Consider the following 41541-nt stretch of genomic DNA (forward strand, 5'->3'; position numbering starts at 1 on the left):
TAAGTAATTGGTTGTTACTAAAGAGATTATACCGGCTTCGCCGTTCTGTTTGGTGCAATATCCGGGCTAGCTGGGTAGAACCCGTTAGACACTTTTGACGACGGTTCTTAGGTGCTGCTGAAAAACCCGTGCAATCTGCGGGATACCGGCATTCTTAGTCGAAGCTTAGTGGAGCGTGTCTGATGCGGAGTCCGGACGTATGACGTCACATACCGGGTGGCTCGGTATTGCGCCTGGACATTGAGGGGCAGCCGGCGACGTAAGAACGATGATGAAGAGCCACCGACGGACCGCCCGACTTCAAGGGCGAAGCGCGGCGCACGGACACCCACGAATGCAGGACCGACCCCGATGCCCGGCTGTATAAGAAAGCCAAGGGCCAACCCAGCCGGCTGGGTTATATCGGCCACGTGTTGACCGACAATCGACATGCCCTGGTCGTCGACGCCGAGACCACGCATGCGAGTGACACCGCCGAGGTCGATACCGCCCTCAGGATGCTGGATCGCCGATCTGGTAAACGTCGACTGACCATCGGTGCCGGCAAGCACTACGACGAGCATCGCTTCATTGACGGCGCTCGCAAGGCGTGCCTCACACCTCACGTTACTTAGAACAGCCAAGGTCGGTGATCGGCTATCAACGCCTACACCACACGCCACGTCGGCTACACCAAGTCGATCAACGCCCGGCACCGAGTCGAGACGCCATTCGGCTGGAGCAAGTACGCCCGGCCACTCCGCCAGACCATGCTATGAACCGCCCCGAGAACACTGGAGGCCCCAGCTCTTGAGAGAATGGAGCCATGAAACAAAGCAAACGATATTCACCGGAAGTGCGTCAACGTGCGGTTCGGATGGTGTTCGACCATCAGGGCGAGTATGCCTCGCAGTGGGCGGCTATGGGATCGATCGCGGGCAAGATCGGTTGCACGCCTGAGACATTGCGTAGCTGGGTTCGCCAGGCCGAGCGTGATCACGGACTGCGCGACGGCCAAACCACCGACGAGCGCGAGCGCGTCAAGGCGCTTGAGCGCGAGAATCGCGAGTTGAAGCGCGCCAATGAGATTCTGCGCAAGGCCTCCGCGTATTTTGCTCAGGCGGAGCTCGACCGCCGACGCTAACCATGGTGGCTTTTATCGACGATTATCGCGACGTCTACGGCGTCGAGCCGATCTGCCGTGTTGTGCCGATCGCACCGTCGACGTATCGCGCGATCAAGGCCCAACAAACCGATCCGAGCCGCCAATCAGCCCGGGCGCGGCGTGACGCCGAACTGCGCGACGCCATGACCCGAATCTGGGATGACAACTTTCAGGTCTATGGCATGCGCAAGGTCTGGCGTGTCTTGCAGCGCGAAGGCTGGGCCGTGGCTCGCTGCACGGTCGAACGCCTGATGCAACAGATGGGCCTACAAGGCGCTGTGCGCGGCCGCACGCCGAAGACGACTGTTTCTGATGCCGATCAGCCCAGCCCGGCTGATTGGGTCAAACGTGCGTTTACAGCGTCTCAATCCAATCGATTGTGGATCTCGGATTTCACTTATGTGGCGACCCAGAGTGGCTTTGTCTATGTCGCCTTCGTGATCGACGTGTTCGCACGGCGCATTGTCGGCTGGAAAGCCAGCAGCACGCCGAATACCGTGCTCGTGCTCGACGCACTGGAGCAGGCCATCTGTGATCGTATGCCGGGGCGCGAGGCGGCACTGATTCACCACAGCGATCGAGGCGTGCAATATTTATCGTTTCGGTATGCCAAGCGTCTGAGCGATGCCGAGATCACGCCCTCGGTCGGGCGCGTCGGCAACGCCTACGACAACGCCATGGCCGAGACCGTAATCGGCCTGTTTAAAACGGAAGTCATCCGCCAACGCGGACCATGGCGCGGCGTCGCGGACGTCGAATTCGCCACGCTCGAATGGGTCGATTGGTTCAACCATCGGCGCTTACTCGAGCCGATTGGCTATAGGCCACCGGCTGAAGCGGAGCGCATGTATTATCAGCAAAACACCGAGTCAGCCATCGCGGCATGACTCAAACCCACGAGCCTCCGAAAAACTCGGGGCGGTTCACTACGCGGCCTGGACAAGGCAAGCTGGTGTTTACCATTTATAACCTGATACAGACGGCCGCATTGGAGGTACATGAACACGAGCCATAGCGGACGGTGCCTGAAAACCGGGATTTGCCGCCTGTGAGCCCGCGGATCGATCAGAAAATGACCGGAAGCCGAGTCGGAAAGTTCGACAGATAAAACTTGCGCAACAATTCGGGCGCTATTTCAGCAAGACCCTTAGACCTCTTACTTATCGCGTGCAATTCCGGACTTTATGACAAAACGCAAGACCGTCGGGCAAAGCCATACGCTCTGCTGATCGGCACATTGTTTGAACGCCAAGTCGGAGCGAACTTGGCTTCAACGCCGGACTGAATAAACCATCCGGCCCACAAAAAAAATGGGGCGAGCTCCGCCACTGTGCGAGGCCGAGGAGAACGATCCGATGAGCAAAAAACAGACAACATTCAGGCAGAAGTACCGTGATGCAACGCCGTTCTGGTACCGCGGTGAAGCCCATCTGGCGTTCACACTGATCTTCACGGTCGGCGTGATCATCTACTGTGCTTTTCAGATTGAAAATGCCACGTTCTGGCAATGGGCCGTGGTCGTGCCGATCTTCTTGTTCGGGAACTACGTCGAATGGGCCGCGCACCGCTACATCCTGCATCAGCCGATTAAGGGCTTGCGCATGATCTATAAGCGCCATGTCCAGACCCATCATCGCTTCTTTACGCATGACGATTTGTCATTTGAAGACCAGAAGGACTGGCGGGCACTGCTCTTTCCGCCTTTTGCTCCGGTGATGTTCGTATTGAGCGCGGTGCCAATTGCGCTGCTGATTAGCTGGATTTGGACCGCCAATACAGGCTATATCACCGTAATCACCATGGCTGGTTACTTTCTGATGTACGAAGGCTTGCATACGCTTTCGCACATTGAGGATAGTCCATTCTTAGACAAGTTGCCGCTGGTTAACACGGTGCGTCGTATGCATGTCACCCATCATCACCCGGCGCTCATGCAGCAGCGCAACTTCAATCTGACGTTTCCCATATGTGACGCGCTATTCGGCACCAGTGATCTCAAGCGCGGCCTATGGGGCACGTTATTTAACGGTAATAATGAAGCGTATATGGACCCACAAGATCGCCGTCGCTTCGACGAATATAAAGGGGGGAAGGACGAGACATGGCCGCCTGAAGAAGCGGTAAACGACGAGAGTAAGTAAGGCTGCGTCGCAGTTTGAGGAACTGTTAATGAAATTCAAAAAAAGTATTATCGAAGTACTGTTGGTCTCTTTCGTACTGGCTTTTAGTGCGTCGGCCGCCGCCAAAGATCTGCGCCTCGGTCTTATCGTGCCGAACTCGCATGCGTGGACCGCCGCAGCCCGGTCCATGGCCAAGGACTTGAAGGAGCAATCCGACGGCAAATACACCGTCAGCATTTATCCGTCAGGCCAGCTGGGTAGCGAGGCGCGCATGCTGCAGCAGCTGCAGACCGGCGCCTTGGATATGGCCTTTTTGACGCTGGCCGAAATCACGAATCGTGCACCCGAATTCGGCGCATTCTACGAGCCTTACTTGGTCGAGAATGTCGAACAAGCCGGGGAACTCCTCAACGGCCCGACGGCGACGAAGATGCTCGATAACTTGCCATCCGAAGCGGGCGTTGTCGGGGTCGGCTACGGCATTGCCTCGATGCGCGTCATGTTGACGAACTTCCGGGCTACGAGCGCAGAGGATCTGAGCGGACGCAAGATACGAATCACACCTTTTCCTCCGGTTCGGGATTTTTACAATCTGCTGGGTGCCGCGTTCACACCCATGCCGCTACCCGACGTGTACGACGCGTTGGCTAATGGCCAGGTCGACGGCGTCGATGCTGACATGGAGCTGGTCTGGAAATTGAAGCTCTACCAGCGCGCCCAGACAGTGTTGAACTCGAATCACATGATGTTTCCCGTCATCGGGCTCGTGTCCGGTCGCCTCTGGGCGCAGCTTAGTGAATCGGATCGAAAACTGATTTCTGGCGTGGCCAAGAAGCATCTCAACGCGCTGTTTCCGAAATACACGAAAATACAGGCCGAGATGACCCGCAACGTCAAGAATGCCGGTGTCGACGTGGTGGATGTCGGTCCGGATTTCTTTGGCGACGTCACGGACGAATGGGACGTGCAGTGGACCCGCAAAGCGCCCGTGTTGAAAGACTTGAAGGCCGAAGCGGCGGCGATAAAACGCGAGGACGCGCCGCAATAGCGCAACGAAAGAGCGTGCGCGCCATCGACGTGTGTCATGTCGGCAGCCAGCGAAGACGATAAATGATAATCCGCTCAATCCATGCGCTCAGTGATTTGATCGCGCGCTGCGAAGGCTTGGTGCTCCGGGCCTTGGTCTTGGTGCTACCGGTGATGGTGCTGATAAATGTCACGGGCCGAGCGTTTCGGTCACCGGTTTACTGGATGGACGAACTTGCCGTGCTCAGCATGTGCTGGCTGGCAATCATCGGGATGTCGCTCACGCTTAAAACGCGAGATGCGGTCGCCGTGACCATGGTGCAGGATGCATTGCCGCCGCGGCTGACCAAACTGCTTCGTGTGCTATCGGACGCGATCGTATTGGGATTTGCGATCGCACTCGTGGTGTTTTGCTATCTCTGGTTCGATCCACTACTGCTCGTAAAGGTCGATTTCGATCTCAAGGCATTCGCCGCGCAATCGTTCAACTACGTCTATGACGAGCCTACTTCCACGCTCGGCGTACCGATGTTCTGGTTCTGGCTGATCGTGCCGGTCGCTGCTTGTACTTGTGCGGTGCATGCGTTGTCCAATTTGCTGCGCACCCTCTTGCAGCAACCGGCCGCCCCCGCATCCGACTCTCCGATTGCCTCGAGCGGAGCGGATACGTGATACCTGCCGTATTTGTCGCATTGTTGCTTATCGGGCTGCCGATCGCTCTGGTACTGGCAGTGACCGCGATGGTCTATATCTATACCAGCGGCAATTCCGTGTTGTTCCTATCGTTTCCGCAGCAATTCTTTGGCGGTTTGAAGAACTACGGGTTGTTGGCCATTCCGCTGTTCATGATGGTCGGCGAGTTGATGAACGAGGGCGGCATTACGCGTCGACTCGTCGCTTTTGCATCGGTGTTCGTCGGCGCGGTTCGGGGTGGGCTCGCATATATCAACATCATCGCCAACATGGTGTTGGCGTCCATCGTCGGCTCGGCCAACGCGCAAGTCGCGGTGATGGCGCAGGTCATGGTCCCCGAGATGGAGAAAAAAGGCTACGACCGTGGTTTCGCGACTGCGACCACCGCTGCCGGCGCGTTGCTCGCTCCGGTCATTCCGCCTTCGATGTTGTTCGTTATTTTCGGTGTGTTGGCGCAGTTGTCGATCGGCGACTTGTTCATTGCCGGAATCATTCCCGGCCTGATGATGGCCGTAGGCTTCATCGTCGTCATCGCCTTGTTGGGGCTGCGCTACAACTATCCTGCGAGCGAGCGTCTGAGTCGTTCCGAGAAGATCGCCAACGTCATGGCGAGTATTCCGTCGCTGGTGGTCCCGACGGTGATGATCGGCGGAATTCTCCTCGGCTTGACCACGCCCACGGAAGCGGCTGCGGTTGGCGCAGCAATGGCCGCTCTGGTAGGCCGGTTCATCCACGGGGAGATGAAATTAGACCGCTTGGGTGACATGTTGCTGCGTGCTGCGCTCAACAGCAGCGTCGTGCTGGTCCTGGTTGCAGCGGCTGCCGTGTTCGGTTGGGTGATCGTCTACGAAAACGTACCTCAGCAGCTTGCGGACTTGATGCAGAACCTCACCTCGGATCCCTTTATTTTCATGATGCTGGTCATGGGATTGCTGTTGTTGGTGGGGATGGTGCTTGATGGCATCGCCGCACTCATTCTACTGGTGCCGATCCTGTTGCCGGTGGCGACGAACGTCTACGACATCAACCCTTATCACCTCGGTGTCGTGATGTGCATCAACTTGACGCTGGGGCTGCTGACCCCGCCGGTGGGCGCGGCGCTTTACGTGGCAGCGCGTGTGACCGGCTGCAAGCCGGGCGACATCGTTCGGCCGCTGTTGCCATTTCTGCTGGTGACGATGCTGATTCTAGTGATTATCTGCTGGCAGCCGGCGCTTGTGACCGGGTTCGTGAATTACTGACCGAACGGTTTGGGCGTAATAACTACGGGCAATTCAAAGGAGCGCTTTGTATGAATCGATTGGAGGGAAACGTAGCCATCGTCACCGGTGGCGCGCAGGGGATCGGGGCGGCCTATGCCCATGCGTTGGCCGCAGAGGGTGCACGGATCGTGATCGCCGACGTGTTGGACGGCACCGCTGTCGCCCAAGCGATCGAAGCCGAGGGCGGACAGGCAATATCGGTTTGGACCGACGTGTCGGACGAAGCGTCGACGCAGGCGATGGTCGATGCCGCAGTCGAACGGTTTGGGCGGGTCGACATACTTGTGAATAACGCGGCTATCTACGCCTCTCTGTCCCTTAAATCGTTCGAGAAGATCGATATCGCCGAATGGGACAAGGTCATGGCGGTCAACGTGCGGGGCCCGTTCATCTGTGCCCGGGCGGTCGTTCCGGTCATGCGGGAGAACGGCTATGGCCGCATCGTGAATATTTCATCCGGAACCCCGTTCAAGGGTACGCCCAATCTCATGCACTACGTCACATCCAAGGGGGCGATTCTGGCTCTGACGCGCGCTCTCGCCCGCGAAGTTGGTGGCGACGGCATATGTGTCAACACGCTGGCACCGGGCCTGGTACTCAGCGAAGGCGTGATCGAGAACGCCGATATGCGTGATGCGTTGACCGCGCCGGTTCTCGCCAGTCGTGCGATCAAGCGCGACCAGATGCCGGAAGATTTGATCGCACCGCTGATTTTTCTCTCCTCCACCGACTGTGCATTCATGACGGGCGAGACGGTGGTCGTCGACGGCGGGTCGGTCATGCACTGACCTGAATGTCGGGCTAGTGAATGAGCCGTGCGGCAGAGGTTTCAGCGCAGCGTACAGGAGTCGAACATGAGCGATATGACGACACTGCATTACATCAATGCAAAGGCAGTTTCATCGGAGAACAATGCAATTGCCGAAAGTTTCAATCCCAATAATGGTGAGCTGGTCGGCACGTTCGCCGACGGCGGCCGTCGGGAAGCAGAGGCCGCGGCGGAGTCGGCTCGACACGCATTTTTCGCCTCCGACTGGGCTCAACAGCCACGCCAGCGTGCAGCGGTCCTTCTCGCATTCGCCGAAGGCGTGGAAAAGCGACAGCGCGAGCTGGCGACTCTGATGGCCCAGGAAACCGGAAAGCTTTTCAAGGCCGCCTGGGCTGAATTGTCGGGCACCGTGTCGGAGCTGCGTTTCTACGCCGGCCTGGCGCGAACGATCTTCGGTCGAACCACGGAAGTCGAGCCGGGCTCGTTATCGTTGCTCATGCGAGAACCCGCCGGCGTTGCGGGAATCATAGTGCCGTGGAATGCGCCTGCGATTCTGCTGGTTCGTTCGTTGGCGCCCGCCATGGCGGCGGGCTGCACCAGCGTCGTCAAGCTCTCGCCGCAATCGGCGCTGTTCCAGAGCGCGTTGCTGCAGTGTCTTGCAGAAATCGACAGTCTGCCCGCGGGCGTCGTCAACTGGTTTGCCGAAACAGGCAGACAAGGCGGCGAAGCGTTGGTCGATTCGCCGCACGTGGATGTCATCAGCTTTACCGGCAGTTCGCCGGTGGGTCAGGCGATCATGGCGTCCGCGGCCCCGACGCTGAAACGTTTGAATCTTGAACTCGGCGGCAAGGCACCGTGCGTGGTGTGTGCCGATGCCGACCCACAGGCAATCGCCCCGCGTTTGGCGGCCGCTGCAACGATCGCCTCGGGGCAGCAGTGCACCGCTGCCGATCGTGTGCTGGTGCACGAGAGTCTGCTCGATCCGATGCGCGATGCGCTGGTTTCGGCATTACGAGCCATACGGGTTGGCTCGGCCATGGCAGAGGACAGCCAGATGGGGCCGCTGATCGATTGTGAGAGTCGCGACCGCATTCGACAACGGGTCGATCAATCACGCGCTGACGGAGAAGTGATTCTGGAAGGGGATATTCCCGCGCATACACCCGAAGGCGGCGCATTTCTTTCACCCAGTCTGGTTGAAGTCGAAGACGTCAATTCACCCTGCATCCAGGAAGAGTTCTTCGGGCCCATCTTGAATCTGGAAAGTTTCGATACGGATGAAGAAGCCGTGTCGCGGGCAAACGTAAGCCGGTTCGGACTGGCAGCGAGTGTTTGGACTCACGACGGCGCTCGCGCGATGCGAATTTCGCGTGCTCTGCGTAGCGGCACCGTGTGGATCAACGATCACAACAAACTTTTTCCGGAAGCCGAGACTGGCGGGTTCGGAGCGAGCGGCTTCGGGCGCCTGCACGGGGCTGAAGCCATGATGGAGTTTCTGGAAACCAAACATGTGTATCAAGACGTCGGGCGTATCAAGGGCGCCGATTTCGATTAGAGCGCAATGTCACTTATGACCTATATCGCAACATTTTTGGATCAGACGATGATTGAATTTTTGTTACGCATCGGCGGCACGAGGTCGTGTCGAGGAGTTCACGAATGAGTGCCGGTACACAAGCGGTGACGTCGCTGCGCGCCTGGTTGGAGCGCATGGCCCATACAGACCGTCTCGCCGTTACGAAATCCGGCGTTGCGCTGCGTTATGAGGTTGCCGCGATCGCCAAGCGCCTGGATGGCCACCAAGCGGTCGTGTTTCCAGAGCCAGACGGCCACGCTATTCCCGTGGTATCGGGGCTTGTGGCGCGCCGGGCGTGGATTGCCGAGGCGATGGGCGTGAGTGAGTCGGCCATGTTGTCGCACTTCCAGCACGCGGCCAGGAATCCATTGCCGTGGCGCGAAATCGCGGATGCGCCGGTACAGGCTGAAGTGCATCACAGCGTCGACCTGAAGCGCATGCTGCCCGCGCCGACTCACAACGAGCACGATAGCGGGCCGTATATCACCGCGGGTCTTTTGATCGCGCGTAATCCGCGCACCGGGGCGCAGAACGTATCGATCAACCGCTGTCAGATCAGCAGCGAAAACCGTATGGGCGTGCTGATTCTGCCGCGCCATGCGCACGCGTTCTACGAGTCCGCCGAAGCGGCAGGCGACGCGCTGGAAGTGGCAGTGGTGATCGGCGTCGACCCGATGACTCTGCTCGCGTCCCAGGCCATCGTGCCGATCGACCACGATGAGTTGGAGATATCGGGCGCATTGCGGGGCGCGCCGCTTGATGTGGTCAAGTGCGTGTCCAACAACGTTCGCGTGCCGTCCGAAGCCGAAATCGTGCTCGAAGGCCGCATGTTGCCGACCGTGCGCGAGCCGGAAGGCCCGTTCGGTGAATTTCCGCAGTATTACGGCCCCCGTGCCGATCGCCACGTAATGGAAGTCGACGTGATCACGCACCGCGAGCGGCCCTTGTTCCACACTATCGTCGGCGGCGGTCTCGAGCACCTGTGGCTGGGTGGCATTCCTCGCGAGGCGACGCTGCTCGATCACTTGCAGCGCAGCTTTCCGAGCGTCGTCGATGTGCACCTGCCGGTGGGCGGCGTTTGCCGTTACCAGCTGATCGTGCAGATCGAGCAGCGCCAGGAAGGCGAGGCCAAGAACGTGATCATGGGCGCATTTGCCGGTCATTACGACATCAAGCAGGTGATCGTCGTGGACCGCGACGTGAACATGCACGACCCCAACGAAGTGCAGTGGGCGATTGCGACGCGTTTCCAAGCGGACCGTGATCTGATGATGATTTCGAATGCTCAGGGGTCGAAGCTTGATCCGTCGGCACGCGACGGCGTCAGCGCCAAGCTGGGGCTGGACGCGACTGTGCCGATGAGCGCTGAGCCGTTCGATTTCACGCGTATCCGCGTGCCGGGAGAAGACACCGTGGGTCTGGGCGAATGGCTGGCCGAGGATCCCTTGGCTCGGCTCGAATCGGTGCTGGGGTCATGACGCCGAGCGCGACTCCGAAAGCGCGCATGGTCGTCGGTATCACCGGCGCGTCGGGAATCGTGCTCGCGATCCGCTTGCTGGAAACGTTGCGGCGGTTGGATATCGAGTCACACCTGGTCATGAGCCGGGCCGCGAAGATGACGCTGCGCTACGAGACCGACCGCAAGGCAGCCGATATTCATGCGCTCGCGGATGTCGTGCACGCCATCCGCGATATCGGTGCGCCCATTTCGAGCGGCTCGTTTCGCACCCTCGGGATGATCGTCGTGCCTTGTTCGATGAAGACACTCGCCGAGGTCGCAACGGGGGTGACCGGCACGCTGCTTTCGCGTGCGGCCGACGTAACGCTCAAGGAACGCCGTAGGTTGGTACTGATTCCCCGCGAGACCCCGCTCCACGCCATGCACCTGCGCAACATGCTCACCGTGACCGAGATGGGCGGCGTGATCGCGCCGCCGGTGCCGGCTTTCTATAACCGGCCGGAGAGTCTCGACGACGTCGTCGATCACTTGGTCGCGCGCGCACTGGATCTGTTCGGCCTCGATGCCCAACTGATGCAGCGCTGGGGTGAAGACGAATAAGAAACGAGCGATCGGAGGAGATGGAACATGAATATTAAACGTCTTATACAGGCCGTGATAATCGGTTCGAGTGTGGCGGTGACCGCGGTATCCAGCGCGCAGGCACAGGCCGACGAGCCGGTGAATTTGCGGGTGACATCATTCCGCCAGGGCTCGAGTTGGTACGTATATGGCGTGACGCTGGGCGAACTGCTGCGTCGTCACCTGCCCAAGGGCTCGACCATCGATACACCGCCGCTGGGCGGTGGCACAGCGAATCCGCTGCTGATCGAGCGTGGCCGCGCAGATATAGGCCTGAGCTTTTCGGTCGTGAACCGCTGGGCGCGCGAAGGCACGGAGCTGTTCGACGCACCGCAGGACAAGCTGCGTGCCCTGATCGGCGGGCTGGATCAGTATTATCTGGGCATTGTCGCGAACAAGTCAAACGCCGGCCCGACACTCGACAGTTATGTGAACGACACGGTTTCGGAGCCTCGCGTGATGTTATTGCGCAAGGGCAGTTTCGGCTCCTTTGCCGGTGAACAGATACTTGGCGAGATCGGCGCCGATGAAAACGCCGTGGAAGATCGCGGCGGCCGCTATACGTTCACCGATTTCTCGACGGTGAAGTCGGCGTTTCCGGCCGGCCGTACCGACCTGTTCATCCAGGTTATAACCCGCGGCCATCCAGCGATCACCGAGATCGCAGAAACGAGCGACGTGTCGTTCCTCGAACCCAAGGCGTCCACGCTCGACGCCATGAAGAGCAAGCACGGCTGGGAACAAGCCACGCTCGATGCCGGCGCGTTTCGGGGTCAGGACAAGCCGCTGACGCTGCCTGGCACGACGAGCACGATCATCGTGTCCGCGGATATGTCGGATGAGCTGGCGTATCAGATCGTCAAGACGGTTTGTGAAAATCAGGATGCGTTCCGCGCCGGGCACAAGGCGCTACAGAACTTCGACTGCGCGACCAAGGCCTGGAAGTCCGAGAATCTCGGGCTGCCGCTGCACGAGGGCGCCAAGCGCTACTACCGTGAACAGGGCTGGTTGAAATGAACCTCGCGCGAGCGCTCGACCGGACATGAGTGAATCGTCAGATACCTCTGCGAATACCGATAGCGAGCAGAAACCGGCGGATGCGCTGGCCCTGGGCGGCTGGCGTGATCTGTGTCGTCCGGCGCCGCTGGTCGCGCTCGCTTGGGCGTTGCTTCAGCTGCTCATCTTCGTTTGGCCGGACATGGACATCATGGTGCGGCGTGCCGGCCACGTCGCATTCGCCACGGCCCTGACATGCCTGTTGATGGGCAAGGTGACCGGTTTTATGGCGGGGCGGTGGTTCTACCGCGCGCTCGCCTGTATCGCGCTGTTGCCGCCGATCTATATTTTCATCGAGCTGGATCGGATCTACGATCGGATTGTGCAGCTCGATCCGGTGCTGATCGGCGACTATGTGTTTGCCTGTGCCATGCTGGTGTTGCTGCTCGTGGCGGCGCTGCGTCGTGCCGGCTTGGGTATGTTCGTGCTGGCCGTTGTGTTCATTGCCTATCAGCTTTTCGGCGGCGACATGCCGGGCGTGCTCGGGCACAACATGTCCGGTTTTTCGACGTTCATCGAGGTTCTGTTTCTGACTGAGCGGGGGATATTCGGTATCCCCACTGCGGTCTCGGCTGAAATCGTATTCTATTTCATATTATTTGCCGGCATCTTCGATGCCTATGGCGGCGGCCAGCTGATTGTGGATCTGGCCATGCGTTTGACCGGTCGGCAGGTGGGTGGCCCGGCGAAGGCGTCGGTGATCGCATCGGGACTTACGGGCAGCGTGTCCGGCAGCGCCGTCGCCAACGTCATGAGCACGGGCATCTTCACCATTCCGTTGATGCGCCGGGTGGGCTACAACTCCACCTTTGCGGCGGCCACGGAGTCCGTGGCGTCCACTGGTGGTCAGATCCTGCCGCCGGTGATGGGAGCGGGTGCGTTCATCATGGCCAATTTCCTGCAGATTCCTTATCAAGAGGTGGTTCTGGCTGCCTTGGTGCCGGCCCTGCTGTATTTCGCGAGCCTGCTGTTCGTGGTGCATTACCGCGCACGGCGTGATGAGATCAGCATGCTCGGCGCGGATGAGGTGGGCGACTGGCGCGTTGCCCTCAAGGCGCGCTGGCATCTGCTGGTGCCGTTGATTTGGCTGGTGGTGGTCATCGTCTCCGGGTTGGCCGTCGCCGAAGCCGCCGTTCAGGCGAGCATCTTGACCGTCGTCATTGGCACGCTGCGGCGTGGAACACGCCAACGGCCGCTTGAAATCATCCAGGCTTTGGTACGAACCAGCGAGCGGGCTCTGTCCGTGGCGCTGCCCTGTGCGGTGGCAAGCGTGATCGTTGCGGTGATCGCGTTCACCGGTTTGGGTACGAAGTTCACGTCGCTGATTGTGGCCATGTCGTCAGGGAGCCTGGCCCTTGCGCTGATTCTGTCCGCGCTTGGCAGTTTAGTGCTGGGCGCAGGCATGCCGACCACATCGGCTTATATTATGGCAGCGGTGCTTATAGCTCCCGCGCTAGTCAACTTCGGTCTCGACCCGACCGTTGCGCACCTATTCGTGTTCTATATTTCGATCATGTCGATGGTCACACCGCCCGTGGCTCTGGCCGCCTATGCAGCGTCCACGATTTCAGGTAGCCGTCCAGGGCCGACCGGCTGGTGGGCGTTCTATCTCGCAACGCCGGCGTTGGCTATTCCGTTCGCCTTCACCTTGCACCCCGAACTGGTTACCTGGTCTTCCGCGAGTGGTTTGGCATGGGCCCTGTTGCAAGTGGTCACTGCGTGCTGGGCGCTGGCTGTTGCCGTCCCGGGCTGGCTTGGGCGGTCATTGCACTGGGCCGAGCGCGGCATGTTCGCGGGCGCGGGCATCGCCTGCTTCCTGCCGTTGATGTGGCTCTCGATCGCCGGGTTTTTCGTGCTCGCTGCGTTGGTTGGCGTGATACGCCTTGGCGCCTCCTCATCCGGTGCCGCCGCCGGGGGCGCATCCAACGAGCGGCAACGACGGGGCCAGTCGAGGTAAAGGTCGTCGGCGACTAGTCGGTGCGATTACTCATCGATCCGGGCGGCGGGGGGACATCGTCGGGCACGAAGAAGTCGGGCCAGAGGTCCTGGCTGGCATCCACGGCGTACTGATCGAAATCGGTGACGCCGTGCTCGTGGAGCAGTACGTCGTCGATGCAGAATCGTCCGGTGAACGTGCGGCTGTCGCGCGTTAGCACGAGATGCGCGGCGTCGGCCACGATCTCGGGCTTGCGACAGTGCGCCATCATTTCCTCGCCGCCGATCAGATTGATCGCCGCCGTGGCGATGCCGGTCCGCGGCCAGAGCGCGTTGAAGGCGATGCCGTCATCGGCGAATTCCTCGGCCATGCCGAGCACGCACAGGCTCATGCCATATTTCGCGATCGAGTAGGCCACATGCGGGGCGAACCATTTCGGCTTCATGTCCAGCGGCGGCGAGAGCATGAGCACGTGCGGATTCGCGGCTTTCTTCAGGTAGGGGATGCATTTCTGGCTGACCAGGTACGTGCCGCGCGTGTTGATCTGGTTCATCAGATCGTAGCGCTTCATCGGCGTTTCTTCGGTGCCGGTCAGCGAGATGGCGCTGGCGTTGTTCACGCAGATATCGATGCCGCCGAAATGTTCGGCAGTGTGGCGTACCGCGGCTTCGACCTCGTCCTCCTCGCGGATGTCGCAGACGATCGGCAAGGCCCGGCCGCCCGCGGCCTCGATCTGCTCGGCGGCGGTATGGATCGTGCCGGGCAGCTTCGGGTGCGGTGTATCGGTCTTGGCCGCGATCGCCACGTTGGCGCCGTCGGCCGCGGCGCGCAGGGCGATGGCCAGGCCGATGCCGCGCGAAGCGCCGGAAATGAACAGGGTCTTGTCGCTCAGTCCGTTCATGGCTATGCCTCGGTCGGAGGTGGGTACGGGTTCAGCCGCGATCGCCGCGGGAGGGCAACGCGAAACGCATCACGCGATCGATCAGCCACGGCGACAGGCCGCCGGGGGCCAGCCGACTGGCGCGCATGAGCATCCGGTACGATAGCCCCGGCACCACCTGCGACTTGCGGCCCAGGCCCTTGAGGCCGGCTGCGACGACGTCCTCGGCGTTCATGATCGAGGCCCGCAGGGGCGACGGCCAGCGGCTGGGGTCGACGTCCGCGTGTTCGAGAAACTCGCTTTCCGTCAGCCCCGGGCACAACGAAACCACGTCCACGCCGTCGCGGGCGAGCTCCTCGTGCAGGCCTTCGCCGAGGTAGCGGTTCCAGGCCTTGGTCGCACTGTAATGCGAGAACTGCGGCGTGGGCACGATGCCGGCGATGGAGGCCAGCATGATGATGCCGCCGCGGCGATCGTCGCGCATGCGCGAGCCGAAATGATGCGCCAGAATCAGCGGGGCCCGGCAGTTGAGGGCGAGCATCCGGAGTTCGTCGTCCAGATCATGGTCGAGGAAGTCGCCGGTGACACCCGCGCCGGCGTTGTTGACCAGAAGCCCGATGTGGCGCGTGCCGAGCGCCTCGGTCAGCGGGGTCAGGAAATCCGGGTCGGTGAGGTCGGCCGCGATCGTGAGCGTGCGCACGCCGTGCCGGGCCTCGATCTCCTTGCCGAGGGCCGCCAGTCGGTCGCGCCGACGGGCCACGAGGGCGACATTGAGCCCGCGGGCCGCGATCTGGCGCGCGAACTCGGCGCCGATGCCGGCGGAGGCGCCGGTGACGAGAGCCCAGGGGCCGTATTGTTCCGCGAACGCCATGCGTCGAGTCCTCCGTTGCCGGTCAGGCGCCGCTCCAGTTCAGCCAGAGCAGGCCCGCGTTGAGATAGACGGCGTAACTCACCCAGGCCAGATAGGGCGCGAGCAGCACGCCGGCGAGTCGGTCCGCGCGCCAGAACGCGGCCAGAGTGGCCGCCAGCGCGATCCAGAGCGCGACAATGACCAGCAGCGCCCAGCCCAGCGCCTGGGCGCCGAAGGCGATCGGCATCCACAGGGCGTTGAGTGCCAGCTGGAGTGCGAACAGGCCGAGCGCGGCCCCCACGCCGGCCGTGCGCCAGACCCGCCAGGCCGCGACGGCCATGGCGATGTAGAGCAGCGTCCAGGCGATCGGAAACGCCACGTCCGGCGGCGTGCCGGCGGGCTGGTTCAGGCTTTCATACCAGACACCGGGCGGGAAAATCGCCCCCGTCAGAGAGGTCAGCGCCACCGCGATGCCGCAGATCAGCGCGGCGCGGACACCGTGGAATCGTTCAGGCATGGAAGACACCCCGCCGGGTCGGAACCCACCATGTGAAACCGAAGATCAGTGTGGCCATGATGGTCACGCCCCAGCCGATGCGGCGTTCGCGCACGGCGATGAAGGCCAGCGGGAATTCGAGCATGTGCAGCATGATCACGATCGCCCACAGCTGCGCGACCGGATGGGCGAAACCCTGGCTTGCATAGAGATACACGCCGAAGGCATGCAGCACCAGCGTGATCAGGTTGCACGCCAGCCAGAAACGGCGATTGTCGGCGAGTGCGCCCATCCGCTCAGCTGGCCGCGGCGGTACTGTCCGCGAGCATGGTCAGCAGCAGCCGCGGGATGGCATCCGAGGTGCCCAGATACGGCGCGATCTCGATCCGGACGTCCGGATGCTCCGCCTGCTTGCCGGACACCGCGTCCGGAATGTCCTCGCTCACGTGCCGCCCGGCGGCGAGAAAATACGGCAGTACCGTCACCTGGGTGGCGCCGGCGTCGATCAGGCGCTGTATGCCGCCCGGGATGTCGGGCTCGGCGAGCTCGAGGAACGCGCAGTCGATGAGCGCGAAGCGCGCATCGTCCGCTTCGCGCACGCGGGACGTCAGATCACGGACTTCGTCGTTGGAGGCCTCACGGCGGCTGCCGTGGGCCACCAGCAGGAGAGACTTTTTCATGCTCTGGATGGTATCAGACAGCGGCGCGGGTGCTTGTTAGACTATTCGCCCTCATCGCAATGCCGGTGGTCCATCATGCAGATGCCCTCCAACGAACCCGTCACCTTCCAGCGCGACTGCGAGGCCGTGCTGATCCCGGCCGGCGACACGGTCGAGATCCCGGTGGGCACGCACGGCAACATCACCCAGGCACTGGGCGGCTCGTTCACCGTCTATATCGCCGGCAATCTGATCCGGATCGCCGGCGAGAATGCCGACGCCATCGGCCAGGAGGTGCCCGAGCCCCTGACACTGCCGGACGGCGCCGGGGACGACGACGTCGAACGGATCGTCTGGGAGCAGATGCGGACCGTGTTCGACCCGGAGATTCCGATCAATCTGGTCGATCTCGGCCTGATCTATCGCTGCGACTTCGATCACAGCGATCCGGAGGCCCGGGTGGTCCACATCGACATGACGCTGACGGCGCCGGGCTGCGGCATGGGCGACATCCTCGTCGACGACGTGCGCAGCAAGGTGCGGATGGTGCCGACGATCGGCCAGGTCAACGTCGAACTGGTCTTCGAGCCGCCGTGGACGATGGAGATGATGAGCGACGCCGCCAAACTGCAGGTCGGCATGCTCTGAAGCCGCCGTTGCCCGGGCGGGCAGCGACGATCCCGTGGGCTTGTTTGCGTGCTAGCCGCGGGCGCGGGACGCAACCGTCCTATTTCCGTTCCCGAGCGCGGCGAGGTCGCGCGCCCGGAACCGGCGACGATGAACGGTACCGGGCGGTCGCCGGCCCGGATCCGGCGACCGCCGCGCAAGGCTAGAAGCGGGACGTGAAGCCCACCACGACCGTGCGCTCGGGCCCCGGCCGGATCCCGTTCACGTAGTCGGTGATGAACTGCTTGTCGGTCAGGTTCCGGCCCTGGATCCAGACGGTGGTGTCGGCGAAGCCCGTGTCCGGCAAGTCATAGCTCGCACGCGCTGACAGCAGGGTGTGATCCGGAATCTCGCCGAGTACCGCCGGTTCGCGGATCTCCACCGAGCCGGTCGGCCGCGCCAGATTGTCCGGATCGATCGGATTGCCGTCCTCGTCGGCCACGGTCAGTGTCGGCGCGTTGCCGCTGCCCGCGAAAAAGCTGTCGAGATAGTGCAGGCTCGCGCTCACCCGCCACCCGGTCCGGTGCTCCAGGCCAAGGGTGAACGTGCCCACGTGATTGGGCACCTGGGGCACGTCGTTGCCGTCGAGATCACCGCTGGTGAATTCGGCCCTGGTGTAGTTGTAGGCCAGTTCGCCGAAGACGTTGTAGTCGGAGTCGAGGTGGAAGGCGCGGCTGTCGATGCGGGCGCTCAGATCCAGGCCGTATGAATAGGAGTCGGCCGCGTTGACCACGAGATTGTCGCCGTCGATGGTGATCGGCTCCTGCACCACCGTGTCCTGGATGCGGTTGTAGAACACCGCGCCCTCGAGGCGCGTGCCGCGGATCGCCGTGGTGCGAAAGCCGAACTGGCTGTTGACGCCGGTTTCGGGCTCGAGCGGGAAGTCCTCGGCCGTGCGTGCGAACGCCGGCGTGTAGCCCCGTCCGACGTTGGCGAACAGCTGTGTTTCCTCGAAGCCCTCGTAAAGCAGGCTGATGCTGGGCAGCACGAGGGTGTTGTCGTCCTTCTCCCGCGGTGAGCCGGGTTCGGAATCCTCGAAGATCACCTCCCGTTCCTGGGTGTAGCGTTCCACCCGCACCCCCGGCGTGAGGGTGACGTCGCCGATCCGGATCGCGTTCTGGACGAAGCCGGAGATCGCATCGGCGTCGTACTCGGTCAGCGAGCTGCCTTCGCCGGTGGTCGGCTCGAACACGCCGATGCCGGCGCGGCCGCGGTTGCTTTCGTCCAGCAGCTCGCCGGTGCCGCCCACCGGTTCGCGATCGCTGAACTCGTGCCACTCGTAGCGCACGCCCCATTGCAGCGTGTGCTCGGCGCCCAGCGCCTCGAGGTCGGTCAGCTGGAAGCGCGACTCGGCGCCGTGGGTCTTGTAGGTGCGGTCGCGGCCGATCATGACGCCGCTGGCACCGCGTTCGAAGAAGAAGGCCGGATCCTCGTAGCCGTCGCGGCTGAAATCCGGCGAGCCGTCGACCACGTCGACCTCGTCCGGCTCGACGGTGAAGCGCGGCCGCTCGAGGTCGGTGTGGAACAGTCGGGTCGAGATCGACAGCCGGTCGGTCGGCCGCCAGTCGTGGGTGAGGTCGTACTTGAAGTAGTTGACCGAGATGTTGTTGTAGCGCTGCGCGAACCGGCCGCGCTTGCTGCGCGGGCTGCGGTCGTACTCGGCGGGTAGCAGATTGCTCTCGTCGTAGTGCGAGCGTTCGCGGAAGTAGACGAAGGAAAAGCCGAGATCGTGACGATCGTTGATCGCCCAGTCGGCGCTGGCGAAGAAGTCGTCGTACTGGAAGTCCTCGACGTCGAAGCTGCCGTCGGCGTTCATGCCGGTATAGGCGAACACCGTGCCCACGGGCCCGTCCGTGCGCGTGTGCATGATGTGACGCTTGAACGTGCCCTGACCGCCGGCGCCGAGCTTGATGGTGGTCTCCGGCGTTTCGGTGGGCTGCTTGTTGCGGAAGTTGACGATGCCGTGGTTGTTGAGCGGGCCGTGCAGCACGTGCCCCGCGCCCTTGAGCACGTCCACCCGCTCGAGGCGTTCGACCGGCGGCGTGTAGTGCGCGCTCGGATCGATGTAGGTCGAGCCGTTGATCGGTACGCCGTCCTCCAGCAACAGGGTCTTGCGCGATCGCCGGGTCGGCGCACCGCGCACCGCAATGCCCGAGCGGCGCCCGAGCACGTCGTCATACACGGTGCGCACGCCGGCGGCGTAGTCGAGCCCGTCCATTAGCGTGTACGGCTGCTTTTCCTCGAGCTCGTCGTCGTAGAGCGTGGCCGCCGCCCCGGGGGTTTCGGTGATGTCGGTCGGCACCGTCTCCTCGACGTTGATCGGTGCCAGCATGCCGCGCTTGCGCTCCTCGGCGAATACCGGCACCGCTTCGAACATCAGCCCCGAGCAGGCCATGACGGAGACCGCGCCCCAATTCCTGGAGCGCACGGTTGTCGTGCGTTGCATACCCTCGTCCTTCTGTCGCTTATAGTTATCGGCCCGCCGGACGGCGGCACCGGGACGAATCTAGCGTGGCCGCGGGTGCGCCACCATGGGAAAACTTCCCGACAGAACGGCGCGGGCCGCCCGCGTGTCGGAAGGTGCGCCCGGCCGTGCCGACCGCGGCCCGGTCGGCGTCAGTACGACGGCGGCGCGGCCCCCGCGGTGGCGGCACCGAACAGACGTCGGACCAGGACGCGCTGGGCGTCCAGGGCCTCGCGGGTCGCTTCGGCCGGATCACGGGTGGCACGCAGTGCGGCGAAGCCCTCGGCCAGCAGGACATGGGTTTGGCCCATGCCGAAGCCGCGCGCCGGCGCGCGGGCGGCCTTGAAGGCCCACCAGGCGGCGCGATTGTCGGCGAAACCGGCCAAGCGCTCGATGAGCTCGCCCACCCAGGCCAGCTGGCGCTCGCGTTCGGCGGCCTCGCCGACCCGCCGGAAGGCGCGGACATAGCCGATGGGCGTGATCGTCACCGGGTATCGGCCGTCGAGCAGGGCGGCGGCCAGCGCCCGGTCCAGCCGATCGGCGCTGGCCTGCAGCCGTGCGGCCACGATCAGCGGCCGCAGATCGCTCATGATGCGGCCGACGCGGGCGACGGTCCGGTCGGGATCGTCGGTGAGCTCCGACCAGTCGGCCTCGAGATAGAAACTGCGGCTGAGGAATCGCAGCAGCGCCGCGCCGTCGTGACGCGCGGCGTGGTCGCGGTGGCGGGCCGCGACGTGGTCGGCCTGCCAGCGGCGCACCCGCTCGATCTGTTCGGCCAGGCCTGGCCGCTCGGGCGTTTCGCACTGCGCCCGTTCGGTGCGCAGCTCGGTCAGCGCCCCGCGCAGGGTGTCGGCGTCGTTCACCGGGCCGCGTCCGGTACCCGGATGCGCGCGAAGGCGGGCGCGGTGAGGCTGCCCAGATAGAGGCTGTCGCCGACGCGCTCGACGCTGGTGATGGGCGCGAAGGCGCGCTCGCCGGCGTCGCGGAGATTGGCGATCACGCGGGCATCGGTGTCCAGCCCGACCACGTGGCCGACATGGGCCGGCTGCGGCTGGAGTTCCCGCGGCAGGTCGTGGACGATCGCCCGCAGCCACGGCTTGTCGGCGGCGAAATCCAATAGTGGATCGCGCGGGGCGAACAATGCCAGCCAGAACGTGCCCTCGCCGTCGAAGGACAGCCCGTCCGGGAAGCCGGGCAAGTTGTTGATGAAGATGTCGCTCTGGCCGGCTCGGTCGCCGGTGAGCCAGTAGCGACAGATCCGGTAGCTGCCGGTCTCGACCACGAGCACATAGGCGTCGTCGGGCCCCACGGCGACCCCGTTGGCGAACTGCAGGCCGCCGAGCAGGACGGTCGTGCGGCCGGTGTCCGGATCGTATTTCAGCAGTCGGCCGTGGCCGCCGTGCTCGAGCAGATCGGTGCGGTAATCCGACTGGCCGTAGCGGCTGGAGGCGTCGGAAAAATAGATCTGGCCGTTGTCGGCGACGTCGACGTCGTTGGTGAAGGCGAACGGGGTGCCGTCGGCCCCGCTGGCCAGCACCGTGATGTCGCCCTCGGCGTCGATCGCGAGCAGGCCCTTGTCGGCATCCGCCACGATCAGGGTCTGATCGGCGCGGTCGCCGCCGTCTTCACTGTCGTCGTCGTCGCCGGACCCGGCCTCGTCGCTGCGCGGCACCGGCCCTTCGGCGAACGCCAGTCCCAGGGGGCGGCCGTTGGTCGTGGCGAAGACCTCGCTGTCGCCGCCGTCGGCGTCGAAGCGGCGGATGGTGCCGTCGGCGTAGCCGGCGTACAGCCGCCCCTGGGCGTCGCTCGCCACATCCTCCGGGCCTTCGGCCACGCCGTGTGCCATGCGGGTCTCGCCGGACAGGTCACTGCTATCGTCGAAGGCCGCCTCGGCGTCGGCCAGCGGCGGCGGGTCCCAGGCCTGCGGCTCGAACGACGACGGCCAGAACACCGCATAGGCGGCCCAGCCGGCCACCGCGAGTACGGCGAGTGTCAACAGTTTCTTCATGCGGTCCTCGATGGACGATCGTGCCGCGGCGGCGCCCCGTGATTCCGTATACTCGGCCTCAACACGAAAACCACGCATTATCCATATATGAGCGCTGAGGTCTCGTCCGAACTACACGCCAAGCGGCGCGCCGGGCTGGCCCGCATCGAGCGTCTGGCCTGGTGGCTCGACGACGCGGTGCGGGTGCCGGGCATCGACCGGCGGGTCGGTGTCGACGGCATCATCGGTCTGGTGCCCTTCGTCGGCGACCTGGTGGGCGCCGCGCTGTCCAGTCTACTCGTGATCGAGGCGGTTCGGCTCGGGGCGCCCAAGCGCGTGTGGGCGCGCATGGGGCTCAACATGGGGCTGGATTTCGTCATCGGTCTGGTACCCGTGTTCGGCGATCTGTTCGACTTCTACTGGAAATCGAACCGCCGCAACGAGCGTCTGATGCGACGCTGGCTGGAGTCTGCGACGACCACCGAGACCGAGCCCCGCTCGCGCTGGCCGGGGGCGCTCGGCCTCACCCTCGGCCTGGCCTGCGCGCTGACCGCGACCACGGTGCTCTGGCGCGCCGTGTTTGTATGAGCGGCGTCGACGTCGGTGACACGGCACCGCCGATCCGGCGCCGCGCGCACGATGGACGCGTCGTGGACACGCGGGCGGCGATCGGCGCCCATCCGGTCGTGGTGTACTTCTATCCGCGCGACGCCACGCCGGTGTGCACCCGTCAGGCCTGCGGATTCCGCGATCGCCTGGACGCCTTTGCCGCGCTGGATGCCGAAGTCATCGGTGTCAGCGCCGACGACGACGCCAGCCACCGGGCGTTCGCGGCCCGTCACGGACTCGACTTCGCGCTCGTGGCCGATACCGACGGCGCACTGTCGAGGGCCTTCGACGTCGGCCGTGCGCTGGGGGTGCTGGCCAATCGTGTGACCTTTGTCATCGATCGCGACGGCGTCGTCCGGCTGCGGTATCAGGCCCAGCTGGCGGCCGCGCGCCACGTCGACCGCGCCATGGCCACGCTGCAGTCGCTGTCCGGCCGGGCGTAGTCGGCGTTGCGGCTAGGTGCGCTGCGGCGCGCCGCTGCCGCCGCAGCATGCGCGCCGTCCCGTCGCAGCGTCGCCGGCAGGCAGCTCGAATGCCCGGGCGCTCGAGGCGGCGACGCCCCGTCCGACCGTTTCCGCCGGCGCGGATTCGTGTGGGATTCTATCGCCGGACCACGGCCAGCAGCAGTGCGATCCAGCCGCCGATCAGCAGCGCGCCGCCGATCGGCGTGATCGCCCCCAGCCAGCGCATGCCGCTCAGTGCGAGTACGTAGAGACTCCCGGAGAAGACCAGCGTGCCGAGCGTGAAGCCGCCGATCGCGGTCGTCAGCGCGGTGCCGGCCAGGCCCTGACGCGCCAGGATGCCGGCGCCGAGCAGTGCCAGCGCGTGATAGAACTGATACTGCACCGCCGTATGCCAGATCGCCTGGAGATCGGCGGGCAGCCGAGAGGCCAGGGCGTGGGCACCGAAGGCACCGAACAGTACGCCGATCAGACCATAGAGACTGCCGGCGGCGAGGGCGAACTGGCTCATGCGGGAAACCGGTCGTCGGGGATATGGATGCGGCCGTGGGCATAGCACACGGCGTGCCCGCCCAGATGCACGCGGGCGCCGGCCAGGCGACAGGCCACGGTGCCGCCGCGGCGCGAGCGCTGGCGGCCGGCCAGCGTATCGCGACCCAGCACCTGCGCCCAGTAGGGCGCGAGCATGCAGTGCGCCGAGCCGGTGACCGCGTCTTCGTCGACGCCGTGGTGCGGGGCGAAGTAGCGCGAGACGAAATCGTGATCGGCGTCGTGGGCGGGCGCGGTCACGATCAGGCCGCGGTTGTCGCCGGCGGCATGGCGCGCCAGGGCGTCCAGATCGGGCCGGAGGGCGTCCACGGTGGCGGGGTCGTCGAACACGGCCATGTGGTTGGGGCCGACGCGCCAGGCCGAGGGCGTGGCCCCCAGGGCCGCGGTCAGCGCGGCCGGCGGCGCCGCGGCCTCGACGGGCTGCGCCGGGAAATCCAGCCAGAGCATGCCGTCGGCCATATCGACGCCGAGCCTGCCCGCCCGGCGCGTCGAGAAGGTCAGCGGCGGCGTGAAGCCGTCGCGGCAGCGAAGCAGAACATGGGCGCTGGCCAGTGTGGCGTGGCCGCAGAGCTCGACCTCGCAGGTGGGCGTGAACCAGCGCAGCTCGTGGACGGCGGCATCCTGCCCGTACGCCGGGCGCACGAAGGCGGTCTCGGCCAGATTGTGCTCAGCGGCGATCGCCGCCAGCGTGGCGTCGTCCGGCCAGGCGTCGAGCAGCACGACGGCCGCCGGGTTGCCTTCGAACACCCGTGTCGCGAAGGCGTCGATCTGATAGAAATCGAGGGCGCGCAGCGAATCGGCCATCATAAAACTGTCATGGTGCTGTCATGTCCTGTTGCTATCCACGAGGGCCGAGTTCGCGACCCTGACGACAAGGCGCCAGAATACCCCTATGACCGCGACCCGAAAATCCGAGCCCGACGCGGGCGGCACGCCGCGCCTCGATGCGCCCGAACTGTTCATCAACCGAGAGCTGTCGCTGCTGGAGTTCAATGAGCGGGTGCTGGCGCAGGCCCGCGACACGCGCGTGCCGCTGCTCGAGCGGCTGAAGTTCCTGTGCATCTCCTCGACCAACCTCGATGAATTCTTCGAGGTGCGGGTGGCGGGCCTCAAGCAGAAGGCCGAGCTCGTCAACACACCGACCGAGGCCGACAACCGCGCCCCGCGCGAGGTGCTGCGCGAGATCGGCGTGCGCGCGCACGAACTGGTCGACAAGCAGTACGCCACCCTCAACGACGAGCTGATCCCGGCGCTGGAGGCCGAGGGCATCCGTTTCCTGCGGCGTTCGGAGTGGAATCCGCGCCAGCGCGAATGGCTCGCCGAATACTTCGAGGAGGAGCTGCTGCCGGTGATCAGCCCGCTGGGGCTGGACCCCGCGCATCCGTTTCCGCGCATCCTCAACAAGTCGCTGAACTTCATCGTCGCGCTGGACGGCACCGACGCCTTCGGCCGCAAGATCGATTATGCGGTGGTGCAGGCCCCCCGGGCGCTGCCGCGCGTGATCCAGCTCCCGGCCGAGGCCACGGGCAGCGGCCCGCACGATTTCGTGTTCCTGTCGTCGATCATCCACGAACACGTCGTCGACCTGTTTCCGAGCATGGGCACGAAGGGCTGTTTTCAGTTCCGGGTCACGCGCAATTCCGACCTGTTCGTGGACGAGGAGGAGGTCGACGATCTGCTGCGCGCCGTCGAGGGCGAGCTGCCCTCGCGCCGCTACGGCGACTGCGTGCGCCTCGAGGTGGCCCACAACTGCCCGCAGTCGCTGTGCGACTATCTGATGGACCGGTTCCTGCTCACGCACGAGGATCTCTACCAGGTCGACGGGCCGGTCAACGTCAATCGCCTGATGGCGCTGCTGGAGACGATCGACCGTCCGGATCTCAAGTACCCGGCGTTCTCGCCGCGCCTGCCCAGCGAACTCGGCCCCAGCGGCGACCTGTTCGCCGAGATCCGGGCCGGCGACGTGCTGCTGCATCATCCCTTCGATTCGTTCCTGCCGGTGATCGACTTCGTGCGCCGGGCCGCGGCCGATTCCCGGGTGCTGGCGATCAAGCAGACGCTCTATCGCACCGGGCCCGATTCCGCGGTGGTGGATGCCCTGGTGGAGGCCGCCAAGGCCGGCAAGGAGGTCACCGTCGTGGTCGAGCTGCGCGCGCGCTTTGACGAGGCCGACAACATCGAACTCGCCAACCGGCTGCAGGCCGCCGGCGCGCACGTGGTCTACGGTGTGGTCGGCTACAAGACCCACGCCAAGATGACGTTGATCGTGCGCCGCGAGGCCGACGGTCTGCACAACTACATTCATCTGGGCACCGGCAACTACCACCCGAAGACCGCGCGACTGTACACCGACTACGGCCTGTTCTCCTGCGACCAGACGCTGGCCAACGACGTCCACGAGATGTTTCTGCAGCTGACCAGCCTGGGAAAGGTCTCCGGCCTGGAGCGCATCATCGACGCGCCGTTCCGGCTGCACTCGGCCATCCTCGAGAAGATCGAGCGCGAGGCTGCGCATGCCTGGGCGGGGCGTGGCGCGCGCATCATCGCCAAGATGAATTCGCTGGTGGAGACGCGGGTCATCCGCGCGCTGTACGCGGCCTCGCAGGCGGGGGTGGAGATCGATCTGATCGTGCGCGGCATCTGCTGCCTGCGTCCGGGTGTGGCGGGGGTGTCGGACAACATCCGCGTGCGTTCGATTGTCGGTCGCTTTCTCGAGCACACCCGCGTGTTCCATTTCGGCAACGACGATGCGCCCGAGGTGTATCTGGCGAGCGCGGACTGGATGGACCGCAACTTCTTCCGCCGGGTCGAAACCTGCTTTCCCGTGACCGCGGCGCCATTATATGATCGGGTGATGCGCGAGCTGGCGCTTTATCTCGCCGACGACAGCCAGGCCTGGATGCTGGCCAGCGACGGCCGCTATCACGCGGTCGAACCGGCGGGCGATGCGCCGGGTCTGTCGGTGCAGAAGCGCTTGATGGAGGGGCCGGGCTAGGCCGAACGCCGGCACGGGCGTGAACCCGCCGCCGTCGTTGCGGTCTGAAGCGCACATTGACGGGTTTTCGCCGGGCTGCCGGCTCATTCTCTCCAACCAGGGAAAGCACACATGAAACGATGGATGATGGCGCTGCTCGCGAGCGCGATGCTGCTCGGCACCACGCAGGCCGCGTTCGCTGCCACCGCGCAGGAAAACAAGCTCGACGATGCCACCACGGTGATCCGTCAGTTCGTCGACATACCGGAGAACGCCATTCCGCCGGCGCTGCTGCGTGAGGCCTACGGCATCGCCGTGATACCGAGCGTGCTGAAGGTCGGCTTCGTGGTCGGCGGCCGCCGCGGCAAGGGCGTGCTCTCGGTGCGAACGCAGGACGGCTCGTGGTCGAACCCGAGCTTCATCACGCTCACCGGCGGTTCGCTGGGCTGGCAGGCGGGTGCCTCCTCCTCGGACATCATTCTGGTGTTCAAGACCCAGCGCAGCGTCGACAAGATCGCCAACGGCCAGTTCAACCTGGGCGCGGACGCCACCGTGGCCGCGGGCCCGGTCGGGCGCAGCGTTGGCGCATCCACCGATCTGGGCTTTGACGCCGAAGTCTATTCCTACTCCCGTTCGCGGGGTCTGTTCGCCGGGGTGTCGATCGAAGGCGCCCGGCTGGGCATAGATCAGGACGCCAATTGGCTGTTCTACGATGAAGCGGGCATCGACGCCTACAACATTCTGCGCAGTTCCGACGAGGCCGGTTTGCCCGAGGCGGGCGAGCGCTTCGTCTATACGCTGGATCGTTACATGCCGGCCGCCGAGAACTATCGCGACAACGCCCCCACGGGCAATCCCGGCGGTGATGTCGGTAGCCGCAACCGCAGTGGCGATGCGAACGCGTCCAATCGTGAGAGCGACGAGTATGGCGGCCGCGGTCAGGCCACGCCTTACGAGGACGGCGGTGACGGCGTGACCGTCCAGCAGGGCAACTACGACGCCGCCGACAACGACGGCAACGGTGGTGCGCGGCAGCGCAGCAGCGACGGTGCCGACGGCGGCAGCGGCTATGGCAGCAGCGGCGACGGAGACTATTGAGGCTTCTGCTCAGTCGTCCGGGACGCTATGTCCTGATCATCGCCGGCGCGATACTCCTCGCGCCGGCGGTCCTCATACTGCTCATGCGCTGGGTCAATCCGCCGATCAGCGCGTACATGCTGCGCACCCACTGGCAGACCGGAGCTGACGGTCCGGCGATTCATCACCGCTGGACACCGCTGGACGATATCGCGCCCTGCATGCCGCTGGCTGCGGTGGCATCCGAGGATCAGACCTTTCCGGATCACCACGGTTTCGTCTGGTCGGCGATCACGGATGCCATCGCCGATAACGCCCGCGGCGGCAGCGTGCGCGGCGCGAGCACCATCAGTCAGCAGACGGCCAAGAACCTGTTTCTGTGGCCGGCCAAGAGCTATGTCCGCAAGGCCATCGAGGCGTATCTGACGGGCTGGCTCGAAGTGCTCTGGCCCAAGCGTCGCATCCTCGAGGTGTATCTCAACATCGCCCAGTTCGACGATCATGTCTTCGGCGTCGGCTCGGCGGCCCAGCGGCTGTTCGGCACCACCGCCGCGGGCCTGTCGCCGGACCAGTGCGCGGCGCTGGCCGCGGTTCTGCCCGCGCCGACCCGCTACAGCGCCACCGCCCCCGGACCACACGTGCGGGGCCGCAAGACCTGGATCGCCGGCCAGATGCGCCAGTTGGGCCGCGGCTATCTCGACGACGTGCTCACGCGCTGAGCCCGTGTCGGTCGTCGGTCGTGCACCGCGACCTGTGTATAATACACGCGCCTCGTCATCGGATTTCAACGAATCTACGCTAGTCTGGAGTCATGCTGAAGCGGAGTGAGTTCGAGCCGGCGTTCTGGTTGCGCAACCCCCACGCCCAGACCGTGTTCGCCTCCAAGCTGCGGCCTCAGCCGCCGCTTGCGGTCGAGCGCGAACGCATCGAGCTCGACGACGGCGACTTCCTTGATCTGTCCTGGCTGCCGGAGCGCGGGCTCGACGACGACGCGCCGATCGTGATCGTTCTGCACGGCCTGAACGGCTCGCTGGAATCCAAATACGCGCGCGGCCTGCTGCGCGAGGTCGACGCCCACAGCGCGCGGGGCGTGCTGATGCATTTTCGCGGCGCGGCCGAGCCCAACCGCCTGCCGCGCAGCTATCACTCCGGTGAGACGGGCGATTTCGGCACGGTGGTCGATCACATCCGGCGCCGCTATCCGCGGGCGCCGCTGGCGGGCGCGGGCTATTCGCTCGGCGGCAACGTGCTGCTCAAGTATCTGGGCGAGCGGGGCGGTGACGCGCCACTGACCTGCGCGACCGCGGTGTCGGTGCCCTATGATCTCAAGCGCTGCGCCGAGGCGATCCAGCAGGGACTCGCACGCATCTATCAGGCCCATCTCATCAACGGGCTCAAGGCCTCGTTCGAGGCCAAGTTCAGCATCATCGACCCGCCGGAGCCGTGGCCGGATCTGTCCCGCGTGCGCGACTTTCCGTCGTTCGACAACGTCGTGACCGCGCCGCTGAACGGTTTCGCCGACGCCGAGGACTACTACGCGCGGGCCAGCAGCGGGCCGTTTTTGGCCGATATCCGTGTGCCGACCCTGATCCTGCACGCCGAGGACGATCCCTTCATGGCCCCGGACATCATTCCGTCCGAGCGCGACCTGTCCTCTTCGACCCGCTTCGAGTTGTCGCGTCACGGTGGGCACGTCGGCTTCGTCGCCGGCGGGCGCTACGGCGAGCCCGTCTACTGGCTGGAGACGCGCATTCCCGCGTTCCTGCGGGAGGCGTTGCCCGGTTTCGAGCCGGCCGACTCGCCGGACGCGGCGCGCCAGGCCGGCTGAGGCCGCATCCGCCCGTGCTGTCGGTCATCGTGCCGGTCATCGATGAGGCCGGCGCGCTGCCGGGCCTGCTCGCCGATATCGCCGCGCAGCGCAGGGTCGCGCTCGAGGTCGTGCTGGTCGACGGCGGCTCGCGGGACGCGAGTCCGGATATCGCCCGCGCGGCCGGCGCCCGGGTGATCGAATCGCGCCCGGGCCGCGGCGCGCAGATGAACGCCGGCGCCGCGGCCGCGCTCGGCGACTGGCTGTGTTTCCTGCACGCCGACAGTCGCCTGACCCATCCGGCCCAGCTGGCGGACGCCCTCGCACGACTCGAGGCGTGCGACGACCAGCGCGTGGCCGGACACTTCCGGCTGCGATTCGTGCGCGCGCGAGCCGGCCGCGGCCTGTTCTATCGCTATCTCGAGGCCAAGACGGCGACCGGGCGGCGCCACACCATCAACGGCGATCAGGGGCTGATGCTGCGGCGGGCGTTCTTCGACGCGCTCGGCGGCTTCGACACGCGCCTGCCGTTTCTCGAGGATCAGCGCATGGCCGCCGCGATCCGGGCGCGGGGGTGCTGGTGTCTGCTCGAACACCCCCTGGCGACCTCCGCGCGTCGTTTCGAGGTCGAGGGCGCGTTCGCGCGCTATCTGCTCATGGCGCTGATCATGGCCATGCACCTCGCCGAGGTGTCGCTCTTCTTCGCTCGGGCGCCGCGGGTCTACGCCCGTCAGCCGGAGACGGGCCGGCTGCGGCTCATGCCTTATTTCCGGCTGCTGCGTACGCTGGCCCGGGAATGCGGTCCGCGCGCGACCGGGCGCGTCGCCTGGTGGGTCGCCGGGGTGGCGGTATCGCAGTCGTGGCAACTGTTCTTCGCGCTCGATGTCGGCCTCGAACAGGGGCTGGGCGTGTCGCGGCGGCCGGCCACCCGGCTGCACGATCGCCTGCTGCGGCCGGTGTTCCACAACTGCGTCGCCCGCGGCCTTGTGCTCGTGCTGGGTGCCGGCGTCGTGTTCGGACCGCTGCAACTCGGGTGCGCGCTCGCCGAACGCGCGAGGCGAGACGAGGCCCGGCCCGAGTAGCCGGCGACCGGCCCGGATTGGCACCGACGGGTCGAGCCGCTTAGACTTCGCGTGATGAAAGATGATGCGAATACCGGGGCGGCCGCCGCGCGACCGCCGGTCGAGGCCTATCAGCGCGCCTTCGAGGCGACGCTAGGGATACCGTTCACCACCGGCAACACGATCGAGCCGCTGATCAACGGCGTTCGCATCTTCCCGGCGATGATCGAAGCGATCGAGGGCGCCCGCGAGTCGATCGACTTCCTCACCTTCATCTACTGGCAGGGCGACGTCGCCGAACGCTTCGGCCATGCCCTGGCCGAGCGCGCCGCGGCGGGCGTGCGCGTGCGCGTGCTCCTGGACGCTTTCGGTGCGAACAGCATGCCCGGCGACGTGCTCGAGCGCATGCAGAACGCCGGCGCCGAGATCGCCTGGTTCCGCCAGCCCATGCGCTGGCGCTTCTGGCAGGCCGACAACCGCACCCATCGCAAGATTCTGCTGATCGACGGCGTGTTGGGCTTCACCGGGGGCGTGGGTATCGCCGCGGAATGGGACGGCGACGCGCGCAAGCCGGACGAATGGCGGGAGACGCATTTCCGCCTGACCGGGCCGGTGCTCGACGGCCTGCGCGGCGCCTTCGTGTCCAACTGGGTGGAAACGCGGCGTCCGGAATTCGAGGAGCGCTGGCAGATCCCGACGCCGCCCGCCGACGGCGACGCCCGCATGCAGGTGCTGCGGACCTCGGCGGCGGTCAACTACAGCGATATCGCCACGCTGTTCCGGCTGCTGATCCGCATGGCGCAGTACCGCCTGCGCGTGACCACGGGCTATTTCGTGCCCGACCCGATCACCGTGGACATGCTCTGCGAGGCGGCCGGGCGCGGTGTCGAGATCGATATCCTCATGCCCGGGCCGCACACCGACTCGCGTGTCGCCAAGATCGCCGGCGAGGACGCCTTCCGGCCCCTGCTGGAGGCCGGCGTCCGGCTCCACCGCTATCAGCCGACCATGTTGCACGCCAAGGTCACGTTGCTCGACGACGTGCTCGCCGTGATCGGTTCGGCCAACTTCAATCACCGCTCGATGGGCAAGGACGACGAGATCGCGGTGACGCTCGTCCACCAGCCGACGGTCGACAAACTGTCCGCGGATTTCGAGCAGGATCGCGAGCGCTGCGAGCTCGTGCGCGAGGGCCAGTGGAAAAAGCGCGGCATCTGGCAGCGGCTGCTCGAATATCTCAGCCGGCTGCTGCGCCCGCAGGCCTGAATCGACGATCGACCGGCGAGACTCGCGCGGGCGCGGCAGTCTTCGTCTTGCGACCGGCGGCGCCGCCCGGCGGAGGCCGCGCGCAGCCGCCGGCATCGACCGCCGCCCGAACGATTACGACGTCGCGCGTCGCAGCCGTTCCAGGCGCAGGCGGTGACGGTCGTCGAACAGCCGCCGGGCGCCGAGGGTGACCGCCGACAGGGTGCCGAAGCCGGTGCCGGCGGCGATCAGGAACATGATCAGGATCTGATATTTCACGGCCTCCCAGGGCGAGCTGCCGGCCAGTATCTGGCCGGTCATCATGCCCGGCAGACTGATGATGCCGGCCGCCGCCATGGCGTTGATCATGGGGATCATGCCGGCGCGCATCGCCTCGCGCCGGATATCGGCGACGGCCTGGCCGGCGGTCGCCCCGAGCGCCAGGCGCGCCTCGATCACCGCGGCCTCGCGCCAGGCGTTCTGGGTCAGCCGGTCCAGGGCCAGCGCGATGCCGGTCATGGTGTTGCCGAGCAGCATGCCCAGCAGCGGGATCGCGTACTGCGGCGTGTACCAGGGCTCGACGCGGATCACCACGACCAGCGTCAGCACGGTGGTCACGAAGGCCGACAAAAACATCGAGATCGTGCCCGCGGCAAAGCCGTAACCGCCGGTGAAGCGCCGCGTCTGGCGCGCGGCGGCCTCGCGGCCGGCGAGCAGCAGCATCGTCAGCGCGATCAGCGCGATCCAGACGAACGCACGCTCGGCGAACACGGCCTCGAGGATCAGGCCCACCAGGCACAGCTGTGCCGCGGTGCGGATCGCCGCGACGACCAGCGTCCGGGCCACCCCCAGGCGCAGCATCGCGGTGGTGACGGCGAGTGCGATCACGCCGATGGCGGCCAGCGCCAGATCCGCGAACGACAGCGAGATCAGTTGCATGTCGTGACCCGGCCGCGGCCATCCAGCGCGAGCTGGCGATGCGCCACGCGTCGGCGCTGGCCGGGGTCGTGGCTGACCCAGACACAGGCGGCGTCACGCTCGGCGCAGTAGTCGGCGACCAGCGCCTCGACTCGGGCGATGTTGTCGGCATCGAGATTGGCCGTCGGTTCGTCGAGCAGCAGCACCTGCGGCTGGCCGTCGAGCAGCCGCAGCAGGGCCAGACGCTGGCGCTGGCCGGAGGACAGCTGTGTCAACGGACGGTCGAGCATCGCGGTCTCGAGATCCAGCGCCGCCAGGCGGTCGTGGCCGGCCGGCGCATCGGGTGTGCGCAGATGATCGCGCGGAGTATCCGCCCACCAGGCGGGCTCGGCGGGCAGATAGGCGACGGCGCGCCGCCACGCGGGCGCGGCGAAAACCGCTGCCGGCCGGTCGTCGAGACGGCATTCGCCGCCGTGCGGGTCGAGATCGGCGATGGCCCGCAGCAGCCGGGTCTTGCCGGCCCCGGAGGGCCCCGACAGGGCCAGGCATTCGCCGGGCGCGATCGCGGCGTCGAGCGGGCCGATGCCGCCGATGCTCAGGCCGCGGAGGAGCAGCCGCGGTCGGGTCGAGGCCACCGCCGGGCGGGGCGGTCAGATGGCGTCGCGGTCGGTCTCGCCGGTGCGGATGCGCACGGCCTGCTCCAGCGTGTGCACGAAGATCTTGCCGTCGCCGATCTGGCCGGTCTTCGCCGATTCCACGATCGCCTCCACGACGGCGTCGACCCGGTCGTCCGGTACCGCGACCTCCAGCTTGACCTTGGGCAGGAAATCGACCGCGTATTCGGCGCCGCGGTAGAGCTCGGTGTGGCCTTTCTGGCGTCCGAATCCCTTGACCTCGGTCATGGTGGTCCCGTGCACGCCGACCTCGGCCAGCGCCTCGCGCACGTCGTCCAGTCGGAACGGCTTGATGACGGCGGTAACCATTTTCATGAGCTGGGCTCCATGGATTGTTGTCGCTCGGAGTCTAACACCCGCAAAGGGTTTCGCCGGCGGCGCCGTGTCGGCGACTCGAGCCGGTCGTCCGACGCGGGGGTGTCTGTGTGACGGCACACGAACGCGTCGGCACGGCCCCGCGTGGGCGCGGTGTCGGACCCGTGGAACGGGCTCTGTTGACCACCACGCGAAAGGGGCATGGGCAACGATCCGGGCGGAGGCGACGTCGGCGATGCGGTGCGGATGCAGCCGTGTCGGCCCCGGTGGCGGATCGTTCGGTCGGCGGCGGGACCGTGGTCGGCGCGGTACGGGGTGGGCGTGGCCGTGATCGCGGCGGTCGGCCGTGACGTGGCGTCGCTCGGTCCCCGATACCCGATCAGGTGCCCGATCATCGGGGCCGGCCTCCGTGCCGCGTCATGCCACCACGCCTGGGCGAGGCCACCCGACTCTCGGGCCGCATGGCAGCGTGGCCTTTTCATGGGCGGCACAAAAAAAGAGGCCCCGTTGCCGGGGCCTCCGAGTCACACCGATGGGGCGACGATCAGGCGCCGGAGCGGCGGCTGCCGCCGGAGGTGAACTCCGGATAGGCTTCCATGCCGCACTCGCCGAAGTCCACGCCCTCGACTTCCTCTTCCTCCGAGACGCGGATGCCGAACACGGCCTTGAGGATGCCCCAGACGATCAGGCTGGTCACGAACACCCAGACGAAGATGGTGAGCGCGCCGACGATCTGGCCGGTGAACGTGGCACCGGAATTGGTCAGCGGCACCACCAGCAGGCCGAGCAGGCCGCAGACGCCGTGAACCGAGATCGCGCCCACCGGATCGTCGATCTTGATCTTGTCGAAGAACACGATCGAGAAGACCACCAGGATGCCGCCCGCGGCACCGAACAGCGTGGCGATGAGCGGCGTCGGCGTGGAGGGCTCGGCGGTGATCACCACCAGGCCGGCCAGCGCGCCGTTGAGCGCCATGGTCAGGTCGCCCTTGCCGAACATGACGCGGGCCAGCAGCAGGGCGGAGACGAGGCCGCCTGCGGCCGCGGTGTTGGTATTGAGAAACACCATCGCGACCGAGTTGGCGCTGGCGATGTCGCCCAGCTTGAGCACCGAGCCGCCGTTGAAGCCGAACCAGCCCATCCAGAGGATCAGCGTGCCGAGCGCGGCCAGCGGCAGATTGGCGCCGGGGATGGCGCCGATGCTGCCATCCGGGCGGAACTTGCCTTTACGCGGGCCGAGCAGCAGGACGCCGGCCAGGGCCGCCGAGGCACCGGCCATATGCACGATGCCGGAGCCGGCGAAGTCGGAGAAGCCGAGATCGCCCAGGGTGTAGAGGCCGAACACGGCGTCGCCGTTCCAGGTCCAGGAGCCTTCCATCGGGTAGATGAAGCCGGTCATGACCACGGCGAAGGCCAGGAACGCCCACAGCTTCATGCGTTCGGCGACGGCACCGGAGACGACCGACATGGCGGTGGCCACGAACACGACCTGGAAGAAGAAGTCCGAGGCGTCGGCGTAGACCGAGCCGCCGTCGAAGCCGGCTTCCGCGGAGGCGGCGAGCGCGTCCTCGACCAGCGTCTCGCCGCCGGCGATGCCGTTCAGGAACAGGCCGCCGTCATACATGATCATGTAGCCGCAGACCATGTACATGATGCAGGAGATCGAATAGAGCGCGATGTTCTTGGTCAGGATCTCGGTGGTGTTCTTGGCACGCACCAGGCCGCCCTCCAGCATGGAGAAGCCGGCGGCCATCCACATGACCAGTGCCCCGCAGACCAAGAAGTAGAACGTATCGATTGCGTACTGCAATTCGAAGATATTGTTTTCCATAGCTTTGGTTATCCCTCGAAAAGTGTCGACCGGAAGTGGGCGACGCGCCTAGAGCGCGTCCTTGCCGGTCTCGCCGGTCCGAATGCGGATGGCCTGTTCCAGGTCGGTGACGAAGATCTTGCCGTCGCCGATCTTGCCGGTGTGGGCCGCCTTGGAGATCGCCTCCACGGCGGCTTCGAGGTTGGGTTCCTCGATCGCCACTTCGATCTTGACCTTGGGCAGGAAATCGACCACGTATTCCGCGCCGCGGTAGAGTTCGGTATGGCCCTTCTGCCGCCCGAAGCCCTTCACCTCCGTGACGGTGATGCCCTGCACCCCGACCTCGGACAGCGCCTCGCGGACCTCATCGAGCTTGAACGGCTTGATTACGGCTGCGATTAATTTCATTGACTAGCTCCTGTCATGCGTGATCAGCACCCCGGTGCCTCGCATTCAAGCATTCGGGACGTGCAAGCGAGAGATTGCGCCGGTCCTTAAGCACTCACCGTGCCAAGGCATACAAAACAGGAACTTAGCGTTTTTGCGCGGCGTGGCGTAGAGCGCCCGCGAAGCGCGTTCATGGTGCTGCACCAGAACGGTGCACATGACTTTTGCGTGATCGGCCCAGGGTCGGCATATTGGGCGTCTGAACCCGCGACATCCCGCAGGACATGGTCCGTTCGATCGAAGACATCGCCCAGCGTCTGGCCCAGGCGCTCCCGCCCCAGTTCGGCCCCGTGCGCGACGAGGTGCGCGCCAACTTCCGTGCCGTGCTGCAGAGTCAACTGTCGCGCCTCGACCTGGTGCCCCGGGAGGAGTTCGAGGCCACGCGCGAAATGCTGGCCCACACCCGGCGCAAGCTGGATGCGCTGGAGCGCGAGGTCGAAGCACTCGAGGCCGAACGCGGTCGCGGCTAGCCGGCGTGGCACTGGCCACGGTTCACAGCCGCGCGCAGGCGGGTCTGAGCGCGCCGGCGGTCGCCGTCGAGGTGGACCTCGCCGGCGGGCTGCCGGCACTGGCAATCGTTGGTCTGCCCGAGACCGAGGTCAAGGAAAGCAAGGACCGTGTCCGCGCCGCGATCAGCAACAGCGGCTATCAGTTCCCGACCCGCCGGATCACGGTCAATCTCGCGCCGGCCGATCTGCCCAAGGAGGGCGGGCGGTTCGATCTCGCCATCGCGCTCGGCATCCTGGCGGCCTCGGGTCAGATCCCCGCGGCGGCGCTGCCCGAGCATGAGTTTCTCGGCGAGCTGTCGCTGTCCGGGGCCCTGCGCGGGGTGCGCGGCGCGCTGCCGGCCGCACTCGCCTGCCAGACCGAAGGCCGTACGCTGGTCGCGCCCGAGATCAACGGCCCCGAGGCGGCCCTGGCCGGGGCCGAGCACGTGCGTGCCGCGGCCCATCTGGCCGACGTCACCGCCAGCCTCGCGGGTACGGAAACGCTCTGGCATCAGCCGGAAGTTCATGTCGCCGCCACGCCGGCGCCGGTGGCGGATCTGGCGGAGGTGCGTGGCCAGGCCCAGGCCAAGCGTGCCCTGGAGATCGCCGCCGCCGGCGGTCACTCGCTGCTGCTGATCGGCCCGCCCGGGGCCGGCAAGACGATGCTGGCCTCGCGACTGCCCGGTCTGCTGCCGGACATGAGCCCGGAGCTGGCGCTGCAGGTGGCGGCGGTGGCTTCGATCGCCACCGGCGGCTTTGATCCGGACCACTGGGGGCGGCGGCCGTTCCGGGCGCCGCATCACACCGCCTCCGGCGTGGCCCTGGTCGGCGGCGGGTCGACCCCGCGGCCCGGCGAGATCACGCTCGCCCACGGCGGCGTGCTGTTTCTCGACGAGCTGCCCGAGTTCGATCGGCGCGTGCTCGAAGTCCTGCGCGAGCCGCTCGAATCCGGCCATATCGTGATCTCGCGGGCGGCGCGTCAGGCCGAGTTCCCGGCGGCGTTCCAGCTGGTCGCCGCGATGAACCCCTGTCCCTGCGGTTATCTGGGCGATCCTTCCGGTCGCTGCCACTGCACCCCGGAACGCATCGAGCGCTATCGGGGGCGCATCTCCGGGCCGCTGCTCGATCGCATCGACATGCATCTGAACGTGGCGCCGGTCGAACATCGCGTGCTCACGGCCCCGACGTCGCCGGGCGAGCGCAGCGCGGACGTGCGGGCCCGCGTGGTCGCGGCCCGGGCCCGCGCGCAGGCCCGCGGCCATGCCGGCAACGCGGCTCTGTCAGCCGCCGATATCGACGCCCACTGTCCGCTCGAAAACAGTGCACGCACCATTCTGGATCAGTCGATCACCCGCCTGGGTCTGTCCGCGCGCGCCTACCACCGCATCCTGCGCGTGGCGCGCACGATCGCCGATCTGGCCGATGACCCCACGATCCGGCAGGCCCACGTGGCGGAAGCGATCGGTTTTCGTCAACTCGATCGCGGCGCCGCCGGCTGACGCGTCCCGGCGACGCGCTCGCCGGGTGGGCCGCGTCGCCGTCGGCCGTCCAGGCCACGCCTGACGTTGGCACGCCTCCTGCATCGAAAGCCCCGCCCCGGAATCGGACGCTTCGGATTCGGGTTTCTCGTGGACCACGGGATTAATTTGCATGGGAGCAAAATTTCGATGAAACAAAAACTTCTGATCGGCACGGCCGCCGCACTGATGGCCATGACCAGTGCCAGCGCGCTTGCCGAGGCGAGTGCCAACATCGCCTTCGCCACCGACTACCGGTTCCGCGGCATTTCCCAGACCGACAAGGACTTCGCCATCCAGGGCGGCTTCGACTACGCCTGGGATTCGGGGTTCTACATCGGCACCTGGGCCTCGAACGTGGACAATTTCTCGCCGGCGCCCGACGGGACCGGCGGCGCGCAGGCCGAGCTCGACTTCTACGGCGGCTATGCCGCCGAGCTGACCGACACGCTGTCGTTCGACATCAGCGCGCTGTACTACTACTACCCGGGTGCGAGCACGCAGAACGGTGCCGCGGACATCGACTATGTCGAATACGTGCCGAGCATCACCTACAGCGATGACAATCTCAGCGCCACGCTGAGCCTCGCCTACAGCGACGATTTCTACGCCGAGAGCGGCGATGCGCTCTACTACGGCGCGGACTTCGAGTTCCCGCTGGCGGAGTATCTGACGCTCGGCGCGCACGCGGGCTATCAGACGATCGACGACAACGAACAGTGGGGCACGCCGGACTACGCCGACTGGTCGATCTCGCTGGGCACCTCCATGTTCGGACTCGACTGGTCGGTGGCCTACATCGATACCGATCTGAACGAGAGCGAGTGCTTCGGCGGCTCCGATCTCTGCGATGCGACCGCGGTGGGTACCGTCAGCAAGTCGTTCTAGACCCCGATCGACGTGATCGCGTCAGGCCGGCTCTTCGGGGCCGGCTTTTTCGTGTCCGGCGGTCACGGCGGCGCTTGCCCGACCTGCTAGACTCCGTCGCCCATGGCCCAGCCCAAGCTCAATTCCCGTCAGGACGCCGCCGTGCGCTATCTCGACGGGCCGTTGCTGGTCCTCGCCGGCGCCGGCTCGGGCAAGACGGGTGTGATCACGCGCAAGATCGCGCATCTGATCGAGCGCGGCTACGCCGGCGACCGGATCGCGGCGGTGACCTTCACCAACAAGGCCGCGCGCGAGATGAAGCAGCGTGCGAGCCGGCTCATCGATGCCGAGGCCGCCCGGGGCCTGACGGTGAGCACCTTTCACAGCCTGGGCCTGCAGATGATCCGCGTCGAGCACGTGGCGCTCGGCTTCAAGCCGCGTTTTTCCATCTTCGATGCCGAGGATGCCGACAAGCTGCTGGCCGATCTGGTCGGACGCGACGTCGAGCAGCGCAAGCTGGCGCGCTTCACCATCAGCGGCTGGAAGTCCGCCCTCGTGGACCCGGAGACCGCCGCCGCGCAGGCGAGCGGACCGGAACAGGCGATCGCCCGGGCCTACGGCGAATACCAGCGCCGGCTCAAGGCCTACAACGCCGTCGATTTCGACGATCTGCTGGCGTTGCCGGTCCAGCTGCTGCGCACGGACGACGCCGCCCGGGAACGCTGGCAGAACCGGTTCCGCTACCTGCTGGTCGACGAATATCAGGACACCAACGCCGCGCAGTACGAGCTGCTGCGTCTGCTCACCGGCGTGCGCGCAGCGTTCACGGTCGTCGGCGACGACGATCAGTCGATCTACGCCTGGCGTGGGGCGCGCCCCGGCAACATCGCCGACCTGTCGCGTGACTTCCCGCATCTGAAGGTCATCAAGCTGGAACAGAACTACCGCTCGGTCGGGCACGTGCTGTCCGCGGCCAACCGGTTGATCGAATCCAACCAGCGCGCCTACGAGAAGACGCTCTGGAGCGCCATGGGGCCGGGTGATCGGGTGCGCGTGCTGGCCTGCGCGGACGAGGCCGGGGAGGCCGAGCGCGTGGTCAGCGAGATTTCGTCGCACCGGCTGCGCACCGGCAACCGCTACGGCGACTACGCCGTGCTCTATCGCGGCAACTTCCAGTCGCGTGCCTTCGAGAAGGCGCTGCGCGAGCGCGGCGTGCCGTATCGCGTGTCGGGTGGGCGCTCGTTCTTCGAGCGCAGCGAGATCCGCGATCTCGCTGCCTACCTGAAGCTGCTGGTCAACCCCGATGACGACGCCGCCTTCCTGCGGGTGATCAATCTGCCGCGGCGCGAGATCGGCCCGTCGACGCTGGAAGCGCTCGGCCGCTACGCCGGCGGCCGCCACCTGGGCCTGTTCGATGCCGCCCGGGGCATCGGTCTGGCCGGCGGGGTCGGCGAGCGCTCCGGTCGGCGGCTGGCCGAATTCGTGGACTGGGCGCGGGATCTGGCCATTGCCGGCGAATCCACCCCAGCGAAGACGCTGGTGACGACGCTGATCGCCGATATCGGCTATCGCGACTGGCTGCGCGATACCGCCGCTAACACCCGCGCGGCCCGCAAGCGGCTGGAGAACGTCGACGAGTTCCTCGGCTGGCTCGGCCATCTCGACGCCACCGCCGACGGCGAGGCGCGCGGACTGGACGAGGTCGTCCGCCGCCTGAGCCTGATGGACTTCGCCGCCCAGTCGGAAAAGGACAGCGAGAACCAGGTGCATCTGCTCACCCTGCACGCCGCCAAGGGGCTCGAGTTCGACCACGTCTTTCTCGCCGGCCTCGAGGAGGGTCTGCTGCCGCATCATGCCTGCATGGACGACGAGCGCATCGAAGAGGAACGGCGCCTGCTCTACGTCGGCATCACACGCGCACGCCGGACGCTGGCGTTGAGCTACGCGCGCCGGCGCCAGCGCGGGGGCGAGCAGACCGACACCACGCCGAGCCGCTTCCTTGAGGAGTTGCCGCGCGACGAGATCGAATGGCCGACCGAAGGCCGCCGCGGCCGGGCGGATCCGGCGCAGGGGCGCAGCCAGGTGGCGGCCCTGCGTGCCATGCTCGGCGAACAGGCCACCGCCGACGCATCATCGGACGAACCGGACACGGATCGCACCGCAGACTGAACGACGCCGTTCGCGGCGGTTCGCGCCCTCGCGTCGAGGCGCCGTCGGTTCATCCGTGCCGGAAGCGTCCACTAAAAAGCCGCCCGGCGGGCGGCTTTTCAAGCGGCGTTCGAACGTGGTGTCGACCGCCTAGGAGGCGCCGGCCTCGCTGAGGATGTAGTCCACGGCCTTGTGCATCTCGTCCTCGCTCAGGCTGGGGTCGCCGCCCTTGGCCGGCATGCCCTTGTAGCCCTCGATGGAACGCTTGTAGAGCGTGTCTTTGCCCTGTTCCGACAGGCGCTTCTCCCAGGCGCCGGTGTCGCTGACCTTGGGTGCACCGGCCGCGCCGGAGGTATGACACGCCGTGCAGACCTTGTCGAAGACTTCCTCGCCCGACATCGGCTCGCCGCCCTCGTCGCCGGAGGCCGCCATCTGGGTCGCGTCCGGATCGGTATTGACGGCATAGACCGGCTGCGTGCGCTCCTTCACGCGCGAGACCTGCTCGGGGCGCATTTCGTCGTTCGCGGTCATGCCGGTGATGATGTTGGCGCCGATGATCGCCAGCACGGTTATGGCAACCAACAGGCCAAGGACGATCATGAAGGTGCGAAAGAAAGTCTTGTCGTGATCGGCAGTCATAGGAAGGCTAGTGTCGGCGTGGTCGGATCGGGATTCGTAAGCAGCCGCGAGTATACCGGATTCCACTCCGTCGACGCGCGCCGAACGCCGGCCGCGATGGACGTGGCCCGCCCGTGGGCGTATCCTTGGCCGCGCCAAAGCGGCGCCCGTAGCTCAGCTGGATAGAGTGTCGGCCTCCGAAGCCGAAGGTCGCAGGTTCGAATCCTGCCGGGCGCACCACACAAAAACACCGGCCGCGAGCCGGTTTTTTTGTGTGGTTCATCGATATGTT

41 protein-coding genes, 1 tRNA gene and 1 other annotated feature are annotated in these 41541 nt (G+C 65.7%); of the genes, 26 read left to right on the forward strand and 16 right to left on the reverse strand.

The window, feature by feature from the left end; translation table 11 throughout:
* Positions 1-413 precede the first annotated feature (413 nt).
* From SAHL_RS17515 to SAHL_RS08635, 12 genes are all read left to right on the forward strand, one after another.
* Positions 414-614 carry a hypothetical protein gene (locus SAHL_RS17515; protein ID WP_148045524.1) on the forward strand — a complete coding sequence of 67 codons (201 nt, stop codon included), beginning with the start codon at positions 414-416 and terminating at the stop codon, positions 612-614.
* Positions 615-805: 191 nt separating this feature from the next.
* Positions 806-2031, forward strand: a protein-coding gene (locus SAHL_RS08585; protein ID WP_123591004.1) for an IS3 family transposase whose coding sequence is annotated in 2 segments (ribosomal slippage) — positions 806-1091 and positions 1091-2031 — 1227 coding nt in all. Because the reading frame shifts where the segments join, the coding sequence is not laid out codon by codon here.
* Positions 1084-1200, forward strand: a sequence feature (AL1L pseudoknot). (Overlaps the previous gene by 117 nt.)
* A 468-nt stretch (positions 2032-2499) precedes the next feature.
* Positions 2500-3285: a sterol desaturase family protein gene (locus SAHL_RS08590; protein WP_123591005.1), complete on the forward strand. Its 786-nt coding sequence runs from the start codon at positions 2500-2502 to the stop codon at positions 3283-3285.
* A 28-nt stretch (positions 3286-3313) separates the two neighbouring features.
* The gene (locus SAHL_RS08595) at positions 3314-4312 is read left to right on the forward strand and encodes a TRAP transporter substrate-binding protein (RefSeq protein ID WP_123591006.1); all 999 of its coding nucleotides are present in this window, start codon (positions 3314-3316) and stop codon (positions 4310-4312) included.
* Between the two features lie 152 nt (positions 4313-4464).
* Positions 4465-4962 carry a TRAP transporter small permease gene (locus SAHL_RS08600; protein WP_281272995.1) on the forward strand — a complete coding sequence of 166 codons (498 nt, stop codon included), beginning with the start codon at positions 4465-4467 and terminating at the stop codon, positions 4960-4962.
* Positions 4959-6224 (forward strand): TRAP transporter large permease, encoded by a 1266-nt coding sequence (locus SAHL_RS08605; RefSeq protein ID WP_123591008.1) that lies wholly within the window; start codon positions 4959-4961, stop codon positions 6222-6224. Before SAHL_RS08600 ends, SAHL_RS08605 begins: the two co-directional genes overlap by 4 nt.
* Positions 6225-6274: 50 nt before the next feature.
* Positions 6275-7033 (forward strand): SDR family NAD(P)-dependent oxidoreductase, encoded by a 759-nt coding sequence (locus SAHL_RS08610; RefSeq protein WP_123591009.1) that lies wholly within the window; start codon positions 6275-6277, stop codon positions 7031-7033.
* A gap of 75 nt (positions 7034-7108) precedes the next feature.
* The gene (locus tag SAHL_RS08615) at positions 7109-8569 is read left to right on the forward strand and encodes an aldehyde dehydrogenase family protein (RefSeq protein WP_123591042.1); all 1461 of its coding nucleotides are present in this window, start codon (positions 7109-7111) and stop codon (positions 8567-8569) included.
* Between the two features lie 104 nt (positions 8570-8673).
* Positions 8674-10068, forward strand: a complete 1395-nt coding sequence (locus tag SAHL_RS08620) for a UbiD family decarboxylase (RefSeq protein ID WP_123591010.1) — start codon at positions 8674-8676, stop codon at positions 10066-10068.
* A 26-nt stretch (positions 10069-10094) separates the two neighbouring features.
* On the forward strand, positions 10095-10649 hold the full coding sequence (locus tag SAHL_RS08625; RefSeq protein ID WP_281272992.1) for a UbiX family flavin prenyltransferase: 555 nt from the start codon (positions 10095-10097) through the stop codon (positions 10647-10649).
* A 27-nt stretch (positions 10650-10676) separates the two neighbouring features.
* Complete coding sequence (locus SAHL_RS08630; protein ID WP_123591012.1) at positions 10677-11687, forward strand: TAXI family TRAP transporter solute-binding subunit; 1011 nt, start codon at positions 10677-10679, stop codon at positions 11685-11687.
* Between the two features lie 25 nt (positions 11688-11712).
* Positions 11713-13683 carry a TRAP transporter permease gene (locus SAHL_RS08635; protein WP_123591013.1) on the forward strand — a complete coding sequence of 657 codons (1971 nt, stop codon included), beginning with the start codon at positions 11713-11715 and terminating at the stop codon, positions 13681-13683.
* A 13-nt stretch (positions 13684-13696) separates the two neighbouring features.
* Here the strand turns inward: SAHL_RS08635 and SAHL_RS08640 are convergent, their stop codons facing one another.
* From SAHL_RS08640 to SAHL_RS08660, 5 genes are read right to left on the reverse strand one after another with little or no spacing between them, the layout of a single operon-like run.
* The gene (locus SAHL_RS08640) at positions 13697-14563 is read right to left on the reverse strand and encodes an SDR family oxidoreductase (protein WP_123591014.1); all 867 of its coding nucleotides are present in this window, start codon (positions 14561-14563) and stop codon (positions 13697-13699) included.
* Between the two features lie 31 nt (positions 14564-14594).
* Positions 14595-15413: an SDR family NAD(P)-dependent oxidoreductase gene (locus tag SAHL_RS08645; RefSeq protein ID WP_123591015.1), complete on the reverse strand. Its 819-nt coding sequence runs from the start codon at positions 15411-15413 to the stop codon at positions 14595-14597.
* 22 nt (positions 15414-15435) lie between these two features.
* Positions 15436-15909 carry a TspO/MBR family protein gene (locus SAHL_RS08650; RefSeq protein WP_123591016.1) on the reverse strand — a complete coding sequence of 158 codons (474 nt, stop codon included), beginning with the start codon at positions 15907-15909 and terminating at the stop codon, positions 15436-15438.
* Positions 15902-16180 (reverse strand): hypothetical protein, encoded by a 279-nt coding sequence (locus SAHL_RS08655; RefSeq protein ID WP_123591017.1) that lies wholly within the window; start codon positions 16178-16180, stop codon positions 15902-15904. The genes SAHL_RS08650 and SAHL_RS08655 overlap by 8 nt, the downstream gene beginning before the upstream one ends.
* A 4-nt stretch (positions 16181-16184) precedes the next feature.
* Positions 16185-16589, reverse strand: a complete 405-nt coding sequence (locus SAHL_RS08660; RefSeq protein WP_342782244.1) for a sirohydrochlorin chelatase — start codon at positions 16587-16589, stop codon at positions 16185-16187.
* Between the two features lie 54 nt (positions 16590-16643).
* On the opposite strand from SAHL_RS08660, the gene sufT reads away from it, so the two are divergent.
* A complete protein-coding gene (sufT, locus tag SAHL_RS08665; RefSeq protein ID WP_123591019.1) occupies positions 16644-17195 on the forward strand; it encodes a putative Fe-S cluster assembly protein SufT in 552 nt (183 codons plus the stop codon).
* A 181-nt stretch (positions 17196-17376) separates the two neighbouring features.
* Here the strand turns inward: sufT and SAHL_RS08670 are convergent, their stop codons facing one another.
* From SAHL_RS08670 to SAHL_RS08680, 3 genes are all read right to left on the reverse strand, one after another.
* Positions 17377-19659, reverse strand: a complete 2283-nt coding sequence (locus SAHL_RS08670) for a TonB-dependent receptor family protein (protein ID WP_123591020.1) — start codon at positions 19657-19659, stop codon at positions 17377-17379.
* A gap of 170 nt (positions 19660-19829) precedes the next feature.
* Positions 19830-20540 carry an FFLEELY motif protein gene (locus SAHL_RS08675; protein WP_123591021.1) on the reverse strand — a complete coding sequence of 237 codons (711 nt, stop codon included), beginning with the start codon at positions 20538-20540 and terminating at the stop codon, positions 19830-19832.
* Complete coding sequence (locus SAHL_RS08680; protein ID WP_123591022.1) at positions 20537-21685, reverse strand: SMP-30/gluconolactonase/LRE family protein; 1149 nt, start codon at positions 21683-21685, stop codon at positions 20537-20539. Before SAHL_RS08680 ends, SAHL_RS08675 begins: the two co-directional genes overlap by 4 nt.
* Positions 21686-21772: 87 nt before the next feature.
* On the opposite strand from SAHL_RS08680, the gene SAHL_RS08685 reads away from it, so the two are divergent.
* Together SAHL_RS08685 and SAHL_RS08690 are read left to right on the forward strand one after the other, a co-directional pair.
* Positions 21773-22252: a DUF4112 domain-containing protein gene (locus tag SAHL_RS08685; RefSeq protein WP_123591023.1), complete on the forward strand. Its 480-nt coding sequence runs from the start codon at positions 21773-21775 to the stop codon at positions 22250-22252.
* Positions 22249-22716 carry a peroxiredoxin gene (locus SAHL_RS08690; RefSeq protein WP_123591024.1) on the forward strand — a complete coding sequence of 156 codons (468 nt, stop codon included), beginning with the start codon at positions 22249-22251 and terminating at the stop codon, positions 22714-22716. Before SAHL_RS08685 ends, SAHL_RS08690 begins: the two co-directional genes overlap by 4 nt.
* A 157-nt stretch (positions 22717-22873) precedes the next feature.
* Here SAHL_RS08690 and SAHL_RS08695 read toward each other — a convergent pair whose 3' ends face one another.
* Together SAHL_RS08695 and SAHL_RS08700 are read right to left on the reverse strand one after the other, a co-directional pair.
* The gene (locus SAHL_RS08695) at positions 22874-23245 is read right to left on the reverse strand and encodes a DUF423 domain-containing protein (protein ID WP_123591025.1); all 372 of its coding nucleotides are present in this window, start codon (positions 23243-23245) and stop codon (positions 22874-22876) included.
* Entirely contained in the window at positions 23242-24087 is an 846-nt protein-coding gene (locus SAHL_RS08700; protein WP_123591026.1) for a PhzF family phenazine biosynthesis protein, read from the reverse strand. The genes SAHL_RS08695 and SAHL_RS08700 overlap by 4 nt, the downstream gene beginning before the upstream one ends.
* An 88-nt stretch (positions 24088-24175) precedes the next feature.
* Between SAHL_RS08700 and ppk1 the strand changes: the two genes are divergently transcribed.
* The 6 genes from ppk1 to SAHL_RS08730 all read left to right on the forward strand — a co-directional run bounded on the left by ppk1 (position 24176) and on the right by SAHL_RS08730 (position 31468).
* On the forward strand, positions 24176-26278 hold the full coding sequence (ppk1, locus tag SAHL_RS08705) for a polyphosphate kinase 1 (protein ID WP_123591027.1): 2103 nt from the start codon (positions 24176-24178) through the stop codon (positions 26276-26278).
* A gap of 111 nt (positions 26279-26389) precedes the next feature.
* A complete protein-coding gene (locus SAHL_RS08710) occupies positions 26390-27355 on the forward strand; it encodes a lipid-binding SYLF domain-containing protein (protein WP_123591028.1) in 966 nt (321 codons plus the stop codon).
* Entirely contained in the window at positions 27352-28053 is a 702-nt protein-coding gene (gene mtgA / locus SAHL_RS08715; protein WP_123591029.1) for a monofunctional biosynthetic peptidoglycan transglycosylase, read from the forward strand. Before SAHL_RS08710 ends, mtgA begins: the two co-directional genes overlap by 4 nt.
* A gap of 92 nt (positions 28054-28145) precedes the next feature.
* Entirely contained in the window at positions 28146-29162 is a 1017-nt protein-coding gene (locus SAHL_RS08720) for a hydrolase (RefSeq protein ID WP_123591030.1), read from the forward strand.
* 14 nt (positions 29163-29176) lie between these two features.
* Positions 29177-30223: a TIGR04283 family arsenosugar biosynthesis glycosyltransferase gene (locus SAHL_RS08725; protein WP_184947551.1), complete on the forward strand. Its 1047-nt coding sequence runs from the start codon at positions 29177-29179 to the stop codon at positions 30221-30223.
* Between the two features lie 54 nt (positions 30224-30277).
* Positions 30278-31468 (forward strand): phospholipase D-like domain-containing protein, encoded by a 1191-nt coding sequence (locus tag SAHL_RS08730; protein ID WP_123591031.1) that lies wholly within the window; start codon positions 30278-30280, stop codon positions 31466-31468.
* A gap of 114 nt (positions 31469-31582) precedes the next feature.
* Here the strand turns inward: SAHL_RS08730 and SAHL_RS08735 are convergent, their stop codons facing one another.
* The 5 genes from SAHL_RS08735 to glnK all read right to left on the reverse strand — a co-directional run bounded on the left by SAHL_RS08735 (position 31583) and on the right by glnK (position 35572).
* The gene (locus SAHL_RS08735) at positions 31583-32386 is read right to left on the reverse strand and encodes an ABC transporter permease (protein ID WP_123591032.1); all 804 of its coding nucleotides are present in this window, start codon (positions 32384-32386) and stop codon (positions 31583-31585) included.
* On the reverse strand, positions 32377-33000 hold the full coding sequence (locus tag SAHL_RS08740) for an ABC transporter ATP-binding protein (protein ID WP_123591033.1): 624 nt from the start codon (positions 32998-33000) through the stop codon (positions 32377-32379). Before SAHL_RS08740 ends, SAHL_RS08735 begins: the two co-directional genes overlap by 10 nt.
* Positions 33001-33015: 15 nt before the next feature.
* Entirely contained in the window at positions 33016-33354 is a 339-nt protein-coding gene (locus SAHL_RS08745) for a P-II family nitrogen regulator (protein ID WP_123591034.1), read from the reverse strand.
* A gap of 544 nt (positions 33355-33898) precedes the next feature.
* Positions 33899-35185, reverse strand: coding sequence for an ammonium transporter (locus SAHL_RS08750; protein ID WP_123591035.1), 1287 nt, complete (start codon positions 35183-35185; stop codon positions 33899-33901).
* Between the two features lie 48 nt (positions 35186-35233).
* Positions 35234-35572, reverse strand: coding sequence for a P-II family nitrogen regulator (gene glnK / locus SAHL_RS08755; RefSeq protein ID WP_123591036.1), 339 nt, complete (start codon positions 35570-35572; stop codon positions 35234-35236).
* Positions 35573-35835: 263 nt separating this feature from the next.
* Between glnK and SAHL_RS08760 the strand changes: the two genes are divergently transcribed.
* The 4 genes from SAHL_RS08760 to SAHL_RS08775 all read left to right on the forward strand — a co-directional run bounded on the left by SAHL_RS08760 (position 35836) and on the right by SAHL_RS08775 (position 40652).
* The gene (locus SAHL_RS08760) at positions 35836-36081 is read left to right on the forward strand and encodes an accessory factor UbiK family protein (RefSeq protein WP_123591037.1); all 246 of its coding nucleotides are present in this window, start codon (positions 35836-35838) and stop codon (positions 36079-36081) included.
* Between the two features lie 5 nt (positions 36082-36086).
* Entirely contained in the window at positions 36087-37598 is a 1512-nt protein-coding gene (locus SAHL_RS08765) for a YifB family Mg chelatase-like AAA ATPase (RefSeq protein WP_123591038.1), read from the forward strand.
* Between the two features lie 168 nt (positions 37599-37766).
* Positions 37767-38504 carry a TorF family putative porin gene (locus tag SAHL_RS08770; protein ID WP_123591039.1) on the forward strand — a complete coding sequence of 246 codons (738 nt, stop codon included), beginning with the start codon at positions 37767-37769 and terminating at the stop codon, positions 38502-38504.
* 102 nt (positions 38505-38606) lie between these two features.
* Complete coding sequence (locus SAHL_RS08775) at positions 38607-40652, forward strand: UvrD-helicase domain-containing protein (RefSeq protein ID WP_123591040.1); 2046 nt, start codon at positions 38607-38609, stop codon at positions 40650-40652.
* Positions 40653-40781: 129 nt separating this feature from the next.
* Here SAHL_RS08775 and SAHL_RS08780 read toward each other — a convergent pair whose 3' ends face one another.
* Complete coding sequence (locus SAHL_RS08780; protein ID WP_123591041.1) at positions 40782-41270, reverse strand: c-type cytochrome; 489 nt, start codon at positions 41268-41270, stop codon at positions 40782-40784.
* A gap of 142 nt (positions 41271-41412) precedes the next feature.
* On the opposite strand from SAHL_RS08780, the gene SAHL_RS08785 reads away from it, so the two are divergent.
* Positions 41413-41489 (forward strand) — tRNA-Arg (locus SAHL_RS08785).
* Positions 41490-41541 lie beyond the last annotated feature (52 nt).

Origin of the sequence: Salinisphaera orenii subsp. halophila YIM 95161 (genome assembly GCF_003732545.1) — a bacterium.
In the GTDB taxonomy this organism is placed as follows: domain Bacteria; phylum Pseudomonadota; class Gammaproteobacteria; order Nevskiales; family Salinisphaeraceae; genus Salinisphaera; species Salinisphaera orenii_A.

Bases quoted from the DNA above. Each gene is read 5' to 3' on its own strand.
- SAHL_RS08730 (WP_123591031.1), top strand. From the start codon at position 30,278: ATGAAAGATGATGCGAATACCGGGGCGGCCGCCGCGCGACCGCCGGTC.
- SAHL_RS08775 (WP_123591040.1), top strand. From the start codon at position 38,607: ATGGCCCAGCCCAAGCTCAATTCCCGTCAGGACGCCGCCGTGCGCTAT.
- SAHL_RS08735 (WP_123591032.1), bottom strand. From the start codon at position 32,386: ATGCAACTGATCTCGCTGTCGTTCGCGGATCTGGCGCTGGCCGCCATC.
- SAHL_RS08625 (WP_281272992.1), top strand. From the start codon at position 10,095: ATGGTCGTCGGTATCACCGGCGCGTCGGGAATCGTGCTCGCGATCCGC.
- SAHL_RS08600 (WP_281272995.1), top strand. From the start codon at position 4,465: ATGGTGCTGATAAATGTCACGGGCCGAGCGTTTCGGTCACCGGTTTAC.
- ppk1 (WP_123591027.1), top strand. From the start codon at position 24,176: ATGACCGCGACCCGAAAATCCGAGCCCGACGCGGGCGGCACGCCGCGC.
- SAHL_RS08615 (WP_123591042.1), top strand. From the start codon at position 7,109: ATGACGACACTGCATTACATCAATGCAAAGGCAGTTTCATCGGAGAAC.
- SAHL_RS08720 (WP_123591030.1), top strand. From the start codon at position 28,146: ATGCTGAAGCGGAGTGAGTTCGAGCCGGCGTTCTGGTTGCGCAACCCC.
- SAHL_RS08670 (WP_123591020.1), bottom strand. From the start codon at position 19,659: ATGCAACGCACGACAACCGTGCGCTCCAGGAATTGGGGCGCGGTCTCC.
- glnK (WP_123591036.1), bottom strand. From the start codon at position 35,572: ATGAAATTAATCGCAGCCGTAATCAAGCCGTTCAAGCTCGATGAGGTC.
- SAHL_RS08780 (WP_123591041.1), bottom strand. From the start codon at position 41,270: ATGACTGCCGATCACGACAAGACTTTCTTTCGCACCTTCATGATCGTC.
- SAHL_RS08680 (WP_123591022.1), bottom strand. From the start codon at position 21,685: ATGAAGAAACTGTTGACACTCGCCGTACTCGCGGTGGCCGGCTGGGCC.
- SAHL_RS08745 (WP_123591034.1), bottom strand. From the start codon at position 33,354: ATGAAAATGGTTACCGCCGTCATCAAGCCGTTCCGACTGGACGACGTG.
- SAHL_RS08655 (WP_123591017.1), bottom strand. From the start codon at position 16,180: ATGGGCGCACTCGCCGACAATCGCCGTTTCTGGCTGGCGTGCAACCTG.
- sufT (WP_123591019.1), top strand. From the start codon at position 16,644: ATGCAGATGCCCTCCAACGAACCCGTCACCTTCCAGCGCGACTGCGAG.
- SAHL_RS08770 (WP_123591039.1), top strand. From the start codon at position 37,767: ATGAAACAAAAACTTCTGATCGGCACGGCCGCCGCACTGATGGCCATG.
- SAHL_RS08645 (WP_123591015.1), bottom strand. From the start codon at position 15,413: ATGGCGTTCGCGGAACAATACGGCCCCTGGGCTCTCGTCACCGGCGCC.
- SAHL_RS08685 (WP_123591023.1), top strand. From the start codon at position 21,773: ATGAGCGCTGAGGTCTCGTCCGAACTACACGCCAAGCGGCGCGCCGGG.
- SAHL_RS08710 (WP_123591028.1), top strand. From the start codon at position 26,390: ATGAAACGATGGATGATGGCGCTGCTCGCGAGCGCGATGCTGCTCGGC.
- SAHL_RS08700 (WP_123591026.1), bottom strand. From the start codon at position 24,087: ATGGCCGATTCGCTGCGCGCCCTCGATTTCTATCAGATCGACGCCTTC.
- SAHL_RS08640 (WP_123591014.1), bottom strand. From the start codon at position 14,563: ATGAACGGACTGAGCGACAAGACCCTGTTCATTTCCGGCGCTTCGCGC.
- SAHL_RS08630 (WP_123591012.1), top strand. From the start codon at position 10,677: ATGAATATTAAACGTCTTATACAGGCCGTGATAATCGGTTCGAGTGTG.
- SAHL_RS08650 (WP_123591016.1), bottom strand. From the start codon at position 15,909: ATGCCTGAACGATTCCACGGTGTCCGCGCCGCGCTGATCTGCGGCATC.
- SAHL_RS08620 (WP_123591010.1), top strand. From the start codon at position 8,674: ATGAGTGCCGGTACACAAGCGGTGACGTCGCTGCGCGCCTGGTTGGAG.
- SAHL_RS08690 (WP_123591024.1), top strand. From the start codon at position 22,249: ATGAGCGGCGTCGACGTCGGTGACACGGCACCGCCGATCCGGCGCCGC.
- SAHL_RS08760 (WP_123591037.1), top strand. From the start codon at position 35,836: ATGGTCCGTTCGATCGAAGACATCGCCCAGCGTCTGGCCCAGGCGCTC.
- SAHL_RS08750 (WP_123591035.1), bottom strand. From the start codon at position 35,185: ATGGAAAACAATATCTTCGAATTGCAGTACGCAATCGATACGTTCTAC.
- SAHL_RS08590 (WP_123591005.1), top strand. From the start codon at position 2,500: ATGAGCAAAAAACAGACAACATTCAGGCAGAAGTACCGTGATGCAACG.
- SAHL_RS08695 (WP_123591025.1), bottom strand. From the start codon at position 23,245: ATGAGCCAGTTCGCCCTCGCCGCCGGCAGTCTCTATGGTCTGATCGGC.
- SAHL_RS08595 (WP_123591006.1), top strand. From the start codon at position 3,314: ATGAAATTCAAAAAAAGTATTATCGAAGTACTGTTGGTCTCTTTCGTA.
- SAHL_RS08610 (WP_123591009.1), top strand. From the start codon at position 6,275: ATGAATCGATTGGAGGGAAACGTAGCCATCGTCACCGGTGGCGCGCAG.
- SAHL_RS08635 (WP_123591013.1), top strand. From the start codon at position 11,713: ATGAGTGAATCGTCAGATACCTCTGCGAATACCGATAGCGAGCAGAAA.